General features: G+C 35.4%; 45 protein-coding genes and 1 tRNA gene (1 of these 46 only partly in view). 6 read left to right on the forward strand and 40 right to left on the reverse strand.

Annotated features, from left to right (window positions below):
• Window positions 1–800: 800 nt before the first annotated feature.
• The 26 genes from ACFFIT_RS09885 to mraZ form a co-directional block, all read right to left on the reverse strand.
• Window positions 801–1,958: a hypothetical protein gene (locus ACFFIT_RS09885; protein WP_385877494.1), complete on the reverse strand. Its 1,158-nt coding sequence runs from the start codon at window positions 1,956–1,958 to the stop codon at window positions 801–803.
• A 76-nt stretch (window positions 1,959–2,034) separates the two neighbouring features.
• Window positions 2,035–3,318 (reverse strand): hypothetical protein, encoded by a 1,284-nt coding sequence (locus ACFFIT_RS09890; protein ID WP_385877495.1) that lies wholly within the window; start codon window positions 3,316–3,318, stop codon window positions 2,035–2,037.
• Between the two features lie 189 nt (window positions 3,319–3,507).
• Window positions 3,508–4,914 carry a hypothetical protein gene (locus tag ACFFIT_RS09895; RefSeq protein WP_385877496.1) on the reverse strand — a complete coding sequence of 469 codons (1,407 nt, stop codon included), beginning with the start codon at window positions 4,912–4,914 and terminating at the stop codon, window positions 3,508–3,510.
• Between the two features lie 16 nt (window positions 4,915–4,930).
• Window positions 4,931–7,624, reverse strand: a complete 2,694-nt coding sequence (locus ACFFIT_RS09900; RefSeq protein ID WP_385877497.1) for an inverse autotransporter beta domain-containing protein — start codon at window positions 7,622–7,624, stop codon at window positions 4,931–4,933.
• A 1,576-nt stretch (window positions 7,625–9,200) separates the two neighbouring features.
• Window positions 9,201–9,277, reverse strand: a tRNA-Arg gene (locus ACFFIT_RS09905).
• A 116-nt stretch (window positions 9,278–9,393) separates the two neighbouring features.
• Entirely contained in the window at window positions 9,394–10,026 is a 633-nt protein-coding gene (locus ACFFIT_RS09910; RefSeq protein WP_385877569.1) for an MBL fold metallo-hydrolase, read from the reverse strand.
• An 11-nt stretch (window positions 10,027–10,037) separates the two neighbouring features.
• A complete protein-coding gene (gene mepK, locus ACFFIT_RS09915) occupies window positions 10,038–10,595 on the reverse strand; it encodes a peptidoglycan L,D-endopeptidase MepK (RefSeq protein ID WP_385877498.1) in 558 nt (185 codons plus the stop codon).
• A 26-nt stretch (window positions 10,596–10,621) separates the two neighbouring features.
• Window positions 10,622–12,760: a L,D-transpeptidase LdtD gene (locus ACFFIT_RS09920; RefSeq protein WP_385877499.1), complete on the reverse strand. Its 2,139-nt coding sequence runs from the start codon at window positions 12,758–12,760 to the stop codon at window positions 10,622–10,624.
• 147 nt (window positions 12,761–12,907) lie between these two features.
• Window positions 12,908–13,951, reverse strand: a complete 1,044-nt coding sequence (locus ACFFIT_RS09925) for an AI-2E family transporter (protein ID WP_385877500.1) — start codon at window positions 13,949–13,951, stop codon at window positions 12,908–12,910.
• A gap of 29 nt (window positions 13,952–13,980) precedes the next feature.
• A complete protein-coding gene (gene pbpG / locus ACFFIT_RS09930; protein ID WP_385877501.1) occupies window positions 13,981–14,850 on the reverse strand; it encodes a D-alanyl-D-alanine endopeptidase in 870 nt (289 codons plus the stop codon).
• An 80-nt stretch (window positions 14,851–14,930) separates the two neighbouring features.
• A complete protein-coding gene (gene lpxC, locus ACFFIT_RS09935; protein WP_385877502.1) occupies window positions 14,931–15,851 on the reverse strand; it encodes a UDP-3-O-acyl-N-acetylglucosamine deacetylase in 921 nt (306 codons plus the stop codon).
• A 42-nt stretch (window positions 15,852–15,893) separates the two neighbouring features.
• On the reverse strand, window positions 15,894–17,063 hold the full coding sequence (gene ftsZ, locus ACFFIT_RS09940; protein WP_385877503.1) for a cell division protein FtsZ: 1,170 nt from the start codon (window positions 17,061–17,063) through the stop codon (window positions 15,894–15,896).
• Between the two features lie 59 nt (window positions 17,064–17,122).
• Complete coding sequence (ftsA, locus tag ACFFIT_RS09945) at window positions 17,123–18,409, reverse strand: cell division protein FtsA (RefSeq protein WP_385877504.1); 1,287 nt, start codon at window positions 18,407–18,409, stop codon at window positions 17,123–17,125.
• 160 nt (window positions 18,410–18,569) lie between these two features.
• Complete coding sequence (locus ACFFIT_RS09950; RefSeq protein ID WP_385877505.1) at window positions 18,570–19,385, reverse strand: cell division protein FtsQ/DivIB; 816 nt, start codon at window positions 19,383–19,385, stop codon at window positions 18,570–18,572.
• Window positions 19,386–19,422: 37 nt separating this feature from the next.
• Entirely contained in the window at window positions 19,423–20,349 is a 927-nt protein-coding gene (locus ACFFIT_RS09955) for a D-alanine--D-alanine ligase (RefSeq protein ID WP_385877506.1), read from the reverse strand.
• 39 nt (window positions 20,350–20,388) lie between these two features.
• Window positions 20,389–21,798: a UDP-N-acetylmuramate--L-alanine ligase gene (gene murC / locus ACFFIT_RS09960; protein WP_385877570.1), complete on the reverse strand. Its 1,410-nt coding sequence runs from the start codon at window positions 21,796–21,798 to the stop codon at window positions 20,389–20,391.
• Between the two features lie 135 nt (window positions 21,799–21,933).
• Window positions 21,934–23,001, reverse strand: a complete 1,068-nt coding sequence (gene murG / locus ACFFIT_RS09965) for an undecaprenyldiphospho-muramoylpentapeptide beta-N-acetylglucosaminyltransferase (protein ID WP_385877507.1) — start codon at window positions 22,999–23,001, stop codon at window positions 21,934–21,936.
• Window positions 22,998–24,185, reverse strand: a complete 1,188-nt coding sequence (gene ftsW / locus ACFFIT_RS09970) for a putative lipid II flippase FtsW (protein ID WP_385877508.1) — start codon at window positions 24,183–24,185, stop codon at window positions 22,998–23,000. Before ftsW ends, murG begins: the two co-directional genes overlap by 4 nt.
• A 40-nt stretch (window positions 24,186–24,225) precedes the next feature.
• Entirely contained in the window at window positions 24,226–25,548 is a 1,323-nt protein-coding gene (murD, locus tag ACFFIT_RS09975; RefSeq protein WP_385877509.1) for a UDP-N-acetylmuramoyl-L-alanine--D-glutamate ligase, read from the reverse strand.
• Window positions 25,549–25,613: 65 nt separating this feature from the next.
• Complete coding sequence (gene mraY, locus ACFFIT_RS09980; protein WP_385877510.1) at window positions 25,614–26,696, reverse strand: phospho-N-acetylmuramoyl-pentapeptide-transferase; 1,083 nt, start codon at window positions 26,694–26,696, stop codon at window positions 25,614–25,616.
• A 3-nt stretch (window positions 26,697–26,699) separates the two neighbouring features.
• Complete coding sequence (locus tag ACFFIT_RS09985; protein ID WP_446697455.1) at window positions 26,700–28,247, reverse strand: Mur ligase family protein; 1,548 nt, start codon at window positions 28,245–28,247, stop codon at window positions 26,700–26,702.
• 32 nt (window positions 28,248–28,279) lie between these two features.
• The gene (murE, locus tag ACFFIT_RS09990) at window positions 28,280–29,779 is read right to left on the reverse strand and encodes a UDP-N-acetylmuramoyl-L-alanyl-D-glutamate--2,6-diaminopimelate ligase (RefSeq protein ID WP_385877512.1); all 1,500 of its coding nucleotides are present in this window, start codon (window positions 29,777–29,779) and stop codon (window positions 28,280–28,282) included.
• A gap of 29 nt (window positions 29,780–29,808) precedes the next feature.
• On the reverse strand, window positions 29,809–31,587 hold the full coding sequence (locus tag ACFFIT_RS09995) for a penicillin-binding transpeptidase domain-containing protein (protein WP_385877513.1): 1,779 nt from the start codon (window positions 31,585–31,587) through the stop codon (window positions 29,809–29,811).
• Window positions 31,588–31,675: 88 nt separating this feature from the next.
• A complete protein-coding gene (ftsL, locus tag ACFFIT_RS10000; protein ID WP_385877514.1) occupies window positions 31,676–32,002 on the reverse strand; it encodes a cell division protein FtsL in 327 nt (108 codons plus the stop codon).
• A gap of 6 nt (window positions 32,003–32,008) precedes the next feature.
• The gene (gene rsmH / locus ACFFIT_RS10005; RefSeq protein ID WP_385877515.1) at window positions 32,009–32,938 is read right to left on the reverse strand and encodes a 16S rRNA (cytosine(1402)-N(4))-methyltransferase RsmH; all 930 of its coding nucleotides are present in this window, start codon (window positions 32,936–32,938) and stop codon (window positions 32,009–32,011) included.
• A gap of 72 nt (window positions 32,939–33,010) precedes the next feature.
• Complete coding sequence (mraZ, locus tag ACFFIT_RS10010) at window positions 33,011–33,469, reverse strand: division/cell wall cluster transcriptional repressor MraZ (protein WP_385877516.1); 459 nt, start codon at window positions 33,467–33,469, stop codon at window positions 33,011–33,013.
• A 487-nt stretch (window positions 33,470–33,956) separates the two neighbouring features.
• On the opposite strand from mraZ, the gene ACFFIT_RS10015 reads away from it, so the two are divergent.
• Complete coding sequence (locus tag ACFFIT_RS10015; protein ID WP_385877517.1) at window positions 33,957–34,154, forward strand: YqaE/Pmp3 family membrane protein; 198 nt, start codon at window positions 33,957–33,959, stop codon at window positions 34,152–34,154.
• Window positions 34,155–34,367: 213 nt separating this feature from the next.
• On the opposite strand, the gene ilvN is transcribed toward ACFFIT_RS10015, so the two are convergent.
• The 7 genes from ilvN to recC all read right to left on the reverse strand — a co-directional run bounded on the left by ilvN (window position 34,368) and on the right by recC (window position 44,948).
• Window positions 34,368–34,862 (reverse strand): acetolactate synthase small subunit, encoded by a 495-nt coding sequence (gene ilvN, locus ACFFIT_RS10020; RefSeq protein WP_385877519.1) that lies wholly within the window; start codon window positions 34,860–34,862, stop codon window positions 34,368–34,370.
• Between the two features lies 1 nt (window position 34,863).
• Window positions 34,864–36,600, reverse strand: a complete 1,737-nt coding sequence (gene ilvI, locus ACFFIT_RS10025; protein WP_385877521.1) for an acetolactate synthase 3 large subunit — start codon at window positions 36,598–36,600, stop codon at window positions 34,864–34,866.
• Window positions 36,601–36,747: 147 nt separating this feature from the next.
• Window positions 36,748–37,032, reverse strand: a complete 285-nt coding sequence (locus ACFFIT_RS10030) for an integration host factor subunit beta (RefSeq protein WP_385877522.1) — start codon at window positions 37,030–37,032, stop codon at window positions 36,748–36,750.
• Between the two features lie 93 nt (window positions 37,033–37,125).
• The gene (gene rpsA / locus ACFFIT_RS10035; RefSeq protein ID WP_385877523.1) at window positions 37,126–38,796 is read right to left on the reverse strand and encodes a 30S ribosomal protein S1; all 1,671 of its coding nucleotides are present in this window, start codon (window positions 38,794–38,796) and stop codon (window positions 37,126–37,128) included.
• Window positions 38,797–39,243: 447 nt separating this feature from the next.
• Window positions 39,244–39,921 (reverse strand): (d)CMP kinase, encoded by a 678-nt coding sequence (gene cmk, locus ACFFIT_RS10040; protein ID WP_385877571.1) that lies wholly within the window; start codon window positions 39,919–39,921, stop codon window positions 39,244–39,246.
• Between the two features lie 13 nt (window positions 39,922–39,934).
• Window positions 39,935–41,236 (reverse strand): 3-phosphoshikimate 1-carboxyvinyltransferase, encoded by a 1,302-nt coding sequence (gene aroA / locus ACFFIT_RS10045; protein WP_385877524.1) that lies wholly within the window; start codon window positions 41,234–41,236, stop codon window positions 39,935–39,937.
• Between the two features lie 133 nt (window positions 41,237–41,369).
• Window positions 41,370–44,948, reverse strand: a complete 3,579-nt coding sequence (gene recC, locus ACFFIT_RS10050; protein WP_385877525.1) for an exodeoxyribonuclease V subunit gamma — start codon at window positions 44,946–44,948, stop codon at window positions 41,370–41,372.
• 153 nt (window positions 44,949–45,101) lie between these two features.
• Between recC and ACFFIT_RS10055 the strand changes: the two genes are divergently transcribed.
• Entirely contained in the window at window positions 45,102–45,614 is a 513-nt protein-coding gene (locus tag ACFFIT_RS10055) for a DUF721 domain-containing protein (RefSeq protein ID WP_385877526.1), read from the forward strand.
• A 17-nt stretch (window positions 45,615–45,631) separates the two neighbouring features.
• On the forward strand, window positions 45,632–45,994 hold the full coding sequence (locus tag ACFFIT_RS10060; RefSeq protein WP_385877527.1) for a DUF440 family protein: 363 nt from the start codon (window positions 45,632–45,634) through the stop codon (window positions 45,992–45,994).
• Between the two features lie 201 nt (window positions 45,995–46,195).
• Here the strand turns inward: ACFFIT_RS10060 and argS are convergent, their stop codons facing one another.
• A complete protein-coding gene (gene argS, locus ACFFIT_RS10065) occupies window positions 46,196–47,935 on the reverse strand; it encodes an arginine--tRNA ligase (protein ID WP_385877528.1) in 1,740 nt (579 codons plus the stop codon).
• A 252-nt stretch (window positions 47,936–48,187) separates the two neighbouring features.
• Here argS and dcd point away from each other — a divergent pair, with 252 nt between their 5' ends.
• The 3 genes from dcd to acpS are packed head-to-tail and all read left to right on the forward strand — an operon-like array spanning window position 48,188 to window position 49,931.
• Window positions 48,188–48,775, forward strand: coding sequence for a dCTP deaminase (dcd, locus tag ACFFIT_RS10070; protein ID WP_385877529.1), 588 nt, complete (start codon window positions 48,188–48,190; stop codon window positions 48,773–48,775).
• A gap of 9 nt (window positions 48,776–48,784) precedes the next feature.
• Window positions 48,785–49,519, forward strand: coding sequence for a pyridoxine 5'-phosphate synthase (pdxJ, locus tag ACFFIT_RS10075; RefSeq protein WP_385877530.1), 735 nt, complete (start codon window positions 48,785–48,787; stop codon window positions 49,517–49,519).
• Window positions 49,520–49,550: 31 nt separating this feature from the next.
• Window positions 49,551–49,931 (forward strand): holo-ACP synthase, encoded by a 381-nt coding sequence (gene acpS / locus ACFFIT_RS10080; RefSeq protein WP_385877531.1) that lies wholly within the window; start codon window positions 49,551–49,553, stop codon window positions 49,929–49,931.
• A gap of 53 nt (window positions 49,932–49,984) precedes the next feature.
• Here acpS and fliT read toward each other — a convergent pair whose 3' ends face one another.
• The 6 genes from fliT to lysA form a co-directional block, all read right to left on the reverse strand.
• A complete protein-coding gene (gene fliT, locus ACFFIT_RS10085; RefSeq protein WP_385877532.1) occupies window positions 49,985–50,353 on the reverse strand; it encodes a flagellar protein FliT in 369 nt (122 codons plus the stop codon).
• Between the two features lie 67 nt (window positions 50,354–50,420).
• Entirely contained in the window at window positions 50,421–50,834 is a 414-nt protein-coding gene (fliS, locus tag ACFFIT_RS10090) for a flagellar export chaperone FliS (RefSeq protein WP_385877533.1), read from the reverse strand.
• 93 nt (window positions 50,835–50,927) lie between these two features.
• Window positions 50,928–52,388 carry a flagellar filament capping protein FliD gene (gene fliD, locus ACFFIT_RS10095; protein ID WP_385877534.1) on the reverse strand — a complete coding sequence of 487 codons (1,461 nt, stop codon included), beginning with the start codon at window positions 52,386–52,388 and terminating at the stop codon, window positions 50,928–50,930.
• Window positions 52,389–52,663: 275 nt separating this feature from the next.
• A complete protein-coding gene (gene dnaE / locus ACFFIT_RS10100; protein WP_385877535.1) occupies window positions 52,664–56,146 on the reverse strand; it encodes a DNA polymerase III subunit alpha in 3,483 nt (1,160 codons plus the stop codon).
• A 41-nt stretch (window positions 56,147–56,187) separates the two neighbouring features.
• Complete coding sequence (locus ACFFIT_RS10105) at window positions 56,188–57,138, reverse strand: YbgA family protein (protein ID WP_385877536.1); 951 nt, start codon at window positions 57,136–57,138, stop codon at window positions 56,188–56,190.
• Between the two features lie 23 nt (window positions 57,139–57,161).
• Window positions 57,162–57,671 carry the end of a diaminopimelate decarboxylase gene (lysA, locus tag ACFFIT_RS10110; protein WP_385877537.1) on the reverse strand. The gene runs 768 nt beyond the window's last position, so the window shows 510 of its 1,278 coding nt (coding positions 769–1,278); its start codon lies beyond the right edge, outside the window — the gene reads right to left on this strand; the stop codon is at window positions 57,162–57,164.

Raw genomic sequence — 57,671 nt, forward strand, 5'->3', positions numbered from 1 at the left:
TAAGTCACATTAATAAACAAATATTCATTGCTATAACTATTAATAAACAGTAAACATGAACTTGATTCAAATCGGAAAAAATATACGCAATTCAAATTTATTCGAGGATACTTTGCTGGAGTTTAGTGCAAATAAATGCCTCATTTATCCTTGAAGCTATAAGGTAAATAATCGTTACCTCAACTGGTTTTAGCTCGATTCAAGAATATTCAGCTAAACTTCCTAACATATTATGATCTTGTAGAATTATGGAAGTGCCTCTGGTTTATCTAAATGAATTGTAAATGGCACTTCTTGATTTAGCTCTATCACCTTAGTAGGTAAAAAGGTGCCTGTTCGTAACATATATTATAAAATTAGTCTATTAGAAACATCTATGTACTATATTAATTTATAACGTGAATTCCACGATAAAGAATAATGCCTGATTGAATGAAATTATCCTGAGTTGTTGTATTTATAAGTTCAATCTATACTAAAGTCACTCCGGATTGCAGGTGCATATATTATTCTGATACCCATTTTGCGGGCGTTAAGTATAAAAAAATCTGCATATGGATCACCACTCTGTATATACTAGAGTTACTTAAAGTTGCAGGTACAGCTAGGATCCTAATGCCCAGTCAGTCGGAGTTAAACATTACTTAAACATTCCTCTTGATTTCCATTGGATATAGATCTGTTTTTCGGCTATTTTACCTTATAGACTGTAAATTAATTGCTAGTATCTAATAAAGCAATTCATAGTGTTTAACTTCTATGAATTGCTGAATATTAATTTATCATTAGATCAAAAGAAATTAATCAACAAGCAATCTGACTTTAAGTTTTAGCCCTTGTTCAGAGAAGTTTGGTTCAATTGACTTAGTTTTAGGTAATGCATTGTCATTCGTATCTTGAATAGCAAACACGGTACTATCATTCTTTGTAGCAAATTTAGCTATTATTTCCGCTTTATCTTCATCGTTATAAATAAAAGGGGTTTTGATCGGGTCAAAATTTGCAAAAGCAGTAGGATCTGTTGGTATATTGCTTATCTGTCCTTTCGATGTTAAATACTCATAAACTGGAGTACCGTCATCTTGGTATACATTCCAAGTTAAATAATCTTTATACTCTTCGGTAGCATCTTTATATTCCTTTGTTTGAGGGTCATATTTAGTTACCTCAGCTTTATATTTATGTGTAACATAAATAGTATCGTTGATACCTATCACCGGAGCACCCACTTCACCATTAGTAATATCTTTAATGACTATTCTAAATTCATCATCAATACCTACAGGTTTATCTTTAATATCTGGATGCTCTTCTTTATCACCTGGACCAGGAGTTCCTGGTGGTTGTGAAGGATCAGTCGGGCCTGTTTGTTTTCCTAGATAAGCGACATTGACAACATCTAAATAGACGCCTTCATTTGGTATACCTCTCTCAGACCATGCTTTAATCCTAAAGCCTATCTGATAACCTACATCGTCTTCTGATACTTGATAAGTAGGACCCGATACGTTTTTTTCGTTTCCTAATAATCCAGTTGTGCTTTCGATTTTAGTATCGTTTTCAGGATCAATGGTTGTAGCACCAACTGGTAGCCTGTACCACTCAAAATCTAAGTTAATTTTTTCTTTATCTTCTACATCTGAGTCTTCACCAACGCTTCCAATACTGTCTTTGTCTGCCCACTGGTAATATTTACTATATGCGGCTTCTTCAAGAGAAGTAGGTACCCTTAAAATATCACCGACCTTAATTTGTGTTTTTACATTGTTATTTTCTGAAGCCAAATACTGAACATCATCACGAAATAAATAAGGGCCAACACTTGGTATAAATGGCATGAAACCGTTTATTGGCTTAGTCATTGGTGAATCATATGTTTGTAACGCTTGAACTGATAAAGACATAGTTGCCATAACAAAGGCAGCCACAGCTGTTTTCAGCATAAACTTTGATTGCATATCTAAGTTCCTATAGTTTTATTCACTATACCGCTCAATTAGAACGGCATACAATATTTTACTTATTAATAAATTATTACTGTGCAGCAGGAGCTGTAACAACTTCATCTAATTCATCATCAGCGATTAAGATAGCTTTTAACATCAAGCCTTGCTCAGAACCTTCAGCTGAAGCAGCTAAAGCCGTTTGATTATTAAGCTGTGTTGTGAACTTTAACGTACCGTTACTTAAACGACCTGTTGCGTCATTGCCAACTACTGCAAAATTTGTATCAGTTCTTATGGCTTCTAATTCAGTTGCATTACCCTGAGCGTTATTCGATAAGCCCGTATTAACTAGTAAAGTTTCACCTTCATATAGCTGCCATACAATATTATTTTCTAGAGCTTCAAGTTCAGTAGCACTTAAATCAACGTAAGTAGGTAAACTATTTTCTTCAACAATTTCACCTTTTTCATTTTGTGCTATTTTTTGTATTTTTGCAGTATAAGTGCTGTTTACATATGGAATCTCTGTATTAGCTTCACTACCACTTATTACTTTATCCGCACTATTAACGATAACAACACGATACTTGCTGTATGGGCTTTTAACTATACCACCTCCACCGATGTTCGGGTTCTCACCACCGTCTGGCAGTTCTGATTCAGGTGTAATTACAGTTGGCAGAGATGGATCTTTTTCTCCAGGTTTATTTGGGTTTTCTGGGTATTTTTGCCCAGCTAACTTAGACACGTCAAGTACTTCTAATGGGGTGCCAATATAAGGCAAACCGCGGACTGTAACAGGAGTGATTTTGAAGCCGATCTTTTTACCTGCATCTGTTTTTTTTACTGTATAGGGTACACCGTATTTTTCAGTTTCATCACTAACTGCAACTTTAAACTCTTCTGAAAGCGAAGTAGCACTTTGTGGCATGACATACCACTCTACAAGTAAATTCATTGCTTTTTTTGTATCTTTAGGTGTAAGACCAGAAAGTATTTCATAAGCTCCACCCTCATATTTTTCATCGCCATCTAAATCTGAGAAGTCAAAAATCCCCTTTTCTCTTAGAGCTTCTTTAAATTGTTCACGAATCTGTTCTGTAATACCTACAGGTACATACAATATATCGCCTACTTCAACTCTTGCCTTCTCTTCTGGTGTCGGTGCAACATAAGGTTCCCCTATTCCACCTTTTACAATTGCTGCACCTATAGAAGGAATAATTGGTTGAAAACCAGTAATTTGCTTAGTTTTTTCTGATTCAAATGGCTGTATTGCAGCATATGCCGTTGAACCAAATAACACAGAAGTTAATGCAACTGCTAATGCAGTGCGTTTTAATAATCGATTTGTGATACAACTGTTTTTCATTAAGTTTTTCCTTTTATTGTAAAAAATTTTTAATCATCTACCTTTAAATTTGGGGAATATAAAAAAATGTGAATGCATTTTGTCTTGTCAATCATTAAGTACTGAACTGATTATATCAATATAAATAACCCCACTCAGTCACATTTCGTCACACTATGTAATTTTCATTCATTCTTTGTAAGTGGACGGTTAATATTTTGTAAGTGCGTCATACCCAAGGCTAACCGAAATAATTGCACCCTGCTCTGAACCTTCATCACTTTCGACTAACTTGTCATCATTTACATTTTGCAAATCTATCCAAGCATATTCCAACACTTCTGTATTATTATCCTTGTTGAATTGAGCACCAAAGCGAGTAGCTACATCACCTCGGGTATTAGAGTTGAAACTGATTTTCTCTAAACATGATTTGTCTAAATCATCAAAACCGGCTAAATACTCCTCAGTAATAGGACAGTTACCAGTATCTGTTGAATAGTAAATATTCCAGGTAAAAGGAAGCTCTTTGTTTTCATATTCTGCTCGTGTTAATTGTCTTTTATTACCCTCATCATCGATAATAACAACTTCTGCTTGATAACGATTTTTTACAAAGACAGGTGGACGGCCACTCCAAGCTCCCGGTGTAATGACATTTGATTTAGTATCATCAGAAGCGGCATATATTTCCACATCTACCTGTGACTGTGGCACTAAACAATCTTCAGGGTTTGCAGGCTCAATTGTCTTATTTAAGATAAAACTACTATTAGGAACCACTTCTGGATTTGGTAAGCCTGGAAAAGTTAGATAATGTTGTTGATTTAGCTTGTTTTGCAAATCGACATCGGTATCTTTTATATCCAAGAGTATTTCATTAGAGGCGATTTTTTCCGCATCCACTCCACTTGCTGCACCTGGCATTAAAAATTTACCCGCAGTTAAATCATCTACGACTACATAATCATAATTTTCTGGGTGATAGGGATTACTACCTATCATAGTATGGGGTATCAGCTGATAAGTTAAAGAAGCACCTTCCGTTGAATAGGATTTACCGTCTACTTCAATAGTCAATGGAATGGTTAATTTAAGTCTATCATTACTGATTAACATTGCATAATTGGGATCAGTAAGTGAGATAAATCTTTTTTCTCCATCAATTGTCAACTCTATTCCCCATTCAATAGTGTCGCTGGTTTTTTTATGCTCATAAAATCCATCGGCTCCATCAGGTACATTTTGATATGTCTTATCAGGATCCCAGTCTCCATCAATATCAATAATTTGGTAATGCAGAGTAACTGTTGAGCATGCACGTAATTGACCAATATCATTATTAACGGTAGCTATTGTTCTTATCCCTGGGGATGTACCTAGTAAACTTTTAGTAGCCACAGAAACAAATGTTGACTTTTCATTTTGTAGATCAAACACACCTTGCTGGTATTTATCTAATATTTCTTTAGAAAATTTATCCTGATACGGTTCTGTAACTTTTAATTGAAAGTCATCAGGTTCGTCGGCCAAAGCATATTGGGGAAGAGCTAAGCCCCAAATAAGTGCTGTTGTTGCAAAGATTTTATTTCGCACAAAGCGTACTTTTTTTTGCATGATTATCTGTATCCTTTTATTCGTTATTACTCCAAACAATTGCCTTTTTTACTAAGCTATTGTTCGAAGAATCCATTATATAACCCGCATATTCAGCTTCTGAGTCATATTGCTGGTCCGGAATACATTCTTCTATTTTAGGATTTTGTTCATTGATTGCTGTGAAATCAAACTGAACAGCTAACTGTAAACCTTGTTCTGTTACTATTTTGCTCTGCCTTGGCTTATCTTTATTGTTTGCTAAAATCTCACCCCAGCCTAGCTCATTAAATAGATAATTATTGGTTTGACTAAAAAATATAGGAGATCCTCTACATTCTTCTAGGGCCCGATAAGTTCTTTTATCCTCACCTACATTCAAAGAAGCCAAATTTTCTACAGCTGTAACCTCAGTGTTAGTGAAAGGATCCCAATAAAGCCAAACCATGCTTTTAACAAAGTAGTTTGTTACATCTACCCAATCTTTTACTCCACTTGAATTTTCTTTATAGGTTAGAATTTTAGCTCGATATTTAGCATTAGCATTAATAGGCTGGCTTGTTATTGGTATAACTTGTCCATTGATTAGTCCACTCTCAGAAACAAGATCACCGTAAGTAGAATACACATTACCCTCTGATGGCAACGCCCATATTTGTAATTTAACATATTGTAAATTCAATATATCACTTTCATCTTTAATAAATGTGACTATTGTCTTAGCGCCTAATTCAGGATTAACTATTGGTACTACAAATAGTTCAACCTCTCTAGTTCCACTTGTACTAATAAAACTAGTATCTGCAATACCAACAATTTTTAATTGCGAACTCTCTTCACCTGGAAGAACAAAAAATTTAACTATCTCACTTTCTTCTTCAAATTCTTCAGTGCCTTTTATCCGCCATTTAATTTGCACAGAGTTTACTTCACTGACATCGATAGGATCACCGTCTTTGTTTCTTGCTGTAAAAATCGAAACGGCTTTATTTTTTTCTGCAATACCATCAAGTAATTGGATAATATCTATATTTACTGGATTAAATATATTCTCAAAATCAACCAATTCAGCTTTTGAGGGTGTTAACTCCGATTGAGATTGCGTGAATCTATAGCTTACTAGATGTGGTTTAGATATTGCTTGATATCCTCTTTCTGTTGTGACTTTAACAGTAATATATAAATCCTGCGTAGATTTCATAATAAAATCAATATTTGGACCATTCTCATTGATCTTATAATCAAGAGTTTCCCCTAAATAATTCTGAATAAACCATTCATATTTTACAACAGAAGAACGTGATGATACTGATGCAGTAACATTCACTATATCATCCACACTTGCAATTGAGGTGCCGCTCAGTGATAAAGAAAAATCTTCCTTCTGATACTCAAACACGATGTCATAATTTCTGTCGACCATATCATAACGGCTGCCTTTTAAACTTCTTGCCACTGCAACATTGTCAGGGTTTACTTGTTCATCTAAAGGTGTTCCCATTTGTAAATTTAAGGATAAGTCTAGCTTAGTTTCATCAGCACCAGATTTACCCATTTTATGTGTTAATTCTGTCTTCACTAGAGGAATAGGCATATAGTTGGCACCGACAGTTAAACCATAAGGATCCTTTTGCCTATTCTCAATCCCAAAAAGATCGACTTCTTCACCAAAGTATTGCTCAAATGTGAGGCTAGCTCCTAATTGAGGGTAGTTCGGTAAATATGCTTGGCCCCTTAAATCAAATCCTTGTGCAGGCCTTTCATCGTAAATTAGCGTCTCATAGTCCCTCATGACGTCAGATTCCTTCCAACTGGATAAAGGGGTATAAGTATTAGCAGCAATTTTATAGTTATCAGCCCAAAATTCTGAACCCACACCTAGTCTGGTATTACTACCTGTAAAATCATGATCTATAAAAGCATTTGCTCCAGCCAACCATTCATTAGCTTCATATCGATATCCTATACCAAAGTTACCAATTAATCTTGTATCCTCACCTGAACCTTGTTCGTGTATGCCAGTTTGCGAAAAAATGAGTGACTCTGATTCATCATAAAATGGCGATAAAATTTGCAAATCATAATTAGATAATTTACCCTCTTTATCTAGCGATATATTGACTTGGGCTTTACCAAACTGCCCAAGAAAATTTGATGCATTTTGGTTTATTTCTTGATTAACACTATTAACAACTGTATTTGTTGCAAGGTTTTTAGCGTCATTTTTGATGTCATCAATGATCTGCTGACCACTTAAATTATTCCATTCTTGTTGTCCTGCAAAAACGGCTGCACCAGCTAAATTTTCTTCAGTATTTGCTGAGAGCATTTTACTGCCAGGGACTAATCCAACAAGCCCTTCCTGAAGTTCTTGCCCTGTTTTATCTTCTACTGTACTATTTGCATTACTTAAAAGAGGAAGTGCGGAGACTTCATTTTCATTGGCTGATGAAGAGCTAGAGGAGAGTTTCCTAGGTAAATTGAGTTTAGTACCAACGACTAATACATCGTTTGATTTAAGAGACGGATTTAACTTAATCAAATCACTGGTCGTGATTTGATTACTCAATGCGAATTGATATAGTGAAATTTGCGTGTCTATAACAATCGTATCTTCTACTAGTAATTTTTGCTTAGCCGTGTTTTCACTCTCAGCATTTGCATGATTTACCATAGACATTGATAATAAGGTAATGAAAATTAGGGCCTTATTTGAAATACCATTCTTCATTTGTTTTCCATTTGGCTTTTTTGAAACAAAAGGTTAGATTAAATACAAAACTTCATTCCCTTTTTTCAATCACTTAGATTTCGCAAAATTTTAATTTAATTATAATTAGTTAGTATGTTTTTTAAGGTCGTTCTAACAATTATACGCAAGATAAATCCAAATAAAATAGATAGTTACCCTTTTTACAGTTAATTACACCAAATACTTCAAATTGCACCAAAATATTACAAAAGGTTACATTACTACATTAGGCATTAAGCTTTTTCAGCTTTCCTAAATCTCTTTTTGTTTAGACTTAAGTCCATACGGAAAATAAATTACATTTTTAGTGTACCAATAACCAGCTATATTTATGACACTCTTTACGCAATATCTTTCAGTATTATTCTTTACCGTAAAGCCCAGGATTTGTCGATCTCCAGATTTATTCACTCGTCGGATTCGCCTCAGAAGCTAAGGATAAGTTTATAATCTCCATAAATACCCTTAATCTATGTATTTTTTGTTCTCTTTGCAGGTAGTTTATATTTTATGTGCTAGACTTGCATAGATGATGGGCATTGTCTTAATGATAAATTCTAAGCTTCTGTTAGGCTTGTTGCTTCAACCAAAATGCTAAAGTCATGAATGGAGAAGCTGTTAAGAATCTTAATCCTCTATCGACACTTTGTTGTATTTGTATAAAAATAATAATTCATGCATCAGTACGAATACTAAATAAAACATCCTCAAAAAATAATCGTTCAGATCCTTTGATATAACCTATATTGACGCAGTTGAAAAGTTTTTGAAAAAAATTCCACTGACTATCTGGTAAAATCAATCTCGTCATGACATTTACTCTTATAATATTTTTTCGCAAATTAATTATAAAAGCCTCATGCCTCTTGTCCAACATTTTTTACTTTAAATCCTTGTTTACCAAGTATTTTATTTGTGCTTAATTTTTGCTTACCAAATATCAACAGTCCTCAGTCATTAAAAATACAATTGATGAAGAATAAATTCTATTTACTGATTCAGCACAGCCAACTCAATCAGCTAAATTGAGTTATGGGTGGATTATGAAAGGAACTGATAAAATCGTCAGCATTAAAGGTATTCCTACGCATATCAATTTTATCGGTGCTTGAAATATTAATGCCATCGAAGAAACTGTTCTACCAGCATTTGAAATGATTAACAGATTGAGTATTATCGATTATTTTACTAAACTGAGCGAAAATAACCCTCTTACTTAAAAAAGCAGTTATATCATCTTTGATATAGTAGGCTAGCATCAGTCGAGTGTTATAGAACAAAAACATTTGAAATGGGCATATAACAAAAGAAAATCAATATGCACGTTTTGGTATTATTTACCCCCCTACTAAAGGGGATTGGAATACTATCTAGATCTGCAAATTGAAGTAACTAAAGTATATCCCTAAATTATTTATACCCACATAGGCTAAATTTAAATCTGACTTTGCTATTGTGGATCGTAATCAATGGACATCCTAGCACTCACCAAAATTTTTTATAACGAATAAAAAATATGGAGTGTATTTCTTAGGACTTTTTTTGAAATATTTAGTGGTGCGCCCTGCTGGATTCGAACCAGCGACCTACGGCTTAGAAGGCCGTTGCTCTATCCTGCTGAGCTAAGAGCGCTTTTTTGAGGAATCAATCTTTTAACGTCGAACATGATACCCAAAAATATTAAAGATGGCAATGCTTGATTACCATTTTTATTCTGATTGCATATTTATTCTGCAAAACAGTCTAGTCTATTTTAAAAAAGGATTACTCTTTTCTTCAATGCCAATGGTAGTCATTGGACCATGCCCCGGAAAAATACGCATATCTTGGCCTAAGGGTAACAATTTATTTTTAATTGACTGAATTAAATCTTGGCTATTACTGCGTGGAAAATCTGTTCGCCCTACGCTACCTCTGAATAAAACATCTCCAGCCCAAGTATGTTGAGTGTTTTTTTCAACAAAGACAATATGACCTGGCGTATGGCCAGGACAGTGTAATATTTCGAAAGTTAATTCTCCTAGGATAAATACATCCCCTTCATTCAACCAACTTGTGGGTTCATATGCCTCAGTTTCTGCACTTAACCCAAATCTTGCTGCTTGATCAGGTAAACATTCTAATAAAAATTTATCTTCAAAATGCGGGCCATTAATAGGCACCTGATACTTATCTGCATATAATTTGCCTGCTCCTGCATGATCCCAATGTCCATGCGTTAATAACACAGCTGCAATAATCAGATTATTTTCAATAATGGCATTTTCTAATGCAAGTGAGCGACTGCCAGGATCTATAATAACTGCTTTACGGGTTTGCTCACACCAGACCAGACTACAATTCTGTTCAAAAGGTGTCACAGGGAATTGTAGATAAGAGATTAATGTATGTTTTACCATGTTCTTACAGGTCCTGTATCAATATGAATGAAGTTATTTTTAGGGTAATAACCGACACCCCCTGCATTTAATGCAATCATAGCATCCTTAATTTCATTGAGTGCAACTCCCTCAATACGGAAATCCATTGCTTTGCCCTTAGTATGATAACTATTTTTGGCAACCCCTGATTTTTTGGTGCGCATGCTATTATTAGAAACCGGAGCACGGTACCCGGAAATTAAGGTGATAGGCAGTTGTATGTTAAGCATCAGTTGTAAACGTAGCAACTGATCAAAAAGTCCAACATCGATGGTTTTAGTTTGGTTACTTCTATGATCTCTAAATAAGTGTGATAATTGACTAAGTTGTTTATTATTTACTGTATTGGTTGCCCCTAAATTAACTGTAAGAGATTCTAAAGTATTAAGATTTTTAATTGTTAAAATTTTGGGCTTAGCCGTTGATAAGCTAGAAAATCCAGTTTTAGGCAGCATTAAGCCAGAAGCTAGGGTCAATGCACTTAAGGATAAAAACTGCCTTCTGTTAATGGTTGTTTTTTCACTACTCATCAATCTTACCTCTCTTTTCAAGATTACTACAATAAATTCGCGACAGGTACTTCATTAATTGCATTCGTGATGAGCTTATCATATCCATAGATATCTGCACGATATTGAATCTGCCCTTCTTCATTAGGCCACGCAGTCAGGTAGTAAAGTTCTACCGGTACTTTACTACTTAAATTGACAGGTGTTGTTTGTCCTTTTTTCACCGTATTAGCGACTTTATCTTTATCCCATTGTTCTAGATTAAGTAGCAGATTAGCGAGTTCAGTAGATTTATTGACTCTTACACATCCTGAACTGATGGCCCTAACATCTCTATCAAATAACGCATGATTTGGGGTATCATGCAAATAAATCGCTTGATCATTTGGCATATCAAATTTATAACGCCCAAGTGAATTTCCAGCTCCCGGTTTTTGCCTTACAGCAAAAGGAAAATTACTTGCACTCACATTTTCCCACAGCACATCATCTACATCAATCGGTTGTCCATCTGACAAATCTACCAGAGAATAACCATTCCTAACAAAATAATGGGGATCTTTAATACCTTTCGGGGCTATATCTTCTCTCGCTAAACGTGTTGGTACACTCCATGGTGGATTAATAACTACACGGTTAATTTCATTAGTCATAATAGGTGTTTTTCTTGCAATACTGCCCACTATGACCCTAGAGTCTAAAATCAGTTCACCGTCTTTATAAAATTTGAGTGAGTAATCCGGTATATTCACTAAAATTCCCGTTGAAACATCTGATGGGATCAATCTTAATCTTTGCATATTAAGCGCAATTAAACTAATTTTTTCACTCGGCGATGTATTTAGCCAAGTTCTAGTTTGAGGTCCTATAACACCATCTGCCGTTAAGCCAAGACTGCTCTGAAATTTTTTCACTCCTTCAACTAATCTTTCATCATATACATTAACTTTAGTCGCTAATGTGGTAGGAGCAGCATCCGAAATTGGTGTTATCGATTTATTGAAATTGGTCGATTCTTGCACTTCAGGAAGCTTAATTTCTACGATTGAGTTTTTTTCTATGGCTTCATTTACTGGTTTTACCTCAGAAATGACTTCTTCGTTTACTTCTACTTTTGCTTCATTATTTAATAGCCCGTAGTAATTGAGAATAAACTCTACACTCGCTACTTCATCACTGACTGCATTTGGTTTGATACTTTTAGTGCTTTGTATCTGAGGCCACTCTACTGAATTTTGACTTGCACTATTCAGTAGGGCATTTAACATAGGTTCATATGCCGTATGCTGTGGCCTTAATGACACTATATAGTTTTTCAATTCTTTATTTTTTAATGATGTAAGCCATCTGTTCAATTCTTCATTACTTGCTGCATTTACTTTATAGCTATTTTTCTGATACAGCCAAGTATCTTTATTTTTATTCACATTTTCAACAAAATTTAAATACCCTAACATAGCATCAGATAAAATCAGTTCCTTATCGCTTGACGATATATTAGGGTTATTCAATTCAATAATCCATTCGCTATACTGTTTATCGATCCCTGCTAATCCCATTAGCACTAACTGCTGTTTAAACTCTTTTATTTCTTCTTCATTAATCCAAATTTTATGCGGATACTGAGTGTAAAGTTCGGATAACTCATTCGTAAACAGTATAGATACTGATGAGTCTTTTTCTACCAGAGCTCCTTTGATATCAAAGACTTCTATTTCACTAGTTGATTGTTGTGTGATACTGACCGTTGAATTATCAACGCTTGTTGCTACTTCTTGTCCAGGTACTAATATAATAGGTTCTACTATAATAGGTTCTAAATCTTTTGTTTCAGCTATATCGGCCTCATTCGTACTAGAAGATGAATTAACTCGTTCTATGTTAGGTACGACAGCTGATATAGCTGATGATTGCTCTTCCGTTAAAACAGCATTCACTTCGATTGTTTTACTTATTGAATCAGCAACTTCCGCCTGCGAAGAAGTCACAGGCATGCTTGTAGATTGATTTGTTTCTTGTTTTTTTTGGGTCGACTCAATAATTTTGTTGACAATTTCAGCGCTCTCACTTGTATTGGGTATCGACTGAGCTGGCTGGGTTGGGTCAGCAAACGCACAACTACAAATAGTTATTGATAGACAAACCGACAACGTTTTTTTTCTAAAGTGCATATTTTTTATTTTCATGTTTTTTCTGGTGTCTAAAGAATAGTTCACAGTTAATTTAAGTTATTTAGTTAATACATGTTTCATATTTTACATTCCTTTGTTGCAATAAGAAACCATTCTTTGATAAAACTTATACTATAAGTTGATATCCTACATGAGTGACTTTTACGTTAAAGATTTGCCATCTCCCATCATTATGGCAATTTTTCTGCCATAATGATTATTTTCTAGTGCTATTTTGATAATAATTGTTAAAGGAACGGATAAAAACATTCCTATAGGTCCAAGCAACCACCCCCAAAAGAGAAGTGAGGCAAAAACCATCAAAGTTGATAAGCCTAACCCTTTCCCCATCAATCGCGTATCTATTATATTACCCATAATGATATTTACTACTAAATAACCTAATGCGACAATAAAAGCATCATAAAAATCACCAAGTAAAAGCGTTTGAATAACAGGAAAAATGGCAGCTAAAATAGAGCCTATACTGGGGATAAAGTTTAATGCAAATGCCAATACCCCCCATAAAAAAGCAAATCGGATTTCCATGTAGCTTAAAAATGCCCAGATAAGCATTCCTGTAATAATACTAACCACCGTTTTGATAAATAAATACTTACTTACCGCATTGACCGCCCTTTGAAAATGCGGCATTGATTGTTCAGGAAACTGTAATATTTGGTTGAGTTTAATAGGAATAAGTCTAATTTCAAACAGCATAAAAACACACAGCATTGTTATAAGCAACACTCTACTCATTGTCCCAGATAGTTTGGATAAGAAACCTGTAGCGATGCTAAAAAATGAACTTGGATCAAATAAGTTCATTGCCTCATCCGCTGAGAAATGAATATCATGTTTTAACGCCAGTGTTTCAAGTTGTTTTAGCTTTTCATTCAGTAATTGCGCATACTCCGGGTAGGCACGAATAAAATCATTTAATGAGCTTGCAAGCATTGTGATAATAGCTAAAAAAACAAAAATAATTAATAACACAATACCTGAGATAGCAATTACTCTGGGTACTTTTGCTTTTTGTAACAATGCGACAATCGGATAAATAATAACCGCAAAGAATGCTGCCAACAAAATCATAACAACAATTTCGCCTGCCGCTTTTATTCCCGCTAGAATTACGAATAACATTGCAATAATAAATAATACTTGTGATGCAGACTCTTTTGTTGCTAACTGTTCCTTTTGCATTATGGCTCCTAGTTGTTTAACTTGTACTCTTAATTTTTCTTATGTTGGATTGCCCCTTGCGGTATGGGTTTTATCTCCCCTTTCTCAAGCCAAGCTTTTAATCTATTTGCATCACCAAAATGCGTTTGTTTTCCGAATGCATTTAAAATAACCAAAGTAACTGGCTTATCATTAATATTCGCTATCATCACAAGACAATGACCAGCAGGATTGGTAAAGCCGGTTTTTGTTAATAATATTTTCCACTTATCACTAAAAATAAGATGGTTTGTATTTCTAAATGGTAACGAATAGTTAGGTTCACTGAATCCAACGCTATATTCTGCTATTGTGCTCATCTCTTGGATTTGTTTATTTTTTGAAAGAATAATTAATAGTTTAGTCAAATCTACTGCTGTTGAAACATTTGCATCAGATAACCCAGTAGGCTCAGTAAATTTAGTATTTTTCATGCCTAACAATTGCGCTTTATCATTCATAGCTTTTATAAACGCACCATACCCTTTAGAATAGTTGTGAGCTAATGCCGCAGCAGCTCTATTTTCTGATGACATAAGCATTATTTTCAGAAGATCTCGCCTAGACAAATAACTTCCTACCTTCACTCTTGAAAATACTGCATTAAGTTCTTTAGTTTGATCTATTTTAACTTCAATTTTTTCATCTAAACTTGCACTGTCCTCCAACACAATCAATGCTGTCATTAATTTTGTTATTGAAGCTATTGGCAATATCTCATTTTCTAGTTCATTATAGAGCACTTTTTGTGTCTCTAAATCGAAAACTAAAGCACTTTTTGATGCTATTTGAAAACTATTAGCCTCTGCTGTATTCAGTAGCGATAAAAAAAGTAAGCTTATTAATGGAATTAAAATAAGGTTTGTTAGCGCATTGGTCATAGTTTATCTTTTGCTAAACTGATTTAAATGAAAAAAAAGCGACTTAGAAGCCGCTTTAGTAAAATAGTAAGTTGAGTTCATCAAGCTAGCATTAGCTTTCTATTTACAGCAAATTTTAAAGGAGACTCTTTTTCAACACCAAACGTTTGCCACTCCCATGCATGTTCATTTTCTAATAGAGCGATAAGTAGTTTATTATTTAAGGCATGACCAGATTTATATGCACTAAAACTACCTAATATTGTGTGACCACTTACATATAAATCACCCACAGCATCTAGCATTTTATGGCGTACAAATTCGTCAGTAAAACGAAGTCCGTCTTCGTTCATAATACGATACTCATCAACCACAATAGCACAATCGAAACTTCCACCTAAGCATAATCCTTTAGATTGAAGATACTCAATATCCTTCATGAAACCAAAAGTTCTTGCTCGACTCAGCTCATTGATAAAATTGTCAGCAGAAAAATCCATTTCAAATTTTTGTCCGGTTTTATTGATTACAGGATGTTCAAAATCAATTGTAAAACCTAGTTTAAAACCATTATATGGTTTTATTTCAGCCCATTTATCACCCTCTTCAACACGGATAGTTTTTTTTACTTTAATAAATTTTTTAGCTACAGCAAGTTCTTTAATTCCAGCATCTAAGAGTAAGAAAATGAATGGCGCAGAACTTCCATCCATTATTGGAATCTCAGGGGCATCTACTTCTATGATAATGTTATCTATGCCTAATGCAGCAAGAGCTGCATTAAGGTGTTCAATTGTTGAAACTCTTACATCGTTTTCATTAATTAAACATGTACATAAGAGTGTATCTTTAACAGATCTTGCATTAAGTGGAAAATCTACTGCTGGTTTTAGATCTACTCTACGATAAACAATACCCGTATCAGCTTTCGCAGGTAAAAATGTTAAAGTGACTTTTTTACCTGTGTGAAGCCCTACCCCTACAGCAGTAGTTATTTTATTTACGGTTCTCTGCTTTATCATTAGGTTACCTTCCTTTTCCCTTACTATTTTTTTGTAATAAAATTAATTTGCTTGTTTTCTAACAAAGGTCGGTATCACATCAACCATATCACCTTCTCTTGTAGTATCAGGTGCACCAACCGCTCTTTCCATAGATTTAGGTTGTGAATCATAATAATTCGAACCACCCATAGGCCTATTATCCATTCCTCTTTGTGCTAAATCAGATTGAAGTTTACCAAGGCCGTTCACTACCACTTGATTTTCAGCTGGTTTTGTCATGTTAATACCCGTTGCAACAACGGTCACTTTAATTTCATCTTCCATTTCAGGATCAAGTGCCATACCAATAACAACTGTAGAATATTCTGAAGTAAATGCTTTGATGGTATTACCTACAATTTCACATTCATCCATTCTAAAGTCGAAACCAGCTGTTATATTTACTAGAACACCTTTAACTCCTGAGAGTTCAATATCATCAAGAAGTGGGCTTTGAGTTGCTTTCTGAGCTGCTATTTCAGCTCTGTCTTCACCTGAAGCAGTTGCAGAACCCATCATCGCATAACCCATTTCAGACATGACTGTTTTCACATCAGCAAAGTCTACGTTCATTAAGCCTGGACGCGTAATAAGTTCAGCAATTCCCTGAACAGCACTTCTTAATACATCATTAGCTGCACCAAAAGCTTCTATTAGGGTAATATTTTTTCCTAATACTTTAAGTAATTTATCATTAGGTATTGTAATCAGTGAGTCAACATATTGAGACAACTCTGCAATACCTTTTTCTGCATGCGCGGTACGCTTAGGACCTTCAAAATTAAATGGTTTTGTCACAACTGCAACTGTTAGAATCCCTAATTCTTTAGCAATACTTGCAACAACAGGCGCAGCACCAGTACCAGTACCACCGCCCATACCGGCTGCGATAAACACCATATCCGCACCTTCAAGCGCATGTTTTATGGCTTCCCTGTTTTCTTCTGCCGAAATGCGACCAACTTCAGGATCAGCACCTGCACCTAATCCCTTTGTTACTCCCGTACCTATTTGAATTGCCTGTGTCACCGCAGATTTCCGAAGGGCTTGAGCATCCGTATTTACGATAAAAAACTCTACACCTTCAATATGTTCACGAATCATATGTTCTACAGCATTACCGCCGCCGCCGCCGACTCCTATTACTTTAATTACTGCTTCTTGACTCGATGATTCAACTGGTTCAAACATATTTTATTCTCCGCTGACACTTAAAAATTTATTGTTAGATTCATATATATATTATACTACTAAAATTCCTTTTTTAGCCAATTTTTCATCTTACTAAATACAGATTTTATCCTCACATTGGATGTTTTTTGACTAATATCTTCAGTAAAAACCCCTTTACCATAAAAAATTAAACCTAATGGCGTAGAAAATTCGGGTGTAGAAGCATAATCTGTCAAGCCTGTAATATTGTGTGGATAACCAATTCTCACCTGATTATGAAAAACTGCTTCTGCACATTCAACTAACCCCTCTATCTGAGAAGCGCCTCCCGTGAGCACAAATCCTGCGGCTAATTGGTTCTTTATCCCCTTAGATTTCATGTAATTTTGAACTTTTAAAACTTCATTGTTAGCAAAAGTCAACAATTCAGTGTATCTTGCTTCAATTACGCCAGCTAAAATTTCTCTTTGTAGGCTTCTTGCTGGTCTTCCACCAACACTTGGCACTTCAATCATGTCATCTCTAGCTATAGCAGAAGCTAGAGCGCATCCATATTTTATCTTTATGTCTTCAGCATCATTAAGCGGGGTGCTAAGGGCATAAGCAATATCATAGGTTACCTGATTACCAGCATAAGGAATAACAGCAGAATGCCTTAAAAATCCACCTGTGTAGATACTGATATCCATGGTGCCCGCACCTATATCAATCAGGCAAACACCAAGATCTTTTTCATCTTCTGTTAATACACTATAAGAAGATGCTAAACCAGAAAATATAAGTTGATCGACATTTAAATCACATTTTTCAACTGCTTTTGTTATATTTTTCGCCATATCGTTATGACAAGTAATTAAATGCACTTTTGCATGCATTCTAACCCCCGACAAGCCAATAGGGTTTTTTATTCCATCTTGATGATCTATTTTAAAGTCTTGAGGAATAACGTGCAATATCCTATTTTCTTCACTCACGCGGACTGATTTGGCAGTATGTACTACATTGTGTACATCTTCCTCAGTGACTTCATCATTAGCTATTGGCACCATTCCGATTTCATTTTGACAGTCAATATGTCTTCCTGATAAAGCCAGATAAACACTTGTAATAGCACAATCAGCCATTAGCTCAGCATCTTCTACAGCTCTTCTGACGGAAGATACAACGGCCTCAAAATCATTCACTCCCCCTCTGTCAACTCCACGAGACGGGCTTCTACCCACTCCAATGATATTCACCATACCGTCTGGCAATATTTCACCAACGACAGCACTGACTTTAGCTGTACCTACTTCAAGGCCTACGACTAGTTTTTTTTCACCGTATAAGCCTAATTTTGCTTTTTTATCATTGAATTTACTCATTTATCTCAACCTAGAATTCCTGTGTATATCTACATTCAGGTGCAGAATCCTTTTTATTTTTCTCAAAATAATCTATTTAAGCGTATTTTTTTTTATTTCACAAGCACTTTAAAGCGTCAATGTAGCTATTTTATAACCTATTCATATCATAACACAACTTTTATTCTTGCGCATTCACTTCCTGAGAAATATGCCATGAGATAGCTGCCCCTGTTTCATATCGCATATCTATTTTTTTTATTAATTGGCTGATTTCTGGTTTTTTCTCTAATTCTCTATAAATTGCCATGAATTTTTGAGCTCGGTTCACATAATCAGTTCTCCCTAACTCAATTTCAATAATTCTTTGTGCTGAATTCGAATTAAGTAGAACAGTCACAAGCCATGAATATCTGTCACTCATAGTGCTGCTAATTAAAATAATTTGATTCTTTTTAAATATATTTTGTAATTCATTAAACCCTTTTAATGATTCTTTCTCTAAACCTTCAGGACCAAAAAGAAAAACTAAAGGCTCTTTGACTGTCCTTTCAAAAGGAATGGTAAAAACACTTCCATTAGCATCCATCAGGAAGTTTTTATTCCAGCGAACAACAGGTCTTTTTTCTTTTAAATCTATAATTAATTTATTGGGCCATCTTTTTTTTAAAGTTACTCTATCAAGCCAAGTCAATTTCTCAATTTGATTTCTTAAGAAATGAATATCTTGGTTCATTACTGTAGAAAGACGCCCTGATGAAAGTAAAGCCTCTCGGATATCTTCATCTGTGGTATATTTTCTTTCGCCAAGTATAACAATCTCTGCAATAGGTTGGCTTTTTTCGTCTCCCATCCAGTAATAAATTTTCACCGAAGTCAGAACTAAAGACGCTATCAAGCATAAAAAAAACACAATACCGCTTATAAATTTAAAACTGCTCTTTTGATACAGTAACAATTCAGTGACTGTTTTCTTCCTTAATTTTGCGTGTACCATAGAATCTTATTTATCACTCAATATTTTTAAAAATAACTTAATCATGTTTTGCATTATTTAATATTTTTACGACTAAATCGGAAAATGATTCACCTAATGTTAACGCTGATTTAGGGACTAAGCTATGTGATGTCATTCCTGGCGACGTGTTGATTTCTAATAGCATGAACTGGCCTTTTGCATTTTGCATTAAATCTACTCTTCCCCACCCTTCACAGCCTATGACTTCATAAGCTTTGAATGCTAAATTTTTTATCTCTTGTTCTTGCTCTTTTGGTAATTCACTTGGACACAGATAATGAGTATTATTCAAAACATATTTGGCTTCATAGTCATAAAATGCATTTTGAGATTGGATTCGAATTGAAGGATATACATCTTTCAATACAACAGGTACCGAAAATTCATCTCCCGATAAATAAGATTCTATTAAAATTAAATTATCAAATTCAAAGGCAACTTCTAACGCCGTTTTAAGCTGGCTATATTCATCCACTTTTGAAACGCCAACACTTGAACCTTCACTGTTAGGTTTAATAAATACAGGCAATCCAAGGTGTGCTATTGTTTCTATCAATTGTTCATATTGAATTTCCTGATATTCATTTTTAGTCAAAGCGATATAGTCAGCTACAGGCAAACCTGCCGCTTTCCACAGTACCTTACAAAAATGTTTGTTCATACCTACAGCGCACGCTTGAACACCACTGCCAGTATATGGAATCTTTAGATAATCTAATACACCCTGAATAGTGCCATTTTCTCCATCACTACCATGCAAAGCAATGAATGCTGAAGTAATACCTTTTTCTTTTAAGTGTGTAATATCGTCTATTGAGGGATCTATAGCAATTGCATCAATACCTTTTTCCAAAAGTGCATTGAGTACAGCTTTACCAGAATTAAGCGAAACTTCTCTTTCAGAGCTGTTTCCTCCCATTAATACAGCAACTTTTGTTAACATGATACGACCATCCTTTATTACTGAATATAAATTCATCGATTATATTATACTATTGAGTTCATTATCCGCTAATATTTTTGCAACCTTGCCGACATTACCAGCGCCTTGAACTAAAATCAGATCATTATCATGTAAAAGAGGAGCTAAAATTGTAGGGACATCTTCTATAAGTTGAACGTAAATAGGATCCAGTTTTCCTCGCCCTCTTATAGCTCTACACAATGCCCTACTATCTGCTCCAGCTATAGGTTGCTCACCTGCACTATACACATCTAACATCAGTAATAAATCTACCTGCCCCAGCACATGTACAAAATCATCATAAAGATCGCGGGTCCTTGAATATCTGTGTGGTTGAAAGATCATTACAATCCTTTTATCAGGCCATCCTTGTCTTGCTGCATCAATAGTCGCTTGCACTTCAGTAGGATGATGCCCATAGTCATCAACAAGTAGCGCCTTGCCTGCTTGACCATTAACAGGAAAAAGTGGATATTCCCCCAGAATATCAAAACGACGCCCGGTGCCTTGAAATTGAGTTAAAGCTCTTAATATTGCATCATCATCTATATTATCTTCTATCGCGACACTTATCGCTGCCGTGGCATTTAGCGCATTATGCTGACCTGGGGCATTTAGGTTAACTTGTAAAGGTTGATTGTCACGCCTGTGAACAATAAATTGTGTTTTGGATCCTTGTTGTTTAAAATCTGAAATACGAACATCCGCATCTTCATGAAAACCATAAGTGGTTACATATCGACCAATCGTTGGTAATATTTCTCTTATCAGAGGTGAATCGATGCATACTACTGCTCTGCCATAAAAAGGGAGATTATGTAAAAATCTTATAAATGTTTGTTTTAAATTTTCCACATCCCCCTGATAAGTTTCCATATGATCTTCTTCAATATTGGTAACTACTGAAACCATGGGTTGTAAATGTAAAAAAGAAGCATCACTTTCATCTGCTTCGGCAATCAGATAACGACTTATACCTAGTCTTGCATGAGTACCCGCCGATTTAACCAATCCACCATTAACAAATGTAGGATCTAGACCTGCTTCTGCATAAATATTAGTTATCATTGCCGTAGTCGTGGTTTTACCATGCGTACCAGCAATTGCTATACCGTAACGGTAGCGCATAAGTTCAGCTAACATTTCTGCCCGTCTTATAACTGGAATTCTTGCTTCTCTGGCCGCTTTAATTTCGGGATTATCTTCATTTATTGCACTAGATACAACAACAACACTTGCTCCAGTAATATTATCGGGTTTATGATTAAAATAAATACTTACCCCAAGCGTTTTTAAGTGTTCTGTTACACTATTTGGAGATAAATCTGACCCACTAATTATATACCCTTCATTTGCTAATACTTCAGCTATTCCTCCCATACCCGCACCGCCGATACCCACAAAATGGATATGCTTAACTTTATGCATTTCAGGGATGATAGCTCTTAAACGGGTAATTGCTTCTATATTCACGTCACTTCCTTTAATTAAATATCTTATGTCTCAATTTAAACCTCTTTATTTTACTAAATAGGCTATGTCTTTCAGTTATTTTATAAATAGCTATTTTTTTATTTCTATGAGTTTATTGGCGACGAGCTCTGTTGCATTTTTTTGCACTTGTGCTTTAGATTTATGGGCCATTTCAATCAATTTTTCTCTATCAAGCTCGTGTATAATTTGAATCAATTTATCTGTTGTTAATACATTTTGTTCAACAATAATTGCCGCACCATTATTTGCCAGCCATTTGGCGTTATGAAGTTGTTGATTATCTTTATGCATGAAAGGCACAAAAATAGCAGGTAATCCCACAACTGCAAGTTCGCTCACAGTTAACGCACCTGACCGACAAATCACTAAATCTGCATTTAAATAGGCTTTTTCCATATCATTAATGAATTCGTGAATTTCATATTGCTTTACCCCTAGCTCATCATATTTTTCTTTTACTTTATCAAAGTTATTTTTTCCAACTTGATGATAAAAAATAGTACTTTCTTCAAGTGCTTTAGCAACAAAAGGGATTGTATCATTTAAAATTTTAGCCCCTTGGCTTCCCCCAATAACAAGAATCAGTAGCTTATCTTTTCTGGGAAGATATCTTTCTTCTATGGAGGGGAGTGAAAAAAGCTCTTTTCTTACAGGATTACCCACCGTTTTTGCTTTGCTTTCTAAAAATGCGCTACCAAAAGCTTGCATAACTTCAGTCGCAATATAGCTCAACCATTTATTTGTTACGCCAGCAACGCCATTTTGTTCATGAATAAGTAATGGAGTTTTCGAAAGATAAGCGGCTACACCGCCTGGCCCTGAAACATACCCTCCCATACCGAGTACAACATCAGGTTTAACAGTATTAATCACTTTTTTTGCTTGAAAAATAGCTTTTAATAGCATTAATGGAGCCGATAATAGCCTGGTTAATCCTTTACCTTTAAGTCCTTGCACTTCGATAAAATTGATCTTGATTCCATATTGTGGTACCAATGTTGCTTCCATTCTATCTTTTGTTCCAAGCCATTGTACTTCCCAGCCTAATTCTTTTAAGTGTTGTGCAACCGCTAAAGCAGGAAATATATGGCCTCCGGTACCACCGGCCATGACTAATAGACAAGGTGTTTTACTCATCCTCGACTCCCTTTAACAAAAGCTTGTGCATCACTTAATCTCGCTTCATAATCAATTCGTATAAGTAAAGCGACAGCTGTCGTCATCACTAATAAGCTCGATCCACCATAGCTAATAAGAGGTAACGTCAAACCTTTCGTTGGTAACATACCTGCTGCTGCACCGATATTAATGAATGTCTGCAAACTAAACCATATAGCTATGGCAAATGACAGATACGCGCCATAATATTTTTCTTGCATCATGCTTTTTTTAGTAATGATAAATGCTCTTACAATCAACAAAATTAAAAGAGAAATAGTAACCATAACTCCTACGTATCCTAACTCCTCAGCTAATATAGCGAAGACAAAATCCGTGTGTGGTTCGGGTAAATAATCTAATTTTTGGATAGAGTTACCGATCCCTTCTCCAAATCCCCCTCCACGACCAAATGCCATAAGAGAATTTGTTAATTGATACCCTTCGTTATACATTCTGTCTTTGTCCCAAGGATCTAAGTACGAAGAAAGTCTTTTCAATCTATAAGGGGATTTTAATATCAATTGCACAAAAGCTAAAAAACCCAAAACTAATAAAATGACAAACTGATATAATTTAGCTCCCGAGATAAAAAGTAGTGCGAGACAAGTACAATATAAGACAAATACTGTACCAAAATCTGGTTGGCTTAATAGGAGTATGGCAAGAGCAAGAATAACTATTTGGGGTTTAAAAAAAGCCCAAGCGCTTTGCTGTACTTCATCTTGCTTTCTTGTTAAATAGCTTGGCAGATAGCAAAAAAGACCTAATTTAGCAAATTCAGCAGGCTGAATATTAAAAAGACCAAGATTTAACCAGCGTTTCGCACCATTAACTTCATTACCTATAACAAGAACGAGTACAAGCAGAAAAAAGCATCCAATGAGTATAAAACCACTGCTTCTTTCTAAAAAATCGATAGTAACATTTAGGGCAAAAATTCCTCCTAGCAATGCAACTGCTATGTAAGCAATATCTCTTTTTGCATAATGAGTCATATCGCCTGAATGATTATATACAGATGCGGAGGTGACAATTAAAAAGCCTATGGCTAAGAGTAAAAATGAAGTCCAAAGCAATGTGCTATCATAGAGCCTATTTGGGCGATTTTTTGTGGCCCTTTTAAAACTAAATAGATTGAATTTAAAAAACTTTGTGAACATATCGAGCCTTGGAATACATTAAATATTTAATATCATTAAATTAAGAAAGTTGATTTGCAAGCTCTATAAATACTTGACCTCTATGTTCATAATTTTTAAATTGGTCTAAACTTGCACATGCAGGAGAAAGAATAATCCAATCTCCTTCAACGGCATTTTTTCTTGCTAGTTGCATCGCTTCTTCAAGCGTCTCAACAAAAACACTATTTTCTGGCGAGAGACTTTGAATTTTTTGCCCATCTTGTCCAAAACAATAAATTTGTTTTTTGCCATCTTTTAGGATTGGAATCAAAGGAGTTAAATTAGCAGATTTACTGTCTCCTCCCATCAGTAAATGTATTTTTCCTTCTCTATTAAAATCTTTAAGGGCGGCAATAACACTACCCACATTAGTTGCTTTTGAGTCATTGACCCAGGTGATCCCGTTTGCCTCGTGCACTACAGAGAAACGATGAGCTAAACCTGAAAAATGCTTAAGTGTTTCAATGCAGCTTTTGGGGTCGATACCCACAGTTTTTGCTAATGCAAGTGCAGCGAGTATATTCAAATAATTATGGTAACCTTTCAATGCAACCTCTGTGCATTGCATTAGGGGCTTATTATCGGCTATTAGCCATTCTTCACCCTCAATTTTTTCTATTCGATAAGGACTATTTGTACCACCAAAATCAACTAAGCTTTGTGATTCATTCGTTTTAGGGCGTGTATGGGCGTCATTTACAAAATAGACAGTTGTTTGAGCTTTATTATATATTCGGTGCTTCGCTGTAATATAATTTTCGATGTTATCTGCATAGCGATCTAAGTGATCTTCACTGATATTTAAAATAGTTGCCGCTTTTGCTTTTAGACTGTAGGTTGTTTCTAATTGGAAACTTGATAATTCAAGGACATAAAGGTCGTGTTTATCTTCTAAAAAAGAGAGTACAGGCAAACCTATGTTACCACCAACTGCCGTTTTTATTCTGTTACTAATCGCCATTTGCCCGACTAAGCTTGTTACAGTACTTTTACCGTTAGAGCCCGTAATTGCAATGATTTGAGCATTTGCATTGTTTACTTCACGGCAAAAAAGCTCAATATCTCCAACCACTTCAATTCCTTTTTTGATCGCTTCTTGAATTTCAGGGGTAGCTAAAGGAACACCAGGACTGACCACTAATAAATCAGCGTCAAGAACCCAATCTAGTTTTATAGAGCCTGTATGAACTTCTATTTCTTTAGGGATAGTACTTAACCCTGTGGGGCTTTTACGTGTATCTATTAATCTAGGGTTGATACCTTTTGACATAAAATAATCTAAGCAAGATAAGCCCGTTAGCCCCAATCCAATAATAACAACTTTTTTATTTTGATAGTCCATTTTACAACCTTTAAATAAATAGATGTAATATTAAAAGCCCTTTACCAAAGTTATTCGTTAAGTGATTAACGAATTTTAAGGGTGGCTAGACCAATTAAAACTAGCATAAGTGATATTATCCAAAAACGAACAATCACTCTTGGTTCAGGCCATCCTTTGAGTTCATAATGATGGTGAATAGGTGCCATTCTAAAAATTCTTTGTCCTCTTAACTTAAATGATCCTACTTGAAGTATAACTGATAAGGCTTCAATGACAAAGACTCCCCCCATGATGACTAATAAAAATTCTTGCCTTAACAATACAGCAATGATCCCTAATGCGCCACCGAGAGCTAATGAACCAACATCGCCCATAAATACCTGAGCAGGATAAGTATTAAACCATAGAAAACCTAATCCTGCACCGACAATTGCAGTACAAATTATAACAAGCTCACTGGCATATTTTAAATGCGGAATATGTAAATGTGCAGAGTAGATACTATTACCTGTTAAATATGCTACCACCCCCAATCCTGACGCTACAAGTACTGTAGGCATAATTGCCAATCCATCCAATCCATCAGTTAAGTTAACAGCGTTACCGGTTCCTACAATCGTAAAATAAGAAAGTATAATAAATAAAAATCCTAATTGAGGCATGACATCTTTGAAAAAGGGAACGACCAGAGCCGTTGCAAGAGTATCCTTACCATTAATATAGAGCAAAAAAGAGGCAATAATAGCAACAGCAGACATCCAAAAATATTTCCAACGGGCGATGAGGCCTTTGCTATTTTTTCTGACAACCTTTAGATAATCGTCCGCAAATCCAATTGCACCAAAAGAAAATGTTACAAATAAAGCATACCAAATATAAGGATTTGATAAATCTGCCCATAAAAATACAGTAACGGCGATGGAAAGTAAAATCATGATGCCGCCCATAGTTGGTGTACCATCTTTCTTCAAATGTGATTCTGGTCCATCATTTCTTACGACTTGTCCAATTTGCAAATTGCGCAAGTATTTTATCACTCGCGGACCAAGCCACAGAGAGATAATCAAAGCAGTCAATAATCCCACTATGGCTCTAAACGTTAAATAAGAAATAACATTAAAAAATGTAAAATGTGGGACAAGAATATCTGCCAGCCAAACTAACATGTACTACCTCTCTTGTAATGCAAAAACAATTTCTTCCATAGCTGAACTTCTTGAGCCTTTAACTAGGAATGTAATTATAGCGTGTTCTTTTAAAATTGATTTTAAAGTATTCACTAACGCCAACTTAGATTCAAAGTGCTGCGAATTTGGGTGTTTTGACGAAATAAACTGGCTCCATTGCCCTACAGAATAAACAGCATCAATCTGAGAATTTGCAATAAAATCGCCTATCTCTTCATGGCATACTTGGCTATACGGACCCATCTCAGCCATATCTCCTGCAACAAAAACTTTATATCCTGGTAATTCTTTTAGTAAAGATGCAGCTGCTTTCATCGATCCTACATTAGCATTATAAGTATCATCAATAATCCACTTAGATTCTGTAGTAGTTGAAGTAAGCTTAATTGGGTATAATCGACCGTTGACAGGTTCAATACTATTTAATCCTTTTTGCACAGCATCTAAAGATGCACCTACAGACATGCAAAGAAGCGTTGCTGCTAGAGCATTACTAATCGCGTGTTTACCTAACACTTTAAGTGTAATTTGAGTGTGTCCCTCGGGAGTTACTAGAGTAAAACGACTACCTGCTATGGAAATTGAGATATCTTTTATTTTATAACCACTTTGTGACAAAACGTTATTTTTTAGTTTTGTGAGTTCTTCATCTATACTAAATAGTGTTTTTAACTTGATATTTTCTAAATGATGCAGCCAAAATTTTGTTAGCTCTTCACCTTCAAGCTTTTCAGTTTTATTTAGAGAATTTTGCATCTGCAATGCATCAAAGATGATATCCGCATTTAAAATAACATGCTGATTATTTTTATACTCTATTTTATTGGGCATATTTAATGAAAGAGATTTCAAATCCTCTATTTGAGGGTATGTGAAAATTTCACTTTTTGCTTCAGCAACACCTTTTAATGAGCCGAACCCCTCTAAATGCGCTTTACATATAGAGTTAATTAATACTGACTGAGGATTTGACATAGCAGCTGTATAGGCTATTTCGCCTTGATGATTAGCTCCTAATTCAATGACAGCATATTTTTCATCGCCCTCAAGACTCAATAATGTTAAAGGTACCCCTATTTCATTATTAAAATTTCCCTTAGTCGCAAGGACTTTTCCTATTTGAGAAAGAATAGCAAAGCTCATCTCTTTTACTGACGTTTTACCAGAAGATCCGGTTAAAGCCACAAAGGTTGCTTTCGATTTACTTCGCACAAGTGCCGCAACTTGCCCTAACGCCTCTTTTGTATCCGGAACACTTAGAATAAGATGCTTATACAATTCAAACCTTTTATCTCTAGATACTGATTTCATTTGGGCTTGATAAAAAGAGTGATTCACAATAACTAAAGAGGCCCCTTGTTCAAAAGCATCATAAATATAATCGTGTGCATCAAATCGTTCCCCTTTAATAGCAATAAAAATAGCACCATGAGCCACATTCTTTGAGTTCAATATGACATCTTTAGCTGCAAAAGATATCTTTTGTAAATCATGCGTGATTTCAATTAAATTAGGGGCTTGAATAGCCATTGATGCATAAAGTTCATTTATATTGAAAGTAATCATGCAAGTCTCAATCCCTGTGTATGATATAACTCGTGCATCAATTCCCTATCTGAATAATGAATTTTATTATGTCCTATAATTTGATAGTCCTCATGTCCCTTCCCTGCGACAAGAATCAAATCATCTTTATCGGCAAGTTCAATGGCTGTTTTAATAGCTTGAGATCTATCATGAATGACTTGATAATTTAGATCTAAAAAACCTGAAATGATATCATTAGTAATGGTTTCTCTGTCTTCAGTTCTAGGGTTATCGTCAGTAACTATGACATGATCAGCATGCATTTGTGCTACTGAGGCCATCAGTGGCCTTTTTCCCCTATCCCTGTCTCCACCACAGCCAAAAACACACCAGATTTTACCTAATTGATGTGTTTTTAATGCTAATAAAGCTTTTTCAAGTGCATCGGGAGTGTGAGCATAATCTACAACCACGGTAGGAAATAGCTCTCGGCTGAACTTTTCCATTCGACCAGCAACAGGGATGAGTTTTGGTGCAGAATCCAATAACGACGTAAGATCGTATCCCAAAGCTAATAATATAGATAAAGCGGTTAAAATATTATGGACATTAAATTCCCCAAGTAAAGGACTATGAAGCACTCCTTCTCCAAAGGAACTTTTAATTTCAATATCAACTCCCTTAGAATGAAAAACCATTGATTTAGCAAAAACATAGTGTGCAGGAGTCTTATCAATAAACCTTGCATAATCAATTGATACAGCTATAGCATCCTTTTGATTTTCAAACCACTTCAAACCAATTGCATCATCAATATTGAATATTTGTACCTTAGACTTTAATTCATCAAATAATCTGAATTTCGCAGCTGCGTACTCTTGCATACTGTGATGATAATCCAGATGATCACGACTTAAATTTAAAAAGGCTGTGACACGAAAAGGAACAGATTCAACTCGGTATTGAACTAATCCATGAGAAGAAACTTCCATCGCACATAATGATGCCCCTTTAGTACTATACTTTTGAATATTAGCATGTACTTCCAGCGCAGATGGTGTGGTATTGTTACTTTCATTTAACGATCCAAATAGTCCATTTCCTACTGTGCCCATCACCGAGCTTTTATCACCTAATAGAGTCGCCCACATAGCTACTAAATGGCTCGTTGTTGTTTTGCCGTTAGTACCTGTTATTCCGATGATGGATATAGGTAGATTATTCGTATCATAGAAGATATTACCAATAGAGGAAACAAGTTTCCCTAACTTAGGAATCTTAATCACAGGGATGTTTTGGACATACTCAATACCTGGAGTATCATCTTCATCAAAGATAGCGACAGCACCGTTTTCGATTGCTTTTGATAAGTAATCTCTACCATGCACTTGATGTCCTTGAAGAGCGAGAAATAGCGTTCCTTGCTTCACTTCTCTGCTATCAGCCGTAATAAAATTGATGTTGACATCAGCCACATCAATACATAACATCGGATTGATATCATAGAGTCTGCTTGCAAGTTCACTTAATTTCACACAACCACCTTCATTTTAATTGCCCTGAATTATCCGCCCGTTGCTACTTTAATTTTATTTACTGTGCCTGTATTGTTCACTATTGCTGGTTCTTCAGCCATCAAGTCTAACCCATCCGGCGTAATATTCATGGTTCTTAATACCCCACCCATAATACTACTAAAAACTGGTGCTGAAACAGCTCCCCCGAAATATTCACCTGCACTGGGTTCATTAATTACAACGACAAGAGAAAATCTTGGATTACTTACAGGGGCAACACCTGCTGTATAAGCAATATATTTATCAACATACGCACCATTTTCTACTTTTTTGGCTGTACCAGTTTTCACAGCAACCCGATAATCTTGTACTGCAGCTTTTGCTCCCCCAGCTCCAGGTTCAGTTACTTTTTCCATCATATGCAAAACCGTTCTAACTGTATTTGCTGAAAAGACTTGCTCTCCAGCCACAGGGGGATCTACTTTAGTTATAGATAGCGGCCTTGCTTGTCCATAACTGCCTATGGTTGCATAAGCTTTAGCTAACTGAAGAGGAGTGACCATAAGCCCATAGCCATACGAAAAGGTTGCCCTTTCAATATCTGACCACCGTTTTTTAAATGGAAACAATCCACTATGTTCACCAACAAGTCCAAGATGAGTTGACTGACCAAAACCAAAGTTTTGATAAGTATTCACTAATGCTTCTGGTTCCATCATTAAAGCAATTTTTGAAACACCTATATTACTTGATTTTTTTAATATGCCAGTAATTGATAATTCAGGTTGTCTAGAAACATCTTTAATTTGTTTACCGTTGATGATAATTGGATGTGTATCTAAAACAGTATCGGGTTTAATCACCCCCTTTTCTAATCCTGTCATAACAACTAGTGGTTTTACTGTTGAACCCGGCTCGAACACATCAGTAATGGCTCGATTTCTTTTTAATTCATCATTAGCGACTTCAATGTGATTATTGGGATTAAAACTTGGAGCACTTGCCATAGCAAGTACTTCACCTGTATGTACATCAAGTAAAACGGCGGTTGCTGAACTGGCTTGATGAGTCTCTAGTGCCTTGCTTATTTCTCTGAAAAGAATATTTTGTAAACGCTCATCAATACTTAGAACTAATGTCTGGCCTGATAAACTTTCTACTGAGTCTACATTTTCTACAATTCTTCCGTATTTATCCTTTCTAAATGTTCTCTCTCCAGGTGTACCTTGTAGCCACTTATTGAAACTCAATTCAATACCCTCAATACCCTTACTGTCTCTATTGGTTAATCCAATAATTTGCGAAAAAAGTTCTCCAGACGGGTAATATCGTTTTGACTCGTCTTGGTAACCAATCATATTTAGTTTTAATTTCTTTATATAATCCACTTTATCTATTGGAACTTGTCGAGCCAAATAGATAAAACGACTGTTTGGGTGTTGTGTAACTTTAGCATTTATGTCAGCTACTGATATATTTAGTGTTTTAGCTAGCGCTTGCCATTTTTCATTTTGCTGGACCCCACCTTGTTCAAGAGTAAACTTAGGATCTATCCAAACTGCTTTGACCGGGATGCTGACAGCTAAAGGGCGACCTGTTCTATCTGTGATAGTACCCCTTGTTGGTTGAATTTCTTGAACACGTAAAGAGCGCTGATCGGCTTGGGCTAAATAGTAATCAGGCGAGATAATTTGTATCATCGCGATGCGGATAACAAGGCAAGCAAAAAATACAAAAACAACGGCATATACCAGCACAAACCGCCAATTCAAATTTTTCTTGGGTGTTTCTTTTCTGATTGTTTTACGATAATAAGTTGCGTTCATTTTAAATTACTTTTCTTATTTTTGTAGTTATAGACCAGCTCGATTTAGCACAGTAAAGTATGTCATCTTTTATGCTACAAGCACTTATTTAATTTTGTGCAGCAGGAACCATTAATATCAGCTCGTTCTCAGAAGTGATAAGAGTCATTTTTAATACTTCCTGAGCAATTTTTTCAATACGCTGTTGTTCACCTAAATTTTTTTCTTCTAAAATTAAATTTCGCCACTCTAAATCCAATGATTTTTTTTCGACTTCTTTTTGTTCTAATGCATATCGTAATATTCTTGTTTCATTAGTAATTAAAATTGTAAATGTCACCGTTAATATGATCAGAATAAAAAAAAGCATCGCTAGCTTTGAGCGTTTGAAAATATCTTTAACAATAATCTTGACTAAATTCGGTTGTTTGGCCATGTTCAATTAAATTTTTTCTGCAATACGCAGCATTGCACTTCTCGCTCTTGTATTGGTTGTTATTTCCTCTTTAGAGGGTTTTTTCTTAGGTAACTCTTTCAACGTCAATGCTTCATGCATGTTAGCTAATTGTTTTTCGGTTAGGGGTAGTCCCCTCGGTAAACTTGCCAACTTAGCATTTTTTCTAATAAACGTTTTTACTAATCTATCTTCTAGGGAATGAAATGTAATAATACTTAGTCGACCATTCTTTGCTAAAATTATTAACGAATCAGCCAGAATTTTTTCTACCTGCCCAAGTTCATCATTAATTTTTATCCTAATGGCTTGGAATGTTCTGGTTGCTGGGTGCTTATTCTTATCTTTAAATGGAACAGCTTTGTCTATAACATCAGCAAGCTCTAAAGTCGTATTCAGTGGGTCAGTTTGCATTCTTTGCACTATGGCTCTTGCTATTCTTTTAGCAAATCGTTCTTCAGAATAACTTCTTATAACGTCTTCAAGCTCAACTTCATCAACTTGAGCTAGCCACTCTTTTGCACTTAATCCTCTGGTTGTATCCATACGCATATCTAAGGGGCCTTCTCGCATAAACGAAAAACCACGTTCTGCTTCATCTAATTGAGGTGATGAGACACCTAAATCTAACAATAAACCATCAATTTTACCTAACAATCCCATCTGATCTAGATAATCATATAAATACGCAAAACTATTATGGATGCAGTGTACTCTTTCATCGTTAAGCGCTTGTGCTACTTTTATTGCATCAGGATCTCTATCAACTACGATTAATTTACCATTAGGTCCTAGCTGTTCAAGTATTTTTCGACTATGTCCACCTCGTCCAAAAGTACCATCAACATAAATACCATCAACTTTAATATTTAATGCATCGACAGCTTCTTTTAGCATCACTGTTGTATGGAGGGCCATATGTTTTCCTAATTCACCTAGATATTGAGCGCCTGCATGTTATAAATTAAGCTAATGTTTAACTTATTCTAACTATAAAGCAAAGTCTCTTAATCTATCTGTTAACACTGAATCTATTGATTTTTCATCTTCAATATCTTGATTAATTTGTAATTGCCATGCTGTTTCGTCCCAAATTTCAAACTTATTTAGTTGACCTACGATCATAATGGCTTTGTCTAATTTCGCATGTTGCCTTAATGTTGGGGCAATAAGTACCCTACCAGCACTATCCATTTGACATTCACTCGCATGTCCTAAGAGCAATCTCTTGACTCTTCTCTCTTGAGGATCGAGACTTGAAAGTGTGGCTAGTTTTTTTTCAATAATTTCCCATTCTTGAAGAGGATAAAGTAATAAGCAAGGCTGATGGAGATCAATCGTACATACCAATTGACCTTCTGCATTATCGTTTAGTTCTTCTCGATACTTTGTCGGAATAACGATTCTTCCTTTAGTATCGAGATTTACTGAGGATGAACCTCTAAACACAACTCACCTTTATCCTATTTTTAAAATGGGTTTAATTACCACTTTATACCACAATTCCCCACTTTTTAACAAAACTATGCTTACTTTCTTTTCAAAATAATTGTAAAATTTTTGCAATACCCTACAATACACTGTTTATTTATACAGATCATTATTTTTACAATCAAATTTTGACTGTTTTTTAAGTTTATTATTTTGATTTATGAATTTTTTGGAGGGGGATTAACATAAGTAATCTATTGTTTTTAGTTGTTACCTAATGATTGACTGATTTATTTTATAGAGTGCTTTAATTTTTCTTACTTTTACTTTTACTTTTACTTTTACTTTTACTTTTCTCAAATTGTATACTTCATATAGGGATAATATAAGAAATAACTCTATTTGAACTGGTTTATATTTTTTGGCTGTGGTATTTTTTTACTGTATAAAATATATAGTATCCATTACTTATTTATTACGGTTTAAACTATTTGGAGGCTTTTTTATGCGATTAATTATTTCATTAATTCTTCCTTGGTTTACATTTTTTACAATTGGCCGCCCACTATCAGGTATTATCTGTCTCATACTTCAAGTGACACTAATTGGTTGGTTACCAGCCGTTATTTGGTCTGTTTATACATTAAGCCAATATGAAACAGATAAAAAAATAAGAAATGCAACTTCAGCTATGAGGAGATAGTAGAGTATCTGTAGAGAGGATTGTTAGATTTTTCTTATTTAGCGAAATAGTTACTCGCTATTGATTGGTGTTCTTAAACTATTTGAATAGCTGGTATATCGTTTTAATTTCTTTATCTAACCTTTTCAGCAATCATTTGTCTCATTTGATTAACCCACAAGAAAAATCCAAACATTCTTTGTGGGTTATTTTTTTAAAATTTGTCGGGCTAGGTTAACGAATAATTTTTTCGCCTCTTGCTATCCCTACAATACCAGAACGCACAACTTCGACAATTTCAGATACTTCGCTAATAGCATGATTAAATGCGTCTAATTTTGCACTCGTGCCAACTAGCTGCACAGTATATAACTTGGATGTTACATCAACTATTTGTGCTCTAAATATATCCGCAATATCTTTTACTTCACTTCTTGCAGGCCCGGAAGTTTTCACTTTAACTAGCATAACTTCCCTTTCAACATATTGTTCAGGCACAAGTTCTGTGACCCTAAGCACATCTATCAATTTATGCAATTGTTTTTCTATTTGTTCAATGCCTTTATCATCTGCAACAGTTTGAATCGTTATACGCGATAAAGTGGAATCATCCGTAGGTGCTACAGTTAGGCTATCAATATTGTAGCCTCTTTGAGAAAACAATCCTACTACACGAGATAATGCCCCAGATTCATTTTCTAACAGAACAGATATAATTCTACGACGCATATTAGTTCCCCTCACTACTTAATGTATTTTCTGTTTTGCTCAGCCACATTTCATTCATCGAGCCACCTCTTATTTGCATTGGATAAACATGTTCTTTCTCATCTGTAATGATATCAACAAAAACTAATTTATCTTTATAGCTTAATGCTTCCTTAAGCTTAGGCTCTAATTCTTCAGGCGTATTGATTTGGATACCTACATGCCCGTAAGCCTCAGCTAGCTTGATAAAATCTGGTAATGAATCCATATAAGAGTGAGAATGGCGACCCGAATAAATCATATCTTGCCACTGTTTAACCATTCCTAAATAACGGTTATTTAAATTAAGTACTATGACAGGTAAATTATACTGTAATGCTGTTGAAAGTTCTTGAATGTTCATTTGTATACTTCCATCCCCAGTAACACACACAACAGTTTTTTCTGGAAAGGCTAATTTTACTCCAAGTGCAGCAGGTAAACCAAATCCCATAGTGCCAAGTCCACCCGAATTAATCCAGCGTCTTGGCTTATCAAATGGATAATAAAGAGCCGCAAACATTTGGTGTTGTCCCACATCAGAAGTCACATAGGCATCACCTTTTGTGAGTTTGTAGATCATTTCAATTGCAGCTTGAGGTTTCGTAATTTGCATGTTTCTGTCAAATTCTAAGCACTTCTTAGCACGCCACTCTTCAATTTTTTCCCACCAGTGATTTATTGCTTTTGTATTTTGTTCTTTTTCTAGTTCATCAAGTACTTCAATCACTTTAATTAATACATTTTTTGCATCACCAACAATAGGAATATGTGCCGTTACAGTTTTAGAAATTGATGTAGGATCGATATCAATGTGTATAACAGTAGCATTTGGGCAATATTTTTCTAAATTGTTTGTGGTTCTATCATCAAACCTCACTCCCACAGCAAATATAACATCTGCTTCATGCATCGTCATGTTTGCCTCATAGGTCCCATGCATTCCTAGCATTCCCACACTATTTTTATGTGTAGCAGGAAACGCACCTAATCCCATCAATGAACTGGCAACTGGAATTCTAAATTGTTCAGAAAGTTTAATAAGCTTTGCATGTACTCCAGCAGCTATTGCGCCACCACCTATATACATAACAGGTTGTTTAGCCTCGATTAAAGTCTGTGCAGCACGTTTAATTTGTCCCTTATGCCCTTGCACAGTAGGGTTATACGAACGAAGTTTTACTGATTTAGGATAACTATAAGGGAATTTAGTAGCTGGATTTACTGTATCTTTAGGTATGTCAATCACAACAGGACCTGGTCTTCCTGTTGACGCAATATAAAAAGCTTTTTTAATTATCTCTGGGATCTCTTCTGCATGCTTAACCATAAAACTGTGTTTAACAATAGGACGAGAAATACCGACCATATCACACTCTTGGAATGCATCATAACCTATTAATGAACTAGGCACCTGACCTGAAATGACCACAAGTGGTATTGAATCCATATATGCAGTTGCAATTCCAGTGATTGCATTTGTGGCACCAGGCCCTGAAGTTACTAGTACTACCCCAACGTCACCTGTCGCTCTTGCATACCCATCAGCCATATGAACCGCAGCTTGTTCATGTCGTACGAGTATATGATCTATACCACCTACGGTATGTATTGCATCATAAATATCTAGAACGGCACCACCTGGGTAACCAAACATATATTTCACACCTTGATCGGCAAGCGATCTTACTAACATTTCACCGCCTGATAGCATTTCCATTGATATACACCTCTAAATGATATTAATTCTGGCTGTTGAATCCTTTATTAAAAATTCATCCTTGCTGATTTTTATAAAAAAACACCCTAGTAATTAACTTAAATTATGTAAGCTAATAACTAGGGTGTCTCATGCAAAAACTGATATTTAATTGATTGTATTAACTCTCTCACGTAATTCTTTCCCAGGTTTGAAATGAGGCAAGAACTTATGATCTAATTTAACTTTATCACCAGTTTTTGGATTCCTTGCTAAGCGTGGTGCTCTGTGATGGATACTAAAACTACCGAAACCGCGAATTTCAATCCTTTCACCGGATGCTAGGGTTGCAGACATCAATTCTAATATCTCTTTCACAGAGTTTTCCGTATCTAAAACATTTATGCCACTAAATTGAATTACTAAATGTTCAATTAACTCAGATTTTGTCATCGTGATTATCCTCAAATTTAATAAACTATAGTAGATGCTATAAAGCATCTACTATAAAAATCAGGGTAATATCTTAAACTTAAATTTTAAAAATTAACCTTTTGCAGCTTTGAACGCTTCAGCCATAGCATTTGTAGAAGGAGCTTCTTCTGCTTTAGTATTAACACTTGCAATAGCTTCTTTTTCTTCAGCATCATCTTTTGCTTTAACAGAAAGTGTTACAACGCGATTTTTACGGTCAACACCAGTAAATTTCGCTTCAAGGGTATCACCTACGTTAACAACTGTTGTAGCATCTTCAACTTTATCTTTAGATATGTCAGCTGCACGGATATAACCTTCAACACCATCAGCTAATTGTACTGTTGCACCTTTAGCATCAACTGCAGTGATTGTGCCCGAAACAACTTCACCTTTCTTAGTAGCTGAAACATAGTTATTGAATGGGTCTTCATTAAGTTGTTTTATTCCTAATGAAATACGCTCACGCTCAGCATCAACCTGAAGAACTACAGCAGCAATTTCATCACCTTTCTTGTAATCTTTAACCGCATCTTCGCCTGTAGCATTCCAAGAGATATCAGATAAATGAACTAAGCCATCAATTCCACCTTCAAGACCAATAAAGATACCGAAGTCAGTGATTGATTTAATTTTACCTTCAACACGATCGCCTTTGTTAAATGTCTCTGCAAAATGTAACCAAGGGTTAGTTTTACATTGTTTTAGACCTAAAGAAATACGGCGACGCTCTTCATCAATTTCTAAAACCATTACTTCAACTGTGTCACCTAAGTTAACGACCTTAGAAGGATGAATGTTTTTATTTGTCCAATCCATTTCTGAAACGTGAACTAGGCCTTCAACACCCTCTTCAATCTCAACAAAACAACCATAATCTGTCAAGTTACTGACTTTACCTGTTAGACGTGAATCAACTGGGTAACGACGTGCAATTGATAACCATGGATCTTCGCCTAACTGTTTTAAGCCTAAAGAAACACGTGTACGATCACGATCGAATTTTAATACTTTAACAGTAACTTCTTCACCTACTGTTACAACTTCGCTTGGATGTTTGACACGTTTCCACGCCATATCAGTGATATGAAGTAAACCATCAACACCACCTAAATCAACGAATGCACCGTAATCAGTTAAGTTTTTAACGATACCTTTAACTTCTGCGCCTTCTTGTAAATTCTCAAGAACTTGGTCGCGCTCAGCGGTACTTTCTGATTCAATAACAGCACGACGAGAAACAACAACGTTATTACGTTTTTGATCTAGTTTGATAACTTTGAATTCTAATTCTTTACCTTCAAGGTGTAGTGTGTCACGCACTGGACGAACATCTACTAATGAACCAGGTAAGAATGCACGAATACCGTTTAACTCAACTGTGAATCCACCTTTAACTTTGCCATTGATTAGACCAATAACAGTTTCAGCATCATTGTGAGCTTTTTCTAGTACAATCCAAGACTCATGGCGTTTTGCTTTTTCACGAGATAAAATTGTTTCACCAAATCCATCTTCAATTGCATCAAGAGCAACATCGATTTCATCACCAACTTCTACTTCTAATTCGCCTTGGGCATTTTTGAACTGTTCAACAGGGATAGCAGATTCAGATTTAAGGCCAGCATCAACAAAAACAACATCTTTGTTAATACCAACAACTTTACCTTTTACGATTGTACCAGGACGCGTTTCAACAACTTTTAGCGATTCTTCAAACAGTTGAGCAAAATTTTCAGTCATATTAATAATCTTCAGTATATATAGGTTAACAGCCAGCAGGCATCCTGCCGCTTGGGGTTGTGAAAAGAAGTTTAATCATCAGCATCCGTGCAAAACGAATAATTTCGTCCTTTTTGTGAGTTTTATTAACACAAATGATAATTAAACGGTTAAGTCAAAGACTGATAAAACAGCACTTAAATCCTATCTAAAAGTTTGAGCGCTGCTATTCAAACTCAAAGACACTACATCTCGCAGATCTAAGGAATTATGAGTAATTGCAGTCTTTCAATTACCCAAAACAAATATTTACTCCGTAAATGATATTTTATTTAAGCTCTCTTACAGCCTAAATCATTTAACGGCATAGAAATTTAACACTTTTTGACCATTAAAACAAGTTAATATATGAGTATGAACACATAATTCCTCACACTTTACAAAACCCGTTAAATTTTGTACAGATGCTCAACCCAATTTTCCTTCTACGAAGTTAAGTGCTTTTTTAAACACTTCATCAATCCTAAGTGAAGTTGTATCAATGACTAATGCATCCTCGGCTGGAACCAAAGGAGCTATCGTACGCGTTCTATCCCTAATATCTCGTTGAATAATATCATCTAAAACAGTATGATAATTAAAACTTAGGCCTCGTTCTTTTAGTTGATTCACTCGTCTTAATGCTCTAGCTTCACTGCTCGCATCAATAAACAATTTTGCAAAAGCTTTTGGAAATACTACCGTTCCCATATCCCGCCCATCGGCTACTAATCCTGGTAATTTAGCAAAATCGATTTGCTTTTGTAACAGTTGTTCTCTAACTTTAGGCAGTGCAGCTATTTTAGATGCTAATGTACCTACATGTTCAGCCCTAATTAATTCTGATACATCCTGCTTAGAGAGCAGAACCTGCACTTTTTGTGTTTTTGAACCAAAGCAGACGTCCATCGCTTGCGCAAATTGAACAATCTCATCCTCTAAGGCATCTTGTTCATCATTTTGAATTAAATAAAGGGCAAGCACCCTATAAATAGCACCTGAGTCTAATAAATGAAACCCAAAGTGATTTGCTAAAGATTGGCTCAACGTGCCCTTACCCACACCACTTGGTCCATCAACAGTAATTATTTTTATTTCTGAATTAATCATCTTAGCCCCTTTATTTGTTACTAAATTGAGCTAATTTTAAAAACTCTTCAAAGTAAGTAGGGAATGTTTTACTAGTACATTTAGGATCATTAATAATAACAGCCGTATCAGAAAGCGCCACTAAAGAAAAACACATGGCCATTCTATGATCGTTATAAGTATCAATCTCAGCAATAGTGAATTTATTTGGAGGAGTAATATGAATAAAATCTTCTCCTTCTTCAACCAAGGCGCCTACTTTTCTTAGCTCAGTTGCCATAGCAAACAACCTATCGGTTTCCTTTACCCGCCAGTTATAGATATTAGTTATTTTGGTAGGACCTTTAGCAAATAAAGCTGTTGTTGCAATAGTCATCGCCGCATCAGGAATATGATTTAAATCCATATCAATGCCCTCTAAATCATTCACCTCAGATTCAATATAATCATCACCCCAGGTAATTTTTGCCCCCATTTTTTCAAGCACTGCTGCAAATTGTGTGTCACCTTGGACACTATTTTTGCCTATACCCGTGACTCGGACTTTCCCTCCTTTTATTGCCCCAGCAGCTAAGAAATAGGATGCAGATGAGGCATCACCTTCAACAAGATATTTACCCGGAGAAACATAGCGCTGATTACCCTCAATTACAAATTCTGTATAATTATTATTTTGAACATGAATACCAAAGGTTTGCATCATATGCAACGTGATATCAATATAAGGTTTAGAAACTAATTCCCCTTTTATTTTAATGATGGTCTTATTTTTAGCTAAAGGCGTCATCATAAGTAATGCCGTTAGAAATTGACTTGAGATTGTACCATCGACATGAATCCTGCCGCCTTCGAAGCCTCCGGTTAATTTAATTGGAGGATACCCATGAGTTTCTAAGTATTCAATTGAAGCACCGCCTTCTTTAAGTGAATCAACTAAATGTAAAATGGGACGCTCTTTCATTCTCGGTTCACCAGTCAAAATAATCTCCGGATGAGAGCCTAAGCAAAGTACTGCAGTGAGTGGACGTATGGCTGTACCTGCATTCCCAAGATAAATTTCTAACGCTTGTGTTTGGTTATGAGTCAATATACCGTTCATTCCCTCAACTACACATGTTTTTTTATCTTCACTTATTGAAAAATTCACCCCTAGTTGGGTTAAAGCCCCTAACATGTAACGAACATCATCACTATCTAATAAATTAGTTATAGTGGTTTTACCATCTGCTAAGGCTGCTAACAGTAACGCTCTGTTTGAAATACTCTTAGAACCAGGCAAGTTAATTGTCCCTGAAATATGCGCAATTGGCTCTAATTTAATAAACTCACCCATCTTATCCTCTCTAAAAAAGTATTGAACATTATATTCTTTGGTTTTTAATTGGTTCTATTGTTTTATAATAGCAACAACCGTTTTTGTTAAAGGAAACCTGCAAATTTCTATTGTTTTTCCACTATAAAATTATCTATTTTTCCAAATATTCAAAAAGTGTGCTAAATATTGCCCCGCTAAAATAATGAAGCTTATTATCAATTTCTTCTTGGACTTCCTGACTAGATTGTTCAAGCACTCTTTTCACATAAACATTTTTTTTATCATTATCATGCATTGAAATTTGAAATACTTCATCATTTAGATTGTCTGCATCATTGCCATTTTTTTGTTTTTTCCCATTTTCTATAGCGATAGCAGCGCAACTGTCTGGTAAGCAAAAACAGATATCTTTATGACCTAAATAGAAATATTTAATCAGTTTCAGTAATTCTAGCGCAGCAGAATTTTTATCTATGTATCTAAATTGTTTAATTTGAATTTCATTTTTTTTGGACTCAACCCCTATCATGGTTGAATAATATCCTTCTTGTTCATATTGAATGCGTGTGAATTCATCTAAGCATAAACAGTATAATAAATGTTTTATCCAAAACGTAAAATAGTATTTTGCACTATATGAACCGACTCGCCATTCGACTAATCCATGTTCCTTATAAGTAACAAGCCAACCTTCAATCCGTTCAAATAGAGATAGATCTTTATCTAATGGTAATATCTGTTTGAGTTGTTCATTTTTTTCATCTAAATCATTCATCCACTTAAATAATTGTGCTTTAGACAAATTAATTTCCATATTAACTTGCTTAGCCGAGAGTATTTCTCTATCTAAATTGAATCTCTGTGTTAATTCTAGATGCAAATCTCTGACACTCTTTAGAATTTTACTAACGGCTTTATTCGCTGCAGCATTAGCAGGTAACCCTCCTTGGGCCTTTAAAATGGAGCTAATATCTTCTTCGGTCTTTCCTGCCATTAAATAATCAAAAGCATACTTCTTCAATTCATAAAATTCTAATGAATCTGGCGTTTGAAATGGCTCAACCGTTTGAAACTTACTACTCTGCTCATTAAAATATAGCCCAAGGACCACTTTAAAAAAGTAGTCGACTGGTTGACTGTAAAATCTTACTAGATTATCTAGATTAATTATTTCATTCAGTTCTGACTCAGGGAAATGAATCGATTGATTGAATTCAGAAAGCGAAGTATCATTTTTTAACAGTTCAAACCACTCTTTAGCAAAACTCAAATAGGTTACTTTATTATGCTGACTTGGCTCATTATTTTCTTGTGCAGATATGAGAAAATTATCTAGTGAATAAGGAACTCTTGGATGAACTGTGATGAAATAATCACGCATTTTTAGTTTACTTGCATCTAAATTTAGTGTTCTATACGGTTCAATAACATAACTTTGTGTTAAATAGTCTAACAGTTCATTAACTACCATGGAGGGATTTTTTTCTTCATTGGTGGCTATCGAAATCCCTACATAACTGATATAAATTTTTTGTTCAGCTGAGAGTATAGATTCTAAAAACAGATACTTATCATCATCACGTCGACTCCTATCTCCAATTTGTTGAGAATATTTCATAAGATCAAAACTGATATTTACGACCTTTCTAGGATATAATGACTCACTCATCCCCAATAAGCAAACTTGTTTAAATGGAATAGAGCGCATAGGCATTAAGGTACAAAAGTTAATTTTACCCGCTAAGAATGGCTGATTAGAAGAGGTATTTTCTAAATTCATAAGCCAAGCGTCAACCAATAAATTTAAGGTGATAGGTTCTTCATAATTCATAACGGAACCCACTTGGATCACTCTATTCCATGCATCTATAAGCATCAATAAAATAGCAGTATCTTCTTTGTCAACTGAAACTAAATCATCTAGCATTTCATTAAACAATAGTTGCCACTCACTTAGAATAAATTCCCCTGATAGTCTATCTTGCCATTGCATTAATGCCTCAATCAATTCACAAAACTTACCAAGTAGTTGTGGTACCATTTGCCCGCCATCATAAGCCAATTTTTCTTGCCAAATGCCACTTTCACTATTTTTAAGTAAACCCAACAACATTCTTTCTAAACCAAAACGCCATGTATATTGTCCTACTGCAGGTAATTCTTGTGCCTGAACCCATTCATCATCTCGCCCCCAGTAGATATGTGTTTTTTCAATCCAATACGTGATTTGTTCTAATTCATCACTGCTCATATCGAATTTTTTTAGAAGTGCAGGTGAACTAATTAAGCGAAGTACTTCTTCAACAGTAAATCGGGTTTTAGGTAAATGAAGTAATTGAGTGGTTAATTCAATGAGTGAATGTGTCGATTTGACACTCCTATCTGCTATTGAAAATGGTAAATATCTTGAAGATGGGGCATTACCAAATATCGCTAGGATATAGGGAGCATATAGGGTAATATCTGAAACCATCACTATAACATCTTTTGGTTCTAGCGATTTATTTTGCTCAAATTGCGCTAATAAATAGTCTTGGAGTACTTCAACTTCTCTTACCATTGAGTGACAAACATGCAAAGAAATAGAATCATCTTTTTCATCAATTAACACTTTAGTCTGGCTAGTCGACAGTTCTTCTAGTGTCACACCCAACTTTTGTCTATTCTGCAAATGTAAAATATCCGCTTTTAATTGACCAAGTACTGTTTGATTTGACTCTTCAACAAATGCATCAATCTCTTGAACATATGTTAATTCAGCAAATTGATAAAGTTGCTCCTTGGCTAGTTTACCCCAATTAGCAAGTAATGGGTGAGTTGATTCTAAATCAACTGCTAACGCATTAATCACTCCATTATCTTGAATTTTGACGTACTCACTCTCATTAAAGGCAAAATTTTTATATTTGCTAGAAACGCTTTTCCTTGATCTTATTCTATTTTTTAAAACGTTCGTCGTGGTTTGTAAATCAGCCCAATAATGACGAGAAGGATTGGTATACATGATATGGACATCGATATGCTTACCTAGCGCCTCAAGCACATTAATAGATAAAGGAGGTAAGGTGCAAATTCCACAGATAAAAATTCTTTTCGGTAAATTCAATGTTTCTATTGAGGTTTGTTCTAATAATTTAACGAGATCACCATACATTGAAGCACGGTGGTTCAAAAGTGAAGAGCCATGCTCTTTTGCCATAGTTTGAATAATTGTTTGCCATAAAATAGCCTGCCAATCTTGCACTTCGCCTATGCCATCAATCCTTTGCCCTTTTTCCCATTCCAACATCCAATGGGGGCGATAGACAAGATAATGATCGAACACATCTGCACATTTTAAAGCCAATTGATGTTTTTTATTCTGATCGTCATCTTCTTGAAGGTACCGAGCAATTGTATTAAATTCTGGTAATGAAAGTAGTGAAGGTAAAACTTTCATGACCCACCAAGTAATTGTTAATTTATCAAAAGTCACTTCATTTTGTGTATTATTCTCAAGTACTAACTGATTAAATAACCTCCAAAAAAAACCACTAGGTAAAGGAAATTCGACATTGGCAAGAATCCCTAATTCTTTGGAAAGCTCTATTTGTAGCCATTTCGCCATTCCTTGACTTTGTACTACAACAATTTCTTTTTCGAAAGGAGAAGAGAGTGGTGAAGTATCCATGATGTAAGCCATTAAGCTTTTTAATACATCTAATTTATTAGAGTGGTAAATTGTTAACATCAAGTATCACCTTCAAAAGAATTATGTTAAAATTTAAGGGAATTTATGGCTATTAAATGTCTTATCTTTCCTAAGGTATCTGAACTTACAACGCGTTGGCATCTTTCGATATCGCATTAACTGGCAGAATGATATTTCGTTAAAAGGAATAGGATGAAGCAAAGACCAAAAACATTAGAGTCGCTATTACAAAAATTCAGTGATGAGCATCCCCCGTTACATAGCATTGTGCAACAAAGTCACGCGCTTAGTCAATTAAGTGACGCGCTTAATACTATTTTACCTGAAGAAATGCGTTCACACATTAGGGCGGCTAATTTTAATCAAGGCACACTTGTATTACAAATCAGTAGTGCAGCTTGGCAATTAAGACTAAATTACTATCGTGAAGAGTTAATTGATAAACTTAGGCAATCTATTTTGCCTGGATTAGTCTCGGTTACTTTTAAAATTAATCCAGACATACTCTCATGGAAGCAAGAAAAATTCAAACTTAATACTTACAAATTGAAGGCCCCGATTCAGTTTACCCTGGATAAGCCCAGAAAAATTAGCCCTGAAACAGGAAAAATTTTACTTACGCTCTCTAACGAAGCCCCACCAAAATTATCTGATGCATTAAAAAAAATGGCCATGCATGCTTTTAAACCCCCGACCTTAAAATAATTAATATTGGAACTCGTATGATTTTAAATGATGATTCTGCTTTAGATCTCGCTTTTGAACTGTTTATGACTCTAGCTTCAGATAACTTGTCTGAACATGAAATGGCACTTTTTAACCAATATTTTAATGAGTATGGCTTTATTGAATTGTTTGATTTGGAAGAATCTACATTAGATAATCTTGATACTTCTATGGATTTTACATCTGAAAATGATTTAGATACAGAAGGGAATGTTTCTTTTAGTTCATCGCTTGCTGAAGTGATTATAGGTGCCAATCCACCTAATAGCAAGCACTCAGTTTTATTTGCAAAAGTCATTTTATCACTGGATTCAGAAAAACAGTTTAGCCACATTCAGTGGATGAGCGACTTGAATTAATTCTTAGGTACCGTCATGAGTTTTCTTTACACAATTGTTACCTACAGATAAAGAGTTAGTTTTTACTTTATCGTGTGCAAAAATTTATAGTGGGATTGACACCATTTAAATTTATCAACATTTTCAATTGGTTGAAGGTGAACACTTTTAGAACCTCTCTCTTTAACATTATGAATCAGTAAAGAGAGAGTATAGATATCCCTACATCCTTTCTACTGTCTTAATACCTAAAGTCTCGAGTCCTGTTTGAATCGTCTTAGCTGTAAGATGGGCTAACAGTAATCGGCTATTTTTAATCGTATCGAGTTCTGCTTGTAAAATTGAACACGCCTCATAAAACTTTGAAAATAAACCAGCAAGCTCAAACAAATAGGTACACATTACATGGGGAGTACCCTCTTTAGCCACTGTAAGAATAACTTCTTCAAACTGTAAAAGAGATAGAGCTAAAGAAATTTCTTCCGGTGCATTTAATACAATAGAACTGCTAGCGATACTTTGTGGAGATATCCCTGCTTTTTTGAAAATTGAATTCACCCTTGAAAAAGCATAAAGCATGTAAGGCGCCGTATTACCATCAAAAGAGAGCATATGATCCCAATCAAAAATATAATCTGTGGTTCTATTTTTAGATAAATCAGCATACTTCACTGCACCTATACCTACTATTTCACTCAATCTATCAAGCTCTTGTTCATCCATTTCACTGTTTTTACTTTGAATTAATTGCTTCGCTCTGTCTTTAGCTTCATCTAACAAATCAATTAATTTAATGGTTCCTCCCGAACGCGTCTTAAACGGTTTACCATCTTTACCTAGCATCATGCCAATTTGATGATGTTCTAATGAAACAGAATCTGGAACATAACCTGCCATTCTTGCAATTAACCATGCCTGAGTTAAATGTTGATTTTGTCTTGAATCTACATAATAAAGTGCCCGATTAGCTTTAAGCTTTTCTACTCGATATTTAGCCGAAGCAATATCTGTTGTAGTATATAAGAATCCACCACCACTTTTTTGGATCACGACTCCCATAGGGTCACCATTTTTATTTCTATACTCATCTAAATAGACTACTGTAGCTCCTTCACTTTCTACAGCTATTCCCCGATTTTTTAAATCGGTTACTATTTCAAGAAGCATATCATTATATAAACTTTCTCCCATCGTATCATTTTCGCTTAGCGTGACATTAAGTCGCTCATAAACTAAAAAATTTTGAGCCATAGTTAGCTTGACCAACTTTTGCCACATTTCTAGACAATAAGCATCTCCGCTTTGTAGTTTAACCACATAATCTCTTGCTTTAATAGCGAATGATTCGTCCTCATCATAAGTCTTTTTAGCATCACGATAAAAGGCTTCAAGATCGGTTAATGCCATATCTGTTGCATGCTCATTTTGCATCTTTTCTAAATAAGCAATCAACATCCCAAACTGAGTACCCCAATCACCAATATGATTAGCCCTAATCACATTATGCCCTAAAAAACTTAACGTCCTTACGACTGCATCTCCAATAATTGTCGTTCTTAAATGCCCTACATGCATCTCTTTTGCGACATTTGGGGCTGAGTAATCAACAACAACTGTTTCTGGAATAACTGGAGAAACACCCAAGTTGGGAGAAGAAATAACCTCAGAAATTTTGGTCGCTAACCACTCCGGTTTTAAGGTGATATTGATAAATCCTGGTCCTGCGACCTCAAGATTTTCAATCATATCTTTGGTTATATTTTCTAGCTTATTGATCAGTTGCTCGGCAAGCTCGCGAGGCATTTTTCCTGTTTTTTTTGCAATCGACATAACACCATTAATTTGATATTGTCCAAATTGTGGCTTTGTAGATACCCTTATCTGAGGATCCCAATCATCAATTTGAGATAATTGAAAAAGTGCTTCTTTTGCATGATTTGATAAAATAGACTGAATATTCAAAATAGTTCCTATTAGAATGTGACTTGTTTTTAAATTTTCAAAGGCCAAATTTAGAAATTAGCTAGGCACAATGAAATAGTTTAAAATAGCTGTTGTTATATTTAATATTCACTATTCAGTGAATGCGATTTTATTATTATAGCATTTTTACTATTAATCCGTCAGCAACTCAAAAAAAACTTATCTTTTAAAATATTTGATATATGATAGACATTAAATATTCAGGATTTAAACTACATAGAGGATACCAGCATGCGTTTGTGTGACAAGGATATAGAAGAGTGGTTGGATGATGGGCGTTTAAAAATTGAACCTAGGCCGCATTCAAACAAAATATGTGGTGCTACCGCCGATGTAACTCTTGGAAATAAATTCAGAGTTTTTCAAGCTCATACGGATGCTTTCATAGATTTAAGTGGCCCTAAAGATGAGGTTTCTGCTGCACTAGATAGAGTTATGAGTGATGAAATTGTTATAGCTGAAAATGAAGCTTTTTTTCTTCATCCTGGGGAACTCGCGCTTGGTGTAACTCATGAATCAATTAGTTTGCCTGCTAATATCGTCGGTTGGTTAGATGGACGTTCCTCTTTGGCAAGATTGGGATTAATGGTGCATGTTACAGCGCATCGTATAGATCCTGGTTGGCATGGCTGTGTCGTATTGGAATTTTTTAATTCAGGCAAACTTCCCCTAGCGTTAAGACCCGGTATGGGCATTGGAGCAATTAGTTTTGAGTTATTAACCGACTTTGCTATTCGTCCCTACAATCAACGTAAAGATGCAAAATACAAAGATCAACAAGGTGCGGTGGCAAGTCGCATTAATCAAGACAACAAATAAGGAGTGATAATGAACAGCCCCATTTTATTAGGCGTCAATATTGACCATATCGCCACGGTGAGAAATGCAAGAGGTACAAATTATCCCGATCCTATCCAAGCTGCTTTTATTGCCGAACAAGCAGGTGCAGATGGCATAACCATTCATTTAAGAGAAGATAGAAGACATATTACGGATAGAGATGTTAAATTATTAAAAGAAACCATCCAAACTCGAATGAATCTAGAAATGGCAGTGACCGATGAGATGGTAGCGATAGCTTGTGAAATCAAACCTACTTATGTTTGCCTTGTTCCCGAAAGAAGAGAAGAAGTCACGACTGAAGGAGGATTAGATGTTATTAGCCAATATGATAAAGTAAAGTCTGCCATTGATAAGCTCTCAGATGAAGGCATACTGGTTTCATTGTTCATTGATCCTGAATTTGACCAAATAAGCGCTGCGGCAAATCTAAAAGCGCCTTTTATTGAATTGCATACAGGACAATATGCACAAGTCAACGGCTTATCTCAAGAAAAGGAATTAAACCGTATTCGTGAAGCTGCGCAATTCGCATCAACATTTGGTATTAAAGTTAATGCAGGACATGGTCTAACCTATCATAATGTCTCTGAAATTGCTAAAATCAAAGAAATATATGAACTTAACATAGGGCATGCAATTATCGGTCAAGCTTTATTTAGTGGTTTAGCATATTCAGTCTCTGAAATGAAACGCATTATGCTTCAAGCCAGGGGTTTGTAATCAAAAAATTCAATTTATGTTAAGGTAAGCTATGGCAATATTTGGAATTGGTTCTGACATTGTTGAAATTTCTAGAATTAAAAAAACTTATGACCGGTTTGGTGATAAGTTTGCTAAGCGGATCTTGACAGACAATGAATGGCAAATTTATCAAACTCATGCCGATAAAATTAGATTTCTTGCTAAAAGGTTTGCTGTAAAAGAAGCTGCGGCAAAAGCGTTAGGATTAGGGATCAGAAATGGTCTTGCATTTAATCAATTCGGTACTGTTAATGACGAATTTGGAAAACCTTCCTTGCAATTATTTAAGACAGCTCAAATGCTTAGCGAACAATTGGGAATAACAACTTCACATTTGACGCTGTCAGATGAAATTAATTACAGCATTGCTTTTGTTATTTTTGAGAAATAAAATAAGGATCTAATAAGATCCTTTTGTTATTTTTCCTTGAATGACTTTGCAAGTTAACTCTTAAAAATATCTTTTAATAACCTATTTTCAATGGCCTCATCACTAAATTCACTATAGGCAAGATGAACTTTCTTCTGGTTATCGAGACTCTGTATACCCTGTTTTAGTAATCCTCGCTTTGAATGAGATAGCTCAGTAACCGTCTGGATGTTTTCAACTGTTTTCCCAATTAAATCTAACAATTCAGGAGATAAATTTGCTTCTACATCTATATCTGCAACATTAGGCAGCGTTGATGATAAATTTTCAAACTCAGTTTCTAAAGTAACTAGACTATCCCATTCTTGAGCATGGCATAATTTCATCATTTCTTCAGTCAATAGAAAAAGAGATTTATATTTATTTAATACAGCTTCTGTCATAGAAATTATCCAACTTCTTTTAAATATTTTTGATTAAGAACCAATTCCCAAAAGCTATAACATAATCTTATGCGCCAGCAGCAGGATCTATTTCTTTCCAAGCATCAGAAATATTTGTCAGTAATTTAACGACTTCATCAATCGCAGTAACATCATTTTTCAAATTAGCATGGACTAATCTTTCAGTCATATAACCGTATAATGAATCTAGATTATCCGCTAATTCACCATCAATTTCAGGGTTTAAAGAGGCTCTCAAGCCATTATCAATAATACCTACCGCTTTAGATATAGCAACACCCTTCTCTGCAATATGGTTTGGCGAGTCACCTTGCTCAATTAATATTTTGGCTCTTAATAATGCGTTCACAGCACCGTCAAACAATAAAGAAATAAGATGATGAGGACTTGCACTCATCACACTACTTTCAAGTCCGACATTTGCATAAGTTTGGGTTTTTGCTTTTGATGGAGAATACATAATTGACCTCATTCATAAAAAAAACTTGCTGGCGAATCTTAAGTAAACTAAATTACTTACAATACGCCACACAAGTAAGTCTAGTGGTACTGATTATTTATTTTGGTTTGAAATAGCTGACAACTGCTGCGTTAAATAGGCACTTGTGCTATTCATTTGCGCCATCATTCTATCTAACGCTTCAAATTGTCTACGAGTTGATTCAATATTTGCTTCAATACTTGATGTTGTATTCTCAATCGTCTGTTCAACACGTTTAACTAATGAATTCAACGAATCTTCTTGCGTTTTGAACAGACCCGTAGAATTATTCATTATTGAAGAGAGCTGCTGACTTGTTGTCGTAGCATACCCAGTTTTTTCACCATCGCCGATAAAGAAATCTATGACAGCCTGGCTGTTCTCTTCAAGCGCCTTATCTAATTTTTTAGAATCAATTTCAAGCTTAAGTGTACTCGTTCCTGCAACATCAGATGTATTTAAAGTAATACCTAAACTGTTTAGAGTGGAAAATACGCCATCTTGGACACTAGTCACTTGATTTCTTAATTGATTTTGCAAACCTCTTAATGCAGTATTTCCTAGCAAATCACCATTTGAAGCAGAAAGTTCTTCACCGGGCTTGCCTGGTACAAATTTTGTTTGGTTTGCTATTGTTGTTTGCACTTCGTTATACGCATCAACATAGGCTGTTATGGCGGCTTTCAGTTCTTTAGAATCCTTGCTGATTGTTAAGGTTTCTTTATCATAAACAGTTTTCGTTAAACCATTTTCAGTAATTTCTGAAGTCCCACTCAGACTTTTAACTGTAAGTGAAACTCCGTCGACCACATTCTCAAATGCATTTGTACTACTAGTTAATCTAACACCATTAAATTGTATAACAGCATCGCTAGCATCTTTCACATTATTAGTATTTAATGAAGCGACTATGTCATCAAATTTTTGACTTGAAGCACCAGATACAGACACAGTAAATGCTGAGTCAGCACCTGTTGAACGACTAGATAATGCAAGGTAGCCTTGACCACTTCCGTCATAAACAATTTCAGCACGAACAACATCGTCTGAAGCATTTATTTTTTTACGAATGTCATCTAAGGTATATTCACCTGCTTCAAGAGTTATTTCAAAAGTCCCATCTTCTGCGCTAGGAGAAGCAAATGATATTTTTGTATCGCCTGTGGAGGTAATTAAGACATCATCCTTACCAGCTGATTGAGTAGATTGAGAAACTTGTCCACTTGCTAATTCAAGGACTGAAACGCTATAACTACCAGGATTTGCACCCGCTTTTACGCTCGCAGTAAAGTTCTCATTTGAGCTAGTAACTGATGTTGTGCTTAGCTCTTTGATTTTAGCTAAGTTTTGTGCAGCTGCATCTAACTTAGCAACAGAGGATTTGACAACTCCCCATGCAGTTAACTGGTTATTTAAACTTGATTTTTGATCTGTTAAGGGCTTTAAGCGTGTTTGTTCTGACGCCAATAATTGATCTAAAATACCTTGAAGATCAAGACCTGAACCTACGCCTAGTGAACTTATACCTGCCATATAGGACTCCTTTGGAATTTTTGATTTTTTTTAAATCAAATTGGAAACATTTTATCTAATCTTTAAATCTATAAGTATATCGACCTAATCAATGTGAACTTTAATACTTTTTAATCACTTTGTTCAGCACTACAAATATTATAATTTATTATTATTTGTAACCAATTATACAACAGGATCCCTATTAAGCCTATTTACTTTACAACTATTTAACCTGTTTACATGGTTAAATAGGTATGTTTCTTTCTCATTATTTAAGAATGAAGAATGAATAATTAATCAAATTCCAATAAAACACTTTCGTTACCTAGCAACATTTTTAAATCGTTTAATAAATCATCATTAGCCATAACTTTCCATTGTTCGCCTAAAACAATTCTGGCTCTAGCTTTTTCGGTCTGATAATAAATATGCAACGGAAGATTACCCCCTTGATGGGCATTTAAAATTGCTTTCAATTTAGGTAAAAATGCTTCATTCAAACTTTTCTCACTTAAGGATAAACTAACACCTTTAGCATATTTTTCTCTTGCCTGACCGATATCAATAAGTTCTCTTACAATCATTTTATTGCCACCATTAAAATCATCATGCATGACCGCACCCGTTGCAATTAATATTTTGTCCTTTTCTAAAAGATGGGTGAACTTTTCTAGTGCTTCAGTATAAAGCATTAAATCTAATCGACCCGATCTATCATCTAAGGTAATCAAACCAATACGACTGCCTTTTTTGGTCATTTTTACAGAGGCCGATAAGACTAATCCGCTTAACGTAATAACTTGGCCTTTACGTGTTGGCTGAACATCCTTAAGACTTACACCCGAAGTATAGCGCGACAGCTCTTTTAAATATTGAGTAATTGGATGACCTGATAAATAAAGTCCTAATGTTTCTCGTTCTCCATCTAATACTTTCTGCTCTGGCCATGGCGCTACTATCGCATAGGATTGTTCGACTTGCTCAGGCTCTTCTGCTAGCACACCAAACATATCAAATTGGCCAACAGATTCTTGCTTTGCATGTTGTTCTGCCATTTTAATAGCGCTGTCTAAACTATTCATAAGTGCAGCCCGATGTGGACCTAATCTATCTAAAGCCCCCGCCATAATCAATTTTTCAATGACACGCTTACCTATTTTTTTTAGATCGACTCGAACGCAAAAATCAAAAATTTCTCTAAAAATCCCACTATTTTTTCTTGCCTCTAAAATAGCTTCTATAGGGCCCTCTCCAACACCTTTGATGGCACCTATACCATAAACTATTTCACCTTTTTCATTGACATGAAATTCATACTTACCACTGTTGATATCCGGTGGTAAAACAGTTAATCCCATTCTCAAACATTCATCAACTAATCCAACAATTTTATCCGTATTATCCATGTCAGCCGTCATAACTGCAGCCATAAATTCAGCTGGATAGTGCGTTTTAAGCCAAAGAGTCTGATACGAGACTAAAGCATAAGCTGCTGAGTGCGATTTATTAAAACCATAACCTGCAAACTTTTCAACTAAATCAAAAATATGCATGGCTAACTCACCATCTACATTGTTTTTTTCAGCGCCTTCTTTAAAAATAGACCGCTGCTCAGCCATCTCCTCTGGTTTTTTCTTACCCATTGCACGACGAAGCATATCCGCTCCGCCAAGCGTATAGCCTGAGAGAACCTGGGCAATTTGCATCACTTGCTCTTGGTATAATATTATCCCATACGTAGGCTCAAGAACGGGTTGAAGACTTTCATGCTGCCAATTAATATCAGGGTAAGAAATTGCTTCTCTACCATGTTTACGGTCTATAAAGTTATCTACCATGCCTGATTGTAATGGACCGGGCCTAAATAATGCGACCAGAGCAATCATGTCTTCAAAACAGTCTGGTTGGAGTCTCTTAATTAAGTCTTTCATCCCTCTAGATTCCAACTGAAAAACTGCTGTTGTTTCAGAACGTTGAAGAAGAGCAAAAGACTTAGGACAAGTTAATGGTATACTTGCAATATTGACAAGTGGTTTATCTTCCCTAAGCAAACGGGCATTAATCATCTCTAATGCCCAATCAATGATAGTTAGAGTTCTTAACCCTAAAAAGTCAAATTTAACCAAACCTGCGTATTCAACATCATTCTTGTCAAATTGAGTAACGGGATGTTTTCCTTCGCTATCACAATATAATGGTGAAAAATCAATGATTTGGGTTGGCGCTATAACAACACCTCCAGCATGCTTGCCTGCATTTCTAGTCACTCCCTCTAACTGTCTTGCCATATCTATAAGCGATTTGACTTCTTCATCAGATTCATACATGACTGATAATTGCGGTTCTACTTCAAAGGCTTTAGCCAGCGTCATGCCAGGATCTGGTGGGATCAATTTTGATATTCTATCAACAAAGCTATAAGGGTGGCCAAGTACGCGCCCCACATCGCGAATAACTGCTTTAGCGGCCATTGTTCCAAATGTTATGATTTGGGATACGGCTTGCTGACCGTACATTTGAGCAACATGTTCTATGACTCTATCCCTCTTATCCATACAAAAATCGATATCAAAATCCGGCATCGACACCCTTTCAGGATTTAAGAAACGTTCAAAGAGTAAATCATATTCTAAGGGATCTAAATCAGTAATTTTTAACGCATAAGCCACAAGTGAACCCGCACCAGAACCTCTACCTGGTCCTACGGGAATACCATTATCTTTTGACCATTGGATGAATTCCATCACAATTAAAAAATAGCCAGGAAATCCCATTTGGTTGATGACTTGCAGCTCTACTTTTAGTCTTTCATCATACTCTCCCCTTTTTTGCAGACGCATCGCTTCATCAGGGAATAAAAATTCAAGTCTTTCTTCTAAACCTTCCTCAGCTTTTTTAACTAAATATTCTTTTTCAGTCATAGCGCCCGTTGGAAAACTAGGCAAGAAATATTCTCCTAGACGCAATTCAACGTTACATCTTTTCGCAATTTCGACAGAGTTGATAAGTGCCTCAGGAATATCTTTGAAAAGTTCGCACATCTCATCTTCAGATTTTAAATACTGCTCTTTTGAATAATTCTTTGGACGTTTAGGATCATCTAATGTGTATCCATCATGTATCGCAACTCTAATTTCATGAGCGTCAAACTCATCAGCCTCAATAAAGCAAACATCATTGGTTGCAACAACAGGCAAATCTTTTTTTTCTGCAAGTTCAATAGCTAAGTTAATGTAAATATTCTCTTCTTCACGCTGTGTTCTTATTAATTCTAAAAAGTATCGATTTGGGAAATAGGTTTGATAAAAATTCGTGTATTCATCAACTAAAGCGTGATTTTCTCGCAAAAGGGCTATTCCTACGTCCCCTTTATTAGCCCCTGACAGAATAATAATTCCTTCATTTAAATCTCTTAACCATTCTCTTTGAATATAAGGCCCCTCTTCCCTATAACCTTGCTGATAAGCCTTGGAAATCAGTGCTGTAATATTTTTGTAACCTGTCTCATTTTGAGCAAGTAATGTAAATTTACAATAGGTTGCGCCAAGGGCGCCATCTAAAAGCTGTAAATCTACACCTATGATAGGTTTTATCCCCTGCCCATGCGCATCTCCATAAAATTTAACTAATCCACATAGATTAGAAAAATCTGTCAAAGCAACAGCAGGCATGTTTTTTTGCGCAATTGCTTTCATTAATGGTTTAGTTTTAGCCAGTCCGTCTCGCATAGAATAATCACTATGGACATGTAGGTGTATAAATTTAGGATCGTTCATTACAATTTCCAGTACGTTAATAATTAGCTTTTACGCAAAAATCAATAGCCATATCTTAAACGTAATGTTTCAGGATAAGGGTTAAAATATCTTTGAGATTTTAAATAGGTTATATCGAACATATTCATATAGTGAATAAATAGTGTCAAAGGCGATAAAAGCGGCAATAGCCCTTTATGGTATCTTAATACCACGTCACTTAATTCTGCTTTTTGCTCAGGAGTTAAAAATTTTTTAAAATATCCCTGTATATGCATAAGTACATTGGTGTGATTTCTTCGGTTTGCAATCTTTGACATTGTCTCCATTAATTGCAAACGGTACTCTGCATAAAATTTAGCCAAATCATCATGGGTATTTAATTGCGCTATTTTTTTGCCAAGTAGACGATAATCAGATTGACTATGGGAAAGAAGGATTAACTTATACTGAGTATGAAACTGTACAAATTTTGCTTTAGTTAATCCATTTTGCATTATTGTTTGTAATTCATGTAGGGCAAATATCCTCCCAACAAAATTTTCTCGAATCAATGGATCATTTAGCCTTCCATCCTCTTCGATGGGTAACCATGGGAATTTTTTAATCAAAGCTGATGTGTAAATTCCTGTACCAATTTTTTTATTACTTTTATCTACTGGATTATATATTCTTACTCTCTCTAGTCCGCAACTAGGGGATTTAGCACACACAATATAACCTGATAAAAGTGGAAATTGCTCGAATGTTTTTTCAGAAAATTGATTCATTTTTTCAGTATAATCTTCTGATTCATCCTGACTTAAAGTCATTCTAATTTGGTTATCAATTAGATTGAGTCTCAGCGCTGGTCTCGGAGAAGGCATGCCAATACCCATTTCTGGGCATACGTCTATATAATCAACAAAATCGGCAAGGGATTTCATGGCAAAATGAAATCCCTTATGGCCACCATCAAATCTAACTGCTTGTCCTAAAAGACAACTACTTATTCCGATAGCTAATTTGCTCAAAGAAACCTCTTTTTACTTTAATTTTATTCTTCTAATCCTAACAAATCTTGAACACTTTGTTTTCTTCTAATTTGTTTAATCTCACCTCCATCAATTGCGTATTCAGCAATAAGTGGTCTTGAGTTATAATTTGAGGACATAGAAGCACCGTAAGCACCAGCATCATGAAAAACTAAGTAGTCATTTACATCAGCAGTCGGTAGAAGTCGCTGTTCAACCACTCCCCCCTCTTTTTGAGTAAAAACATCACCTGACTCACAAAGCGGTCCTGCAACTACTGTAGGTATAAGATCATTTGCATTACCTTCAAACCAATCTGTTTGTTGGCTATTAGCTTTTATAATTGAAATTGCATGGTAACTACCGTACATAGCTGGCCTCATCAAATCATTAAAGCCTGCATCAACAAGGACAAATTTATGACACCCCATAAATTTAGTGGCATGGATCTTAGACACAAGAATTCCTGATTGAGCAACTAAAAAACGCCCTGGTTCAATCTCAAGGGTAACCTTATGCCCTAATTCTGTTTC

The organism is Thorsellia kenyensis, assembly GCF_042432445.1.
Lineage (GTDB): Bacteria > Pseudomonadota > Gammaproteobacteria > Enterobacterales > Thorselliaceae > Thorsellia > Thorsellia kenyensis.

Bases quoted from the DNA above. Each gene is read 5' to 3' on its own strand.
- ACFFIT_RS09900 (WP_385877497.1), bottom strand. From the start codon at position 7,624: ATGAAGAATGGTATTTCAAATAAGGCCCTAATTTTCATTACCTTATTA.
- ACFFIT_RS10060 (WP_385877527.1), top strand. From the start codon at position 45,632: ATGATTTTAAATGATGATTCTGCTTTAGATCTCGCTTTTGAACTGTTT.
- murD (WP_385877509.1), bottom strand. From the start codon at position 25,548: ATGGACTATCAAAATAAAAAAGTTGTTATTATTGGATTGGGGCTAACG.
- murG (WP_385877507.1), bottom strand. From the start codon at position 23,001: ATGAGTAAAACACCTTGTCTATTAGTCATGGCCGGTGGTACCGGAGGC.
- dnaE (WP_385877535.1), bottom strand. From the start codon at position 56,146: ATGAACGATCCTAAATTTATACACCTACATGTCCATAGTGATTATTCT.
- ilvN (WP_385877519.1), bottom strand. From the start codon at position 34,862: ATGCGTCGTAGAATTATATCTGTTCTGTTAGAAAATGAATCTGGGGCA.
- ACFFIT_RS09885 (WP_385877494.1), bottom strand. From the start codon at position 1,958: ATGCAATCAAAGTTTATGCTGAAAACAGCTGTGGCTGCCTTTGTTATG.
- recC (WP_385877525.1), bottom strand. From the start codon at position 44,948: ATGTTAACAATTTACCACTCTAATAAATTAGATGTATTAAAAAGCTTA.
- mraY (WP_385877510.1), bottom strand. From the start codon at position 26,696: ATGTTAGTTTGGCTGGCAGATATTCTTGTCCCACATTTTACATTTTTT.
- rpsA (WP_385877523.1), bottom strand. From the start codon at position 38,796: ATGACTGAAAATTTTGCTCAACTGTTTGAAGAATCGCTAAAAGTTGTT.
- ftsA (WP_385877504.1), bottom strand. From the start codon at position 18,409: ATGAGTAAATTCAATGATAAAAAAGCAAAATTAGGCTTATACGGTGAA.
- ACFFIT_RS09955 (WP_385877506.1), bottom strand. From the start codon at position 20,349: ATGTTAACAAAAGTTGCTGTATTAATGGGAGGAAACAGCTCTGAAAGA.
- ftsL (WP_385877514.1), bottom strand. From the start codon at position 32,002: ATGGCCAAACAACCGAATTTAGTCAAGATTATTGTTAAAGATATTTTC.
- pbpG (WP_385877501.1), bottom strand. From the start codon at position 14,850: ATGACCAATGCGCTAACAAACCTTATTTTAATTCCATTAATAAGCTTA.
- rsmH (WP_385877515.1), bottom strand. From the start codon at position 32,938: ATGGCCCTCCATACAACAGTGATGCTAAAAGAAGCTGTCGATGCATTA.
- lpxC (WP_385877502.1), bottom strand. From the start codon at position 15,851: ATGATAAAGCAGAGAACCGTAAATAAAATAACTACTGCTGTAGGGGTA.
- ACFFIT_RS09925 (WP_385877500.1), bottom strand. From the start codon at position 13,951: ATGCAAAAGGAACAGTTAGCAACAAAAGAGTCTGCATCACAAGTATTA.
- ACFFIT_RS09890 (WP_385877495.1), bottom strand. From the start codon at position 3,318: ATGAAAAACAGTTGTATCACAAATCGATTATTAAAACGCACTGCATTA.
- ACFFIT_RS09920 (WP_385877499.1), bottom strand. From the start codon at position 12,760: ATGAAAATAAAAAATATGCACTTTAGAAAAAAAACGTTGTCGGTTTGT.
- fliD (WP_385877534.1), bottom strand. From the start codon at position 52,388: ATGGCAGGTATAAGTTCACTAGGCGTAGGTTCAGGTCTTGATCTTCAA.
- acpS (WP_385877531.1), top strand. From the start codon at position 49,551: ATGGCAATATTTGGAATTGGTTCTGACATTGTTGAAATTTCTAGAATT.
- fliT (WP_385877532.1), bottom strand. From the start codon at position 50,353: ATGACAGAAGCTGTATTAAATAAATATAAATCTCTTTTTCTATTGACT.
- ACFFIT_RS10030 (WP_385877522.1), bottom strand. From the start codon at position 37,032: ATGACAAAATCTGAGTTAATTGAACATTTAGTAATTCAATTTAGTGGC.
- ftsZ (WP_385877503.1), bottom strand. From the start codon at position 17,063: ATGTTTGAACCAGTTGAATCATCGAGTCAAGAAGCAGTAATTAAAGTA.
- ACFFIT_RS09950 (WP_385877505.1), bottom strand. From the start codon at position 19,385: ATGGTACACGCAAAATTAAGGAAGAAAACAGTCACTGAATTGTTACTG.
- fliS (WP_385877533.1), bottom strand. From the start codon at position 50,834: ATGTATTCTCCATCAAAAGCAAAAACCCAAACTTATGCAAATGTCGGA.
- ftsW (WP_385877508.1), bottom strand. From the start codon at position 24,185: ATGTTCACAAAGTTTTTTAAATTCAATCTATTTAGTTTTAAAAGGGCC.
- ACFFIT_RS09995 (WP_385877513.1), bottom strand. From the start codon at position 31,587: ATGAACGCAACTTATTATCGTAAAACAATCAGAAAAGAAACACCCAAG.
- ACFFIT_RS10055 (WP_385877526.1), top strand. From the start codon at position 45,102: ATGAAGCAAAGACCAAAAACATTAGAGTCGCTATTACAAAAATTCAGT.
- aroA (WP_385877524.1), bottom strand. From the start codon at position 41,236: ATGGGTGAGTTTATTAAATTAGAGCCAATTGCGCATATTTCAGGGACA.
- ACFFIT_RS09985 (WP_446697455.1), bottom strand. From the start codon at position 28,247: ATGGCTATTCAAGCCCCTAATTTAATTGAAATCACGCATGATTTACAA.
- dcd (WP_385877529.1), top strand. From the start codon at position 48,188: ATGCGTTTGTGTGACAAGGATATAGAAGAGTGGTTGGATGATGGGCGT.
- pdxJ (WP_385877530.1), top strand. From the start codon at position 48,785: ATGAACAGCCCCATTTTATTAGGCGTCAATATTGACCATATCGCCACG.
- murC (WP_385877570.1), bottom strand. From the start codon at position 21,798: ATGCATAAAGTTAAGCATATCCATTTTGTGGGTATCGGCGGTGCGGGT.
- ilvI (WP_385877521.1), bottom strand. From the start codon at position 36,600: ATGGAAATGCTATCAGGCGGTGAAATGTTAGTAAGATCGCTTGCCGAT.
- ACFFIT_RS09895 (WP_385877496.1), bottom strand. From the start codon at position 4,914: ATGCAAAAAAAAGTACGCTTTGTGCGAAATAAAATCTTTGCAACAACA.
- mepK (WP_385877498.1), bottom strand. From the start codon at position 10,595: ATGAGTAGTGAAAAAACAACCATTAACAGAAGGCAGTTTTTATCCTTA.
- ACFFIT_RS10015 (WP_385877517.1), top strand. From the start codon at position 33,957: ATGCGATTAATTATTTCATTAATTCTTCCTTGGTTTACATTTTTTACA.